Annotated in this window: 57 protein-coding genes, 1 tRNA gene and 1 pseudogene (2 of these 59 only partly in view); 28 read left to right on the top strand and 31 right to left on the bottom strand. The window is 71.0% G+C overall.

From position 1 onward, the window contains the following. Window positions 1–174, bottom strand: the 5' portion of a protein-coding gene (locus ACYVJ3_RS13950) for a S24/S26 family peptidase (protein ID WP_460853636.1). The gene continues 162 nt to the left of window position 1, outside the view; only the first 174 of its 336 coding nucleotides appear in the window; the start codon lies at window positions 172–174; the stop codon falls past the left edge of the window. Between the two features lie 66 nt (window positions 175–240). Between ACYVJ3_RS13950 and sodN the strand changes: the two genes are divergently transcribed. The 3 genes from sodN to ACYVJ3_RS13935 all read left to right on the top strand — a co-directional run bounded on the left by sodN (window position 241) and on the right by ACYVJ3_RS13935 (window position 1,973). Beyond that, entirely contained in the window at window positions 241–642 is a 402-nt protein-coding gene (gene sodN / locus ACYVJ3_RS13945) for a superoxide dismutase, Ni (RefSeq protein ID WP_460853635.1), read from the top strand. 112 nt (window positions 643–754) lie between these two features. After that, window positions 755–1,162, top strand: coding sequence for an ATP-binding protein (locus ACYVJ3_RS13940; RefSeq protein ID WP_460853634.1), 408 nt, complete (start codon window positions 755–757; stop codon window positions 1,160–1,162). A gap of 40 nt (window positions 1,163–1,202) precedes the next feature. Then, window positions 1,203–1,973 (top strand): RNA polymerase sigma factor SigF, encoded by a 771-nt coding sequence (locus ACYVJ3_RS13935; RefSeq protein WP_460853633.1) that lies wholly within the window; start codon window positions 1,203–1,205, stop codon window positions 1,971–1,973. On the opposite strand, the gene ACYVJ3_RS13930 is transcribed toward ACYVJ3_RS13935, so the two are convergent. Beyond that, a complete protein-coding gene (locus tag ACYVJ3_RS13930; RefSeq protein ID WP_460853632.1) occupies window positions 1,949–2,356 on the bottom strand; it encodes a hypothetical protein in 408 nt (135 codons plus the stop codon). The genes ACYVJ3_RS13935 and ACYVJ3_RS13930 overlap by 25 nt on opposite strands. 177 nt (window positions 2,357–2,533) lie before the next feature. On the opposite strand from ACYVJ3_RS13930, the gene ACYVJ3_RS13925 reads away from it, so the two are divergent. After that, window positions 2,534–2,788 (top strand): WhiB family transcriptional regulator, encoded by a 255-nt coding sequence (locus ACYVJ3_RS13925; RefSeq protein ID WP_460853631.1) that lies wholly within the window; start codon window positions 2,534–2,536, stop codon window positions 2,786–2,788. Window positions 2,789–2,943: 155 nt separating this feature from the next. Here the strand turns inward: ACYVJ3_RS13925 and ACYVJ3_RS13920 are convergent, their stop codons facing one another. Further along, window positions 2,944–4,425, bottom strand: a complete 1,482-nt coding sequence (locus tag ACYVJ3_RS13920) for a sensor histidine kinase (RefSeq protein ID WP_460853629.1) — start codon at window positions 4,423–4,425, stop codon at window positions 2,944–2,946. A gap of 114 nt (window positions 4,426–4,539) precedes the next feature. Here ACYVJ3_RS13920 and ACYVJ3_RS13915 point away from each other — a divergent pair, with 114 nt between their 5' ends. Beyond that, complete coding sequence (locus ACYVJ3_RS13915) at window positions 4,540–5,364, top strand: DUF2785 domain-containing protein (protein WP_460853628.1); 825 nt, start codon at window positions 4,540–4,542, stop codon at window positions 5,362–5,364. 4 nt (window positions 5,365–5,368) lie between these two features. On the opposite strand, the gene ACYVJ3_RS13910 is transcribed toward ACYVJ3_RS13915, so the two are convergent. From ACYVJ3_RS13910 to ACYVJ3_RS13880, 7 genes are all read right to left on the bottom strand, one after another. After that, window positions 5,369–9,223, bottom strand: coding sequence for a beta strand repeat-containing protein (locus ACYVJ3_RS13910; protein WP_460853627.1), 3,855 nt, complete (start codon window positions 9,221–9,223; stop codon window positions 5,369–5,371). 155 nt (window positions 9,224–9,378) lie between these two features. Beyond that, entirely contained in the window at window positions 9,379–9,453 is a 75-nt protein-coding gene (locus ACYVJ3_RS13905; protein ID WP_369759046.1) for a 50S ribosomal protein bL37, read from the bottom strand. A gap of 77 nt (window positions 9,454–9,530) precedes the next feature. Further along, window positions 9,531–10,367 carry an oxidoreductase gene (locus ACYVJ3_RS13900; RefSeq protein WP_460853626.1) on the bottom strand — a complete coding sequence of 279 codons (837 nt, stop codon included), beginning with the start codon at window positions 10,365–10,367 and terminating at the stop codon, window positions 9,531–9,533. Window positions 10,368–10,409: 42 nt separating this feature from the next. Further along, a complete protein-coding gene (gene rsrA, locus ACYVJ3_RS13895) occupies window positions 10,410–10,688 on the bottom strand; it encodes a mycothiol system anti-sigma-R factor (RefSeq protein ID WP_460853625.1) in 279 nt (92 codons plus the stop codon). Then, a complete protein-coding gene (locus ACYVJ3_RS13890) occupies window positions 10,685–11,344 on the bottom strand; it encodes a sigma-70 family RNA polymerase sigma factor (protein WP_460853624.1) in 660 nt (219 codons plus the stop codon). Before ACYVJ3_RS13890 ends, rsrA begins: the two co-directional genes overlap by 4 nt. A 72-nt stretch (window positions 11,345–11,416) precedes the next feature. After that, the gene (locus ACYVJ3_RS13885; RefSeq protein ID WP_460853622.1) at window positions 11,417–12,070 is read right to left on the bottom strand and encodes an alpha/beta hydrolase family protein; all 654 of its coding nucleotides are present in this window, start codon (window positions 12,068–12,070) and stop codon (window positions 11,417–11,419) included. After that, a complete protein-coding gene (locus tag ACYVJ3_RS13880) occupies window positions 12,067–12,798 on the bottom strand; it encodes an SOS response-associated peptidase (protein WP_460853621.1) in 732 nt (243 codons plus the stop codon). The genes ACYVJ3_RS13885 and ACYVJ3_RS13880 overlap by 4 nt, the downstream gene beginning before the upstream one ends. A 27-nt stretch (window positions 12,799–12,825) precedes the next feature. Here ACYVJ3_RS13880 and aroA point away from each other — a divergent pair, with 27 nt between their 5' ends. From aroA to ACYVJ3_RS13850, 6 genes are all read left to right on the top strand, one after another. Further along, entirely contained in the window at window positions 12,826–14,094 is a 1,269-nt protein-coding gene (gene aroA / locus ACYVJ3_RS13875) for a 3-phosphoshikimate 1-carboxyvinyltransferase (RefSeq protein ID WP_460853620.1), read from the top strand. Between the two features lies 1 nt (window position 14,095). Continuing rightward, window positions 14,096–15,100, top strand: a complete 1,005-nt coding sequence (gene rsgA / locus ACYVJ3_RS13870) for a ribosome small subunit-dependent GTPase A (RefSeq protein WP_460853619.1) — start codon at window positions 14,096–14,098, stop codon at window positions 15,098–15,100. A gap of 105 nt (window positions 15,101–15,205) precedes the next feature. Then, window positions 15,206–16,165 (top strand): hypothetical protein, encoded by a 960-nt coding sequence (locus ACYVJ3_RS13865; protein ID WP_460853618.1) that lies wholly within the window; start codon window positions 15,206–15,208, stop codon window positions 16,163–16,165. A 70-nt stretch (window positions 16,166–16,235) separates the two neighbouring features. Further along, the gene (locus ACYVJ3_RS13860; RefSeq protein ID WP_460853640.1) at window positions 16,236–17,165 is read left to right on the top strand and encodes an inositol monophosphatase family protein; all 930 of its coding nucleotides are present in this window, start codon (window positions 16,236–16,238) and stop codon (window positions 17,163–17,165) included. Between the two features lie 10 nt (window positions 17,166–17,175). Then, window positions 17,176–17,604, top strand: coding sequence for a CBS domain-containing protein (locus tag ACYVJ3_RS13855; RefSeq protein ID WP_460853617.1), 429 nt, complete (start codon window positions 17,176–17,178; stop codon window positions 17,602–17,604). 43 nt (window positions 17,605–17,647) lie between these two features. Then, window positions 17,648–19,195: a sulfatase-like hydrolase/transferase gene (locus ACYVJ3_RS13850; RefSeq protein WP_460853616.1), complete on the top strand. Its 1,548-nt coding sequence runs from the start codon at window positions 17,648–17,650 to the stop codon at window positions 19,193–19,195. Here ACYVJ3_RS13850 and ACYVJ3_RS13845 read toward each other — a convergent pair whose 3' ends face one another. Further along, a complete protein-coding gene (locus tag ACYVJ3_RS13845) occupies window positions 19,196–19,567 on the bottom strand; it encodes an FKBP-type peptidyl-prolyl cis-trans isomerase (protein ID WP_460853615.1) in 372 nt (123 codons plus the stop codon). It lies immediately after the preceding gene. Window positions 19,568–19,776: 209 nt separating this feature from the next. Between ACYVJ3_RS13845 and ACYVJ3_RS13840 the strand changes: the two genes are divergently transcribed. After that, window positions 19,777–20,034, top strand: coding sequence for a hypothetical protein (locus ACYVJ3_RS13840; protein ID WP_460853614.1), 258 nt, complete (start codon window positions 19,777–19,779; stop codon window positions 20,032–20,034). 247 nt (window positions 20,035–20,281) lie between these two features. Here ACYVJ3_RS13840 and ACYVJ3_RS13835 read toward each other — a convergent pair whose 3' ends face one another. Beyond that, a complete protein-coding gene (locus ACYVJ3_RS13835) occupies window positions 20,282–21,673 on the bottom strand; it encodes a hypothetical protein (RefSeq protein ID WP_460853613.1) in 1,392 nt (463 codons plus the stop codon). Between the two features lie 203 nt (window positions 21,674–21,876). On the opposite strand from ACYVJ3_RS13835, the gene ACYVJ3_RS13830 reads away from it, so the two are divergent. Continuing rightward, window positions 21,877–22,128 carry a hypothetical protein gene (locus ACYVJ3_RS13830; protein ID WP_460853611.1) on the top strand — a complete coding sequence of 84 codons (252 nt, stop codon included), beginning with the start codon at window positions 21,877–21,879 and terminating at the stop codon, window positions 22,126–22,128. A gap of 87 nt (window positions 22,129–22,215) precedes the next feature. Here ACYVJ3_RS13830 and ACYVJ3_RS13825 read toward each other — a convergent pair whose 3' ends face one another. Then, the gene (locus ACYVJ3_RS13825; protein WP_460853639.1) at window positions 22,216–22,425 is read right to left on the bottom strand and encodes an RNA-binding S4 domain-containing protein; all 210 of its coding nucleotides are present in this window, start codon (window positions 22,423–22,425) and stop codon (window positions 22,216–22,218) included. Between the two features lie 97 nt (window positions 22,426–22,522). Next, a complete protein-coding gene (locus ACYVJ3_RS13820; RefSeq protein ID WP_460853610.1) occupies window positions 22,523–23,791 on the bottom strand; it encodes a DUF445 domain-containing protein in 1,269 nt (422 codons plus the stop codon). An 86-nt stretch (window positions 23,792–23,877) separates the two neighbouring features. Here ACYVJ3_RS13820 and ACYVJ3_RS13815 point away from each other — a divergent pair, with 86 nt between their 5' ends. The 3 genes from ACYVJ3_RS13815 to egtD all read left to right on the top strand — a co-directional run bounded on the left by ACYVJ3_RS13815 (window position 23,878) and on the right by egtD (window position 27,839). Then, entirely contained in the window at window positions 23,878–25,419 is a 1,542-nt protein-coding gene (locus ACYVJ3_RS13815) for an MXAN_6640 family putative metalloprotease (protein WP_460853609.1), read from the top strand. Window positions 25,420–25,590: 171 nt separating this feature from the next. Then, entirely contained in the window at window positions 25,591–26,877 is a 1,287-nt protein-coding gene (egtB, locus tag ACYVJ3_RS13810; RefSeq protein ID WP_460853608.1) for an ergothioneine biosynthesis protein EgtB, read from the top strand. Further along, window positions 26,874–27,839 carry an L-histidine N(alpha)-methyltransferase gene (egtD, locus tag ACYVJ3_RS13805; RefSeq protein WP_460853607.1) on the top strand — a complete coding sequence of 322 codons (966 nt, stop codon included), beginning with the start codon at window positions 26,874–26,876 and terminating at the stop codon, window positions 27,837–27,839. Before egtB ends, egtD begins: the two co-directional genes overlap by 4 nt. Before the next feature lie 348 nt (window positions 27,840–28,187). Here the strand turns inward: egtD and ACYVJ3_RS13800 are convergent, their stop codons facing one another. Together ACYVJ3_RS13800 and ACYVJ3_RS13795 are read right to left on the bottom strand one after the other, a co-directional pair. Beyond that, the gene (locus tag ACYVJ3_RS13800) at window positions 28,188–30,311 is read right to left on the bottom strand and encodes a DEAD/DEAH box helicase (RefSeq protein WP_460853606.1); all 2,124 of its coding nucleotides are present in this window, start codon (window positions 30,309–30,311) and stop codon (window positions 28,188–28,190) included. A 139-nt stretch (window positions 30,312–30,450) separates the two neighbouring features. Continuing rightward, on the bottom strand, window positions 30,451–30,993 hold the full coding sequence (locus ACYVJ3_RS13795; RefSeq protein WP_460853605.1) for a hemerythrin domain-containing protein: 543 nt from the start codon (window positions 30,991–30,993) through the stop codon (window positions 30,451–30,453). A 71-nt stretch (window positions 30,994–31,064) separates the two neighbouring features. On the opposite strand from ACYVJ3_RS13795, the gene ACYVJ3_RS13790 reads away from it, so the two are divergent. Both ACYVJ3_RS13790 and ACYVJ3_RS13785 read left to right on the top strand, forming a co-directional pair. After that, entirely contained in the window at window positions 31,065–31,922 is an 858-nt protein-coding gene (locus ACYVJ3_RS13790) for an SDR family oxidoreductase (protein ID WP_460853604.1), read from the top strand. A 116-nt stretch (window positions 31,923–32,038) separates the two neighbouring features. Next, window positions 32,039–32,200: a hypothetical protein gene (locus ACYVJ3_RS13785; protein ID WP_460853603.1), complete on the top strand. Its 162-nt coding sequence runs from the start codon at window positions 32,039–32,041 to the stop codon at window positions 32,198–32,200. A gap of 2 nt (window positions 32,201–32,202) precedes the next feature. On the opposite strand, the gene ACYVJ3_RS13780 is transcribed toward ACYVJ3_RS13785, so the two are convergent. The 3 genes from ACYVJ3_RS13780 to ACYVJ3_RS13770 all read right to left on the bottom strand — a co-directional run bounded on the left by ACYVJ3_RS13780 (window position 32,203) and on the right by ACYVJ3_RS13770 (window position 36,346). Further along, window positions 32,203–34,299, bottom strand: a complete 2,097-nt coding sequence (locus ACYVJ3_RS13780) for a bifunctional polysaccharide deacetylase/glycosyltransferase family 2 protein (RefSeq protein WP_460853602.1) — start codon at window positions 34,297–34,299, stop codon at window positions 32,203–32,205. Next, window positions 34,299–34,859: a hypothetical protein gene (locus tag ACYVJ3_RS13775; protein ID WP_460853601.1), complete on the bottom strand. Its 561-nt coding sequence runs from the start codon at window positions 34,857–34,859 to the stop codon at window positions 34,299–34,301. Before ACYVJ3_RS13775 ends, ACYVJ3_RS13780 begins: the two co-directional genes overlap by 1 nt. A 131-nt stretch (window positions 34,860–34,990) precedes the next feature. Further along, window positions 34,991–36,346: a pyridoxal phosphate-dependent decarboxylase family protein gene (locus ACYVJ3_RS13770; protein ID WP_460853600.1), complete on the bottom strand. Its 1,356-nt coding sequence runs from the start codon at window positions 36,344–36,346 to the stop codon at window positions 34,991–34,993. A 53-nt stretch (window positions 36,347–36,399) separates the two neighbouring features. Here ACYVJ3_RS13770 and ACYVJ3_RS13765 point away from each other — a divergent pair, with 53 nt between their 5' ends. From ACYVJ3_RS13765 to ACYVJ3_RS13735, 7 genes are all read left to right on the top strand, one after another. Further along, window positions 36,400–36,963, top strand: coding sequence for a hypothetical protein (locus ACYVJ3_RS13765; RefSeq protein WP_460853599.1), 564 nt, complete (start codon window positions 36,400–36,402; stop codon window positions 36,961–36,963). 76 nt (window positions 36,964–37,039) lie between these two features. After that, complete coding sequence (locus tag ACYVJ3_RS13760; RefSeq protein ID WP_460853598.1) at window positions 37,040–37,657, top strand: phosphatase PAP2 family protein; 618 nt, start codon at window positions 37,040–37,042, stop codon at window positions 37,655–37,657. Window positions 37,658–37,724: 67 nt separating this feature from the next. Further along, on the top strand, window positions 37,725–38,186 hold the full coding sequence (locus ACYVJ3_RS13755) for a hypothetical protein (protein ID WP_460853597.1): 462 nt from the start codon (window positions 37,725–37,727) through the stop codon (window positions 38,184–38,186). After that, the gene (locus ACYVJ3_RS13750; protein ID WP_460853596.1) at window positions 38,186–39,415 is read left to right on the top strand and encodes an NRAMP family divalent metal transporter; all 1,230 of its coding nucleotides are present in this window, start codon (window positions 38,186–38,188) and stop codon (window positions 39,413–39,415) included. Before ACYVJ3_RS13755 ends, ACYVJ3_RS13750 begins: the two co-directional genes overlap by 1 nt. Further along, window positions 39,412–40,044 carry a PRC-barrel domain-containing protein gene (locus ACYVJ3_RS13745; protein ID WP_460853594.1) on the top strand — a complete coding sequence of 211 codons (633 nt, stop codon included), beginning with the start codon at window positions 39,412–39,414 and terminating at the stop codon, window positions 40,042–40,044. Before ACYVJ3_RS13750 ends, ACYVJ3_RS13745 begins: the two co-directional genes overlap by 4 nt. Next, complete coding sequence (locus tag ACYVJ3_RS13740) at window positions 40,041–41,009, top strand: iron-containing redox enzyme family protein (RefSeq protein WP_460853592.1); 969 nt, start codon at window positions 40,041–40,043, stop codon at window positions 41,007–41,009. Before ACYVJ3_RS13745 ends, ACYVJ3_RS13740 begins: the two co-directional genes overlap by 4 nt. Then, on the top strand, window positions 41,006–41,209 hold the full coding sequence (locus ACYVJ3_RS13735) for a CDGSH iron-sulfur domain-containing protein (protein WP_460853591.1): 204 nt from the start codon (window positions 41,006–41,008) through the stop codon (window positions 41,207–41,209). Before ACYVJ3_RS13740 ends, ACYVJ3_RS13735 begins: the two co-directional genes overlap by 4 nt. On the opposite strand, the pseudogene ACYVJ3_RS13730 reads toward ACYVJ3_RS13735, so the two are convergent. Together ACYVJ3_RS13730 and ACYVJ3_RS13725 are read right to left on the bottom strand one after the other, a co-directional pair. After that, window positions 41,197–42,209: pseudogene (locus ACYVJ3_RS13730) on the bottom strand (enoyl-CoA hydratase/isomerase family protein). The gene ACYVJ3_RS13735 and the pseudogene ACYVJ3_RS13730 sit on opposite strands and share 13 nt — an antisense overlap. 30 nt (window positions 42,210–42,239) lie before the next feature. Then, window positions 42,240–42,422, bottom strand: coding sequence for a hypothetical protein (locus ACYVJ3_RS13725; RefSeq protein ID WP_460853590.1), 183 nt, complete (start codon window positions 42,420–42,422; stop codon window positions 42,240–42,242). 58 nt (window positions 42,423–42,480) lie between these two features. Here ACYVJ3_RS13725 and ACYVJ3_RS13720 point away from each other — a divergent pair, with 58 nt between their 5' ends. Further along, window positions 42,481–42,951, top strand: a complete 471-nt coding sequence (locus ACYVJ3_RS13720) for an SRPBCC family protein (RefSeq protein WP_460853589.1) — start codon at window positions 42,481–42,483, stop codon at window positions 42,949–42,951. A gap of 212 nt (window positions 42,952–43,163) precedes the next feature. Here the strand turns inward: ACYVJ3_RS13720 and ACYVJ3_RS13715 are convergent, their stop codons facing one another. Genes ACYVJ3_RS13715 through ACYVJ3_RS13680 form a run of 8 tightly spaced genes read right to left on the bottom strand, consistent with a single transcriptional unit; the run spans window position 43,164 to window position 52,107 of the window. Continuing rightward, window positions 43,164–43,979 (bottom strand): crotonase/enoyl-CoA hydratase family protein, encoded by an 816-nt coding sequence (locus ACYVJ3_RS13715; protein WP_460853588.1) that lies wholly within the window; start codon window positions 43,977–43,979, stop codon window positions 43,164–43,166. Between the two features lie 46 nt (window positions 43,980–44,025). Continuing rightward, complete coding sequence (locus ACYVJ3_RS13710) at window positions 44,026–45,216, bottom strand: DUF4032 domain-containing protein (RefSeq protein ID WP_460853587.1); 1,191 nt, start codon at window positions 45,214–45,216, stop codon at window positions 44,026–44,028. Beyond that, window positions 45,213–46,142: a carbohydrate kinase family protein gene (locus tag ACYVJ3_RS13705; protein WP_460853586.1), complete on the bottom strand. Its 930-nt coding sequence runs from the start codon at window positions 46,140–46,142 to the stop codon at window positions 45,213–45,215. The genes ACYVJ3_RS13710 and ACYVJ3_RS13705 overlap by 4 nt, the downstream gene beginning before the upstream one ends. Then, entirely contained in the window at window positions 46,123–47,202 is a 1,080-nt protein-coding gene (locus ACYVJ3_RS13700; RefSeq protein ID WP_460853585.1) for an ABC transporter ATP-binding protein, read from the bottom strand. The genes ACYVJ3_RS13705 and ACYVJ3_RS13700 overlap by 20 nt, the downstream gene beginning before the upstream one ends. A gap of 24 nt (window positions 47,203–47,226) precedes the next feature. Then, the gene (locus ACYVJ3_RS13695; protein WP_460853584.1) at window positions 47,227–48,066 is read right to left on the bottom strand and encodes a carbohydrate ABC transporter permease; all 840 of its coding nucleotides are present in this window, start codon (window positions 48,064–48,066) and stop codon (window positions 47,227–47,229) included. Beyond that, on the bottom strand, window positions 48,066–49,070 hold the full coding sequence (locus ACYVJ3_RS13690; protein WP_460853583.1) for a carbohydrate ABC transporter permease: 1,005 nt from the start codon (window positions 49,068–49,070) through the stop codon (window positions 48,066–48,068). Before ACYVJ3_RS13690 ends, ACYVJ3_RS13695 begins: the two co-directional genes overlap by 1 nt. Window positions 49,071–49,095: 25 nt before the next feature. Next, the gene (locus ACYVJ3_RS13685; RefSeq protein ID WP_460853582.1) at window positions 49,096–50,373 is read right to left on the bottom strand and encodes an ABC transporter substrate-binding protein; all 1,278 of its coding nucleotides are present in this window, start codon (window positions 50,371–50,373) and stop codon (window positions 49,096–49,098) included. A 36-nt stretch (window positions 50,374–50,409) separates the two neighbouring features. Then, complete coding sequence (locus ACYVJ3_RS13680) at window positions 50,410–52,107, bottom strand: glycoside hydrolase family 13 protein (RefSeq protein WP_460853581.1); 1,698 nt, start codon at window positions 52,105–52,107, stop codon at window positions 50,410–50,412. 164 nt (window positions 52,108–52,271) lie between these two features. Here ACYVJ3_RS13680 and ACYVJ3_RS13675 point away from each other — a divergent pair, with 164 nt between their 5' ends. Continuing rightward, entirely contained in the window at window positions 52,272–53,297 is a 1,026-nt protein-coding gene (locus ACYVJ3_RS13675; protein ID WP_460853580.1) for a LacI family DNA-binding transcriptional regulator, read from the top strand. Next, window positions 53,294–54,226: an aldo/keto reductase gene (locus ACYVJ3_RS13670; protein WP_460853579.1), complete on the top strand. Its 933-nt coding sequence runs from the start codon at window positions 53,294–53,296 to the stop codon at window positions 54,224–54,226. The genes ACYVJ3_RS13675 and ACYVJ3_RS13670 overlap by 4 nt, the downstream gene beginning before the upstream one ends. Window positions 54,227–54,272: 46 nt before the next feature. Here ACYVJ3_RS13670 and ACYVJ3_RS13665 read toward each other — a convergent pair. Together ACYVJ3_RS13665 and ACYVJ3_RS13660 are read right to left on the bottom strand one after the other, a co-directional pair. Beyond that, a tRNA-Met gene (locus tag ACYVJ3_RS13665) sits at window positions 54,273–54,346 on the bottom strand. A gap of 49 nt (window positions 54,347–54,395) precedes the next feature. Next, on the bottom strand, window positions 54,396–55,318 hold the 3' portion of the coding sequence (locus ACYVJ3_RS13660) for a UPF0182 family membrane protein (protein ID WP_460853577.1). 1,990 nt of this gene lie beyond the right edge of the window; only the last 923 of its 2,913 coding nucleotides appear in the window; the start codon falls outside the window, past its right edge; the stop codon is at window positions 54,396–54,398.

Raw genomic sequence — 55,318 nt, 5'->3', positions numbered from 1 at the left:
CTTCACGGCGAGCACGCCGTCGGCGTACCTCACGAGCACGACCCGTCCGTCCCGCGGGCGGGCGCCGTACCGCACCAGGAGGCGGTCCCCGGGGCGCAGGGTGGGGAGCATCGAGTCACCGCGGACCACGGCCATGCCGTACGCCGGCACACCCGCCTCCGCACGCCTGCCCATGCCGAGTAGTGTCGCAGTGAAGCAGGCACACATGCGTGTGCCTCCACGACTCACGAGAGGATCCGCATGTTCCAGCGTCTCTTCGCCCCGACCGTCGAGGTCTCCGCGCACTGCGACCTGCCCTGCGGCGTCTACGACCCCGCCCAGGCCCGGATCGAGGCGGAGTCGGTTCGCGCCGTCATCGCCAAGGCGCTCGACAGCGACGACCCCGACTTCCGCACGCGCGCCATCCTGATCAAGGAGCAGCGCTCCAACCTGGTCAAGGAGCACCTGTGGGTGCTGTGGACCGACTACTTCAAGCCGCCGCACTTCGAGAAGTTCCCGCAGCTGCACACCCTCATCAACGAGGCCACCAAGCTCGCGGGTGCCGGTGGCACCAAGGGCACCCTCGACCTCGAGGTCGCCGACCAGCTGCTCGCGAAGATCGACGAGATCGCGAACATCTTCGCCGAGACCAAGAAGGCCTGACCTTCTCAGTCAGCAAACACGACGGCCGCACCCCTCCACGGGGTGCGGCCGTTGTCGTAGTCTCAGGGGCAACGACCCCGATCTCGGAGGAACGATGGCGGAGACGAGCAGCGTGACAATCGGCGGATCCCACGGCACCGATGGTGCCCACGTCGAGCTTCGGCTGCCGGCCGACGGCGCCTACGTCTCGGTGCTGCGCACGCTCACGGCCGGTCTGGCCGCGCGCCTGGACTTCACCATCGACGACATCGAGGACCTGCGCATCGCGGTCAGCGAGGCGGTCGCGATGGTGCTCACGCAGGCCGACGTCGGCACCGAGCTGGTCGCGAACTTCGACCTTCGCTCCGACCGCCTGACCCTCGTCCTCTCGGCGGGCTCGGCCGCCCCGGCCGCCCACGACGAGGACAGCTTCGGCTGGCAGGTGCTCAAGACGCTGACCGCCGAGGCGTCCGTCGACGCCGTCCCGGGGACCTACGCCGTCCGTCTGGTGTCGACGACCGACCACGACCCGGAGATCTGACCAGACCATGGTGACGATCTCTCGGGGGGATGGCGCGCACGTGAGTGCGGTCGAGGAGACCAAGCGCCGCAGCGCCGCGCTGTTCGCGGAGCTGCGGTCACCGGAGTGCCCGGCGAGCGCCTGCGAGGCGCTGCGCCACGACCTGGTCCGGCTGCACCTGCCGCTGGTCGAGCACTGCGCCCGCCGCTTCCGCAACCGTGGCGAGGCGATGGAGGACCTCGTCCAGGTCGGCACGATCGGGCTGATCAAGGCCGTCGACCGGTTCGACCTGGAACGTGGGGTGGAGTTCTCGACGTACGCCACCCCGACGATCCTCGGCGAGATCAAGCGCCACTTCCGCGACAAGGGCTGGGCGATCCGGGTCCCGCGGCGTCTGCAGGAGCTGCGGATGCAGATCAACGGCTTCGTCGGGCCGCTGACCCAGAGCCTGGGCCGCTCCCCCACCCCGCGCGAGCTCGCCGAGGCGATCGGCTGCACGCTCGAGGAGATCATCGAGGCGCTGGAGTCCGGCAACGCCTACACGACGCTGAGCCTGGATGCCGGCGACGACTCCGACGACGGCCGCCCGAGCATGCTCGACGCCATCGGGATCGACGACGAGGGGCTCGACCAGGTCGAGATCCGGGCGTCGGTCCGGCCGCTGCTGGAGGGCCTGCCGCCGCGCGAGAAGAAGATCCTGCTGCTGCGGTTCTTCAAGAACATGACGCAGTCGCAGATCGCCGAGGAGATCGGTGTCTCCCAGATGCACGTCTCCCGACTGCTGACCCGCACGCTGGCGCAGCTGCGTCAGTCGTTGGACGCGGAGTCCTGATCCCGGCTGCCCTCGATCGCGGCGATGCTTGCCGGGTGCACCAGGCAGGCGATGGCGGCGACGCCGGCGATGGCCAGCGCGACCGCCGCCAGCGGCACGTGCCGTGACCCCCACGCGGTCAGCAGGACCACCAGCTGGCTGAACAGCACCGGCCCGCGGGCCCACGTGCGCAGCCGGACCAGGCCGACGCCCCCGGCGATCATCAGGACGCCGTACGCCGTGAAGGCGACAGCGATGCCTGCGGCGATCTCGCCATGCCCCTTCTCCACGGTCGCTACAGTGATGACAGCACCGATGATCATCGCGACGCCTTCAAGGGCCGCGATGGCAGCGGCCCCGAGCAGAGGAAGCGGGGCTGAGGGGGGCACAACGGGGTCAGACACGGCGTCACCCTAACGGCCGGAAAATCCACTTGTGATGCAACCGACCAGTGAGAACCCTTGATTCACACCCGTTTCCTTGGAAACCTAGGCGTGCGATCGTGAAGCCGTTCACTTTTGCCGCTTCACGTGTGCCCGAGGATCGACGGGCGAAAGCTGAGAAAGAGGACTTCCCTACCCATGGATTGGCGACACCGCTCTGCGTGCCTCGATGAGGATCCGGAGCTGTTCTTCCCGATCGGCAACACCGGCCCGGCCATTCTTCAGATCGAAGAGGCCAAGCAGGTCTGCCGACGCTGCGACGTGCGCGAGCAGTGCCTCGCGTGGGCGCTCGAGGCGGGACAGGACCACGGTGTCTGGGGAGGTCTGAGCGAGGACGAGCGTCGCGCACTCAAGCGCCGCAACGCCCGCGCCCGCGTCCGCACGGTTGTCTGAGGCGCGAGCCCGTCGCCGCTGATCGGCGCCTGGCCTCACTTACCCGCTTCGGCTCCTCCGGTCGCTGCGCTCCCTACGTCGCCTCATCGGGTGCGCTCGGCAACCGGCGCCGGCGGCGCCGTGCTGCCGCGCTTCGTCTGAGGCGCCCACAGACCTCAGTCGAGCGGGAGGACCACTTCCGCGAGCGTCCCGCCGCCCTCGGCAGGACCCACCCGCAGGCTGCCGCGCAGCTCTGACTCCACCAGCGTGCGCACGATCGAGAGCCCCAGGCTGCTGGTCGTGTCGAGGTCGAAGTCGGCCGGCAGTCCACGACCGTCGTCGGTGACCCGGATCGTGAGGCGTTCCTGGTCCCGCTCCGCGGCCAGACGTACGACGCCCTCGTCCCCTGCCGCGTAGCCGTGCTCGGCCGCGTTCTGCATGAGCTCCATGACGACCATCGCGATCGGTGTCGCGCGATCGGAGTCGAGGACGCCGAAGCGTCCCTCGCGGCGGACCCGCACCTGCGCGACCCCGCCGACGTCGGTGACCAGCCGCGCGAGCCGGTCGGCGATCTCGTCGAAGTCGACCGTCTCCTCGACCGCCTGGCTGAGCGTCTCGTGCACGATCGCGATCGAGCCGACGCGGCGCACCGCCTCCTCGAGCGCCGTCGCGGCCTCCCCCGGGCCGATCCGACGGGCCTGGAGGCGCAGCAGCGCGGCGACGGTCTGCAGGTTGTTCTTCACGCGATGGTGGATCTCGCGGATGGTGGCGTCCTTGGAGACCAGCTCGCGGTCGCGCCGGCGCAGGTCGGTGACATCGCGCAGCAGGATCAGGCCGCCGAGGTGCTCGTCGTCGGTGCGCAACGGGATCGAGCGAACGATCAGCACCGCACCCTCGCCGCTGGCCGCGCGCGAGGAGGTGCCGAACTCGATGTCGCGGGACGCCCGGGCACCGAGGACGGCGCTGAGGGTCTCCTCGTCGGGGCGGAACCGGGCCGGGACGAGGTCGCGGGTCAGGTCGGCGAGCAGGTGGCCGGTGAGGTCGTCGGTCAGGCCGAGCTTGCGGTAGACCGACAGCGCGTTGGGGCTGGCGTAGACGACGCGGCCAGCGGCGTCGACGCGGAGGAAGCCGTCGCCGACGCGGGGCGAGTCGGCGTGGTCGCTGCGCTGGCCCGGCGCGGGGAAGCGACCGGCCGCGATCATCTTGTTCAGGTCGCCCGCCGACTGCAGGTAGCTGAGCTCGAGGCGGCTCGGCGTACGGATGCCGAGCAGGTTGGTGGCGCGGTGGACGACGGCGATGACGCGGCCGTCCCGGCGTACGGGAACGGCCTCGACCCGAACCGGCACGTCGTCGCGCCACTCGGGATCGCCCTCGCGCATGATCCGGCCGAGCTCGTACGCCGCATCCACGAGCGGACGGCGGCCCGCAGGCAGCGCGCTGCCGACGATGTCCTCGACGTACGCCGTCGGGCCGGTGGTCGGCCGGACCTGGGCGCCCGCCCAGAAGCCGGCTCCGGACGCATCGGGCAGCCACATCACGAGGTCGGCGAAGGACAGGTCGGCGATGATCTGCCAGTCGGCCAGCAGGAGCTGCAGCCACGCGATGTCAGCATCCTCCATCGCCGTGTGGCGGCGCGCGATCGAGGCGAGCGTGGGCATGGCCCGCACACTATCGACGCCGAATGTGCCGATGCGGGATCGGTTGGCAGAATGGCTGTTCTGGGGATCCGTTCTGGGGAATCAGCGGCTCGGGAGGGCTGGATGATGACAGCGGTGGACTGGCGGCTCGTTCCGACCAGCGACTACCGGGTTCCGCACGGCGTACCACTCGCCGATCTCACCGCGGAGCTGACCGAGCTGCTCGGCCACCCCGAGCCCGCTCGCCGCGACGTCGCGATCGCGGTCCTCACCACCTGGATCTCGCGCGGCGTGTACGACGACCTGCTCCCCGGCCTGGGCGACGGCATCGCCGCCGGACTGACCATCCCCCGCAAGGCACCGGCGTACGACGGCGTCCACCGCCGCGTCGCCTCCGCGATGGTGCTCGGCCGCTGCATCGCACGCGACACCGAGCACCCGCTGGTGCCGCCCGCCAGGATCCTCGACTGGGGCGACCGGATCGCGACCTGGCTGCTGGCCGAGAAGGACCTGCGTGCCCACGCCGGCGATCGCGGGTGGGTCCAGGCGATCGCGCGCGGCGCCGACGCGCTGTCCGAGCTGGCCCGGTCACCGCGGGTCGGCCCTGCGGAGCTGTCCGCGATCCTCGACGTGATCGGCGAGCGGGTGATGGCGAACGTCCCGGCACCCTGGACCGGGTTCGAGGCGGACCGGCTGGCCCACGCTGCCGTACAGGTCCTGCGACGCGACCGGCTGAGCATCGACGAGGTCGAGGACTGGGCCGAGAAGCTCGGCCAGCGCGCGCTCGGGCACTGCGCGGGCGCCACCGCCCCCGACCACGGTGGCGCGAACGCCGATGCCTTCCTGCGCTCCCTCTACCTCGTGCTGGTGCTCGGCCCGCGCCCGCCCGCGATCCGGGGCGACCTGGTGCTGACGCTGGTCAACTTCCTGCGCGAGCTCCACCCCGACCTGCTGGCCTGACGCACTAGCCGATGAGGCCCATCTGGGCCGTCGCCGGCATCCACTTCGCGCTGCCGGCGAAGACCGCGACCAGGTTCTGGTTGAGGATCGGCTGGAGCACCGTGCTGATCACGCCCGGGTTGCAGGACGCGACGCCCTGGGTGTTCGTGACGCCCGAGCACAGCACGGTCGAGCCGGCCTTGAACGTCACGGTCTGGCCGGCGATCGCCTGGGGCGGGATGCCGCCGGTGAGCGTCGCGGAGAGCGTGCCGAGGTTCAGCCCGTTGCTCAGGATCACCGGCGGTCCGTAGAGCGCCGTCGTGCCCTTGGTGAGCATGATCGAGAGCTGCTTGGTCGCCGTCTGGCCGGTGCCGTCGGCGACCTTGACGGTGAAGGTGTAGGTGCCGGAGTCGGCCGTCGGCTTGCCGGTCACGTGTCCGTCGGCACCCAGCGAGAGACCGTCGGGCAGCGAGCCCGCGCTGACGCTGAAGACGTACGGCGCGAGGCCACCTGCCGCGCTCACCTGGGCGTCGTACGCCTGACCGACCTGCCCGTTCGGCAAGCTGGTCGTCGCGATCGAGACCGGCGGCACCACATCGACCGTCACGGCGTACGACGCATCGCTGCCGATGCCGTTGGTGGCGTGCAGGGTGAGCGTGTAGCTGCCGACCGCGTCGTTGGTCGGCTTGCCGCTCAACGTGGCAGTGCCGTTGCCGTTGTCGACGAGGGTCACGCCGGCCGGCAGTGCGCCGGTGCGGGTGATGGTCGGGACCGGGTAGCCCACCGCGGCGTACGCGAACGAGGTGCTCTGGCCGGCGACCATCCGGACCGCCTGCGGCCCGGCCAGCGACGGGGCCTCGTCGACGGTCACGTGGACGGCGTGCGTCGCGTCCGCGCCGATGCCGTTCGTGGCGGTCACGGTGGCGTCGTACTCGCCGCCGGAGCCCGCCGCCGGCTTGCCGGAGATGCCCGAGCCGTGCAGGTCCACGCCTGCCGGGAGGCCGGTCGCGCTCAGCGTCGGGGCCGGATAGCCGCCGACGGTGAGGTCGGTCGAGGCCGCGGTGCCGACGGTGTACGTCGCACTGCCCGGACCGGTCACGGAGGGCGCCTCGTCGACGGTCAGGCGGAACGGCCAGGCCGCGTCGGGCCCGGTGCCGTTGCTGCCCCGGACGGTCAGCGGGTACACGCCGCCGGTGCCGGTCGCGGGGGTACCAGCGATGGTGCTGGTGCCGGAACCGCCGTCGGTGAAGGTGACACCTCCGGGCAGCGTCCCGTCGACCGTCTGCGTGGCGATCGGGAAGCCCCCGGTCTGGGTGAAGACGTCCGCGCCGCCCGCGTGACCAACCGTGAACGTGTCGGACGACGGGCCACTGAGGGTCGGTGCCTGGTGCACCACGACGGTGACCGGGTAGTCGGTCGCGCCGGCCTCGTTCGTCGCCGTGATGGTCGCGTGGACCTCGGCACCCGGGCCGGTCGGCGCGCCGCTCAGGGCGGCGGTGCCGTCGCCGTTGTCGACCAGGCGCAGGCCGGCCGGGAGGCCGGTCGCGGTGAGCGTCGGCAGCGGGCTGCCGGTCGCGGTGTAGGTCGAGGCGTCGGTCGCGCTGCCCACCGTCACGTCGAGGTGAGCCGGACCGTCGACCGTCGGGGCGTGCTGCTTGGCCTCGACCGCGCCGATGTCGCACTTCGCGCCCTGCGGGCGCGCGGTGCCGCGCTCGTCGGTGGCGTCGCAGAGCGCGATCGGGGTGTCACTGACGGCGTCGTTGGTGGTCGCGGTCGCGCCGGCCGTGATCCGGTCGAGTGCCGGGCTCGCCGGGCCGGGGAGGTACGTCGCACCGATGCCGCCGTTGGCGCCAAGGGCACCCAGCTGCGGGTCCTGGGCGCTGCCGAGGGCACACGTGGTCGCACCGGAGCCGACCAGGTTGCTGCCACCGTTGGTGACCGCGAGGTTGCAGGCGGAGCCGCCGTTGCCCGCGATGATCGAGCCGGCGACGCCGACGGTGGCGTTGGACATCGCCAGGACGCTGAACCCGTTCGTGGCGGCGGTGTTCTCCGAGAGCGTCGAGCGGGCGACGGAGACCTTCGAACCCACCGCGAGGATGGCGCCGCTGGTCGAGGAGGCAACGTTGCCGGCGATCGTGGAGTCGCTGATCGCGAGCTGGTTGACGGTGCCGCTGCCCGACGACCAGGCCGAGATGGCGGAGCCGGCGTACCCGTGGTTGCCGTCGATGGTCGTACGTCGAACGCTCACCTTGGTGGTGGCGTTGGCCGTGCCGCTGCCGCTGTAGACGGCGCCGCCGAGGCCGGTGGTGTTGCCGGAGGTCCAGGTGGCCGTGTTGCCGCTGAGCGCGGAGTCGGCGACGTCGAGCGTCGCGCCGTTGTAGAACGCGCCACCGCCGAGCTGGGTGGCGACGTTCTGGGAGGCGACCACGCTCGTCACCGACGCGCTGCTCGCGTTGACCAGCGCGCCGCCGGCGACCGCGGAGTTGCCGTTGAGGTGCCCGCCGCGGACCGTGAGCGTGCCGGGCGCGGCATTGGAGAGCGCGCCGCCGGCGAACGCCGCGGTGTTGTTGTCGAGGCTGCTGTCGACCAGGGTCGCCGTCGGGTTGTCGGCGGCGACGGCCGGGCCGTTGTAGAGCGCGCCGCCCTGGTAGGAGGCGTTGTTGCCGGAGATCGAGCTGTTGCGGACCGTCAGGCTGCCCGCGTTGGCGACTGCCGCACCGCTCTGCGCGGTGTTGTTGGAGAGGCTCGCGCCACCGAGGAGCGAGGTGGTCGTGTTGCCGGTCGTGTAGATCGCGCCACCGGAGGTGGGCGCCGAGTTGCCGTTGAAGGTGGTGCCGTCGGCCGAGGCGGTGGTCGGCGCGGTCGGCGTACCGCTGACGTAGAGCGCGCCGCCGTAGTTGGTCGTCGCCTTGTCGTTGCTCAGCTCGCCGCCGGTGACGGCCAGGTTGGCCGTCGAGTAGACACCGCCGCCGAGGGCAGCGGTGTTGCTGCTGACCGTGTCGCCCTGAAGGGTCGCGGGCTTGGCGGTCGCGAACCCACCGCCGATGAAGGCGCTGTTGCCGGTGAAGGTCGAGCCGGTCGCGGTGAAGGACGGTCCGGCGACGTACACGCCGCCGCCGTAGCCGGCATTGGCGACCGGACCGGCGGTGTTGTTGCGGAAGGTCGCGTTGGTGACCGTGGTCGGGCCGAGCGTGAGCAGGCCGCCGCCGAGACCGAGTGCCTTGCCGGCGCCGTCGGACTTGTTGTCGGCGACCAGCGTGCCGTCGATCTTGAGCGTGGCCGCGGCCGCGCCGAGGATGCCGCCGCCCCAGCCCTGGTTGGCGGCCGTCGCGGTCGCGGTGTTGCCGGTGACCGATCCCTGGTTCATGGTCAGCGAGCCGTTGGCGACGTACACGCCACCACCGTTGATCGCGGCGCTGTTGGTGACGTTGACGTTGGTCGTCGTGACGGTGCCGTTGACGATCGGGAGCGCGCCGCCGGCCTGGTAGTGACCACCGGTCAGGGTGAGGTTGGTCAGGTTGACCGCACCGGCCGCGTTGACGCCGAGCGCCCAGCCGGCCGTCGTGCTCGCGCTGCCCGTGAACGTCGCTCCCCCGTCGAGGCCGACGATCGAGATCGCCTTGCCGATGAGCGGGCGGTCGGCGTACGAGCCCGCCGCGACGTTGATGGTGTCTCCCGCCGCCGCCTTCGCCAGCGCGTAGGTCACCGTCGAGCACGGCGTGGCCGCGGGGCCACAGGCCGCGGTGTTGGCGCCGGTCGTGGCGACCGTCCAGGTGGTCGCGGCGTGCGCCGGCCCGGCGGCCGCGAGGGCCGAACCGGTCGTCGCGATCGCGAGCGAAGTGGCGACGAGCAGGCGACGCGCAGCGCGCGGAACAGCCATGGGGACCTCAGGTACGTCGGGCCCGAGAACAGGGGGAGCCGGAACTCTCGCGACGCTAACACCTGGTGTCGGTCGTCACAGCCGATCGGACAAGAAGCCAGAAACGCACGAACCCCGGGCCGGATGGCCAGGGGTTCGTCGACGCTGGTGAGCGCTCAGGCGTTGGGGCGCTTGCCGTGGTTCGCGCCCTTCTTCTTCCGAGCGCGGCGCTTGCGGCCGGTCTTGCCCATGGTTCCTCCTACGTACAGATGACGGTCCAGTCTCGCAGCAAGTGGGTCACCGCCGAAAACGGGACCGCTCCTCGGCCCTACCTCGGCTGCGGGAACTGCGCCTTCATGGCCAGGTCCCAGGCCCGGTCGCTCATCAGCCGGCGGGTGGCGATGGCCGCGGTGGCCGACGGCGTGACGGTGTAGCGGGGCTTGGGGTGCTTCTTGGTCAGGGCCCTCTCGATCACCTTGGCCACTGCCTCCGGCGGACCGCCCAGCTTGGCCATCGGGCCGGCGTACGCCTCCTTGGTGGACTTCAGGACCGCCCGGTTGAAGCGGGCGTAGGGGCCGTCGCCCTCGGTCAGCCCCGCCATGCCGGCCTCCACCTTGGCGTCGAACTCGGTGGTGATGAGGCCGGGCTCGACCAGCACCACCTGGACCCCGAAACCGGCGACCTCGAAGCGCAGGGCGTCGGAGAGGGCCTCCACGGCGTACTTGCTGGCGTGGTAGGCGCCCCCGCCGGGGAAGGTGAGCTTGCCGCCCATCGAGCCGATGTTCACGATCCGTCCGCTCCCCTGCTCGCGCAGGTGCGGCAGGACCAGCTGGGTGAGCCGGATCAGGCCGAAGACGTTGGTCTCGAACTGACGGCGTACGTCGGCCACGTCGACGGACTCCAGCGCGCCGGACTGGGAGTAGCCGGCGTTGTTGACCAGTGCGTCGATGCGACCGGATCCCTCGAGGACGGTGGCGACGGCCGCCTGCATGGACGCCTCGTCGTTGACGTCCAGCGCGACCGTGCGGCAGCCCTGGGCCGCGAGGTCGGTGAGGTTCTCGGGCTTGCGGGCCGACGCCCACACGTCCCATCCGGACTTCTTGAGGCGGGCGGCGGTCGCCGCGCCGATGCCGGAGGAGCAGCCGGTGATGAGCACGGTCTTCATGGCGCGATCATCGCGCAGACGGTGCTCGTTGCGGCAGGGGTCTTAGGACTCGGAGATGTCGAGGCGGATCTGCGAGATCTGGATCCGGACCCGCTCACGCAGCTCGACCGGAGCGGTCTCGGAGCAGGAGCGGTGGACCAGCGCCTTGACCGTCCGCTGCAGGTCGTAGCGCTCCAGGCAGGGGCTGCACCCGTCGATGTGGGCGCGCACGATGCTGCAGTCGCCCTCCTCGAGCTCGTTGTCGATCAGCCGGACGATGCGCTCGAGGAAGTCGGCGCAGTCGGCGTTCGAGACCTCGTCGTGGGAGTGGTCGTGGCTCATCGCTTGCCCTCGATCGGAGCGTCGCCACCGGTGGCGACGTAGTCGGAGAGCATGTCGCGCAGCTGGCGGCGACCGCGGTGCAGGCGGGACATGACCGTCCCGATCGGGGTGTCCATGATCTCCGCGATCTCCTTGTAGGCGAAGCCCTCGACGTCGGCGAGGTAGACGGCCAGGCGGAACTCCTCGGGCAGGCGCTGCAGGGCCTGCTTGACCTGGCTGTCGGGAAGGTGCTCCAGCGCCTCCATCTCGGCCGACTTCAAGCCGCCCGAGGTGTGCGCCTCCGCGCGAGCGAGCTGCCAGTCCTCGATGTCACCGCTGTCGCCGGTCAGCGACTGCTGCGGCTGGCGCTGCTTCTTGCGGTAGCTGTTGATGAAGGTGTTGGTCAGGATCCGGTAGAGCCAGGCCTTGAGGTTGGTGCCCGGCTTGAACTGGTGGAAGGCGGAGAACGCCTTGGCGAACGTCTCCTGGACCAGGTCCTCCGCGTCGGTCGGGTTGCGGGTCATCCGCATCGCGGCGGAGTAGAGCTGGTCGAGGAAGGGCAGCGCGTCACGCTCGAAGCGGGCGGCGCGATCCTCGGGGGACTCGGACGCGACGTCGATCTCCTCCGGGGCGTCGGCGGAGGCTTCGAGGTCGGTCAGGTCAGAGAGCTCGGACATCGCGGTCCAGCCTAGAGGCGCGGTCCGCACCGGCCGCTCCAACGTCGCCATCATGAGAAGCAGAACGCCTCGTCATGACGGTCCATTCCCGGCGATCTCGCGCGTGAGCCACTCGGCAGCGCTCTCCGCCACGAGGTCGAGGGCCTGCTGCTGGGAGATCGGCGACGACCTCGGCACCTTCAGGCCGTGGTCGGCGGTGGGCACGACGGCCATGGCGACCGTGTCGGGCAGCGGGTCGGGGAACTCCTCCGGTCGGCCCATCGGGTCGCGCTCGCCCTGGACGACCAGGGTGCGGGTGCCGGCGTCGAGCAGCTCCTGGAGCCGGGACCGCTCCGGCTTGCCGGGCGGGTGGAGCGGGAACGAGATCGCCAGGACCCCTTGGGCACCGAGCTCGCGGGCGCAGCGCAGCGCCGAACGGGCCCCGGCCGAACGACCACCGACGACGAGCGGCGCCGACGAGGTGAGGCTGGCGGCGGCTGCCCTCAGGCCGACGTCGAGCGTGGCCGGCGGTGAGGCCACCTTGCGCCCCGCCCGCACCCACGGCTGCTCGAACAGGACCACCGTGATGCCGGCGCGCGGAAGCTCGTCGGCGAGCGCGACCAGGTCCGGCGAGTCGATCCCGCGCCCGGCCCCGTGGCTGAGCAAGAGGGTGGCGATCGGGGCGTTCGCGCGCTGGGTGACCAGCCGGCCCTCGCCGTACTGGGTCTCGATGATCCGCTCGCTCACAGCAGCGTCTCCGGGGCCTCGGCGTCGATCGGCTCGACCAGCTCGGGGCCGTTGTTGCGGACGTTGCCGACCGCCTTGTCGACGGGGTACGCCGTCAGCCCGGACTGCTGCGCCGGGACGACGAGCTCCTCGAGGTGGTCCGGGGTGGTCTCGGCCGAGAGCCAGGCGGAGCGGCGCTCGCGCGGGACGACCAGCGGCATCCGGTCGTGGATGCGGCCGATGTCGTCGGTGGCCTCGGTGGTCAGCACGGTGGCGGTCCAGCGGAAGGCCTCGGGGTCGTCCTCGGGCAGGCTCTGGTCGCGCCAGATCTCGTAGAGCCCCGCCATCGCCAGCACTCCCCCGTCGGCGGGACGGATGAAGAACGGCTGCTTGACCGGCTTGCCCTTGAGGGTCAGCTCGGTGTCGTACCACTCGAAGTAGCCGTCGGCCGGCAGCAGGCAGCGGCGGCTCGCCCAGGCCTTGCGGAACGCCGGCTTCTCGGCGGCGGTCTCGAGGCGGGCGTTGATCATCCGCGCGGCCCCCTTGGCATCCTTGGACCACGACGGGACCAGGCCCCAGCGCAGGAGACGGAGCTGGCGCTCGTCGTGGCGCTCGAGCACGGCGTACACCTTGTCGGTGGGGGCCACGTTCCACGACGGCGCGAGCCGCTCGCTGATCCGTGGGTCCAGGACGTCGAACTCCTCGGCCAGGTCCTCTGCACTCCGGCTGGATGCGTAGCGCCCGCACATACCGCCAACCGTAGACTGCTGCGCGAGATGACTGCCGAGAACTACGCCGCGCCCCTCGCCCCGTCCGCGCTGCAGGCGACCGTGCGACTCCCCGGCAGCAAGTCGCTCACCAACCGGGCGCTGATCCTCGCGGCCCTGGCCGACGGTCCTTCCGTCGTACGCCGGGCCCTGCGCTCGCGCGACACGCTGCTGATGGCCTCCGCGCTGACGTCGCTGGGCGCTGCCGTGGACACCTCGGGCGACGACTGGGCGGTGACCCCGCTGACGGGGTCCGTGCCCGGCGACGCCGCCGCGGTCGACTGTGGCCTCGCGGGCACCGTGATGCGGTTCGTGCCACCGGTCGCCGGCTTGGTCGCGGGCTCGGTCGCGTTCGACGGCGACGAGCACATGCGCAACCGGCCCGTCGGCGAGATCCTGTCGGCGCTGCGAGGCCTGGGGATGGACGTGTCGGAGGGCGACTCGCTGCCGTTCACCGTCTCCGGAAACGGCGCGGTCCCCGGCGGCACGGTCGTGATCGACGCGTCGGCGTCCTCGCAGTTCGTCTCGGCGTTGCTGCTGGCGGGCGCCCGGTTCGAGCGCGGGATCGACGTACGACATGACGGGAAGCCGATCCCGTCGCAGCCCCACATCGACATGACCGTCGCGATGCTGCGCGCACGCGGCGTCGAGGTCGACGACTCCGACGCCAACCGCTGGGCGGTCGCGCCCGGGCGGATCAAGGCCCTCGACGAGGCGATCGAGCCCGACCTCTCCAACGCCGCACCGTTCCTCGCGCTCGCAGCCGTCTCCGGCGGCACCGTCACCGTCGCCGACTGGCCCTGGCACACGACGCAGGCCGGTGACGCGCTGCGCCAGATCCTGGCCGACATGGGCTGCACCGTCTCGCTGACCGCTTCGGGGCTCACCGTCACCGGCCCCGAGGTGCTGGAGGGCGTGGAGCTCGACCTGCACGACGTCGGCGAGCTGACGCCAGCCATCGCGGCACTCTGCGCTGTGGCCTCGACGCCGTCGCGGCTCACCGGCGTCGAGCACATCCGGATGCACGAGACCGACCGGCTGGCCGCGCTCGCGCGCGAGCTCACCTCTCTGGGAGCCGATGTCGACGAGCTGCCCGACGGGCTCGTGATCCGCCCCGCTCCCCTGCACGGCGGCCTGTTCCGCACGTACGCCGACCACCGGATGGCCCACGCCGGCGTCATCATCGGCGCCGCGATCCCCGGGGTCGAGGTGGAGGACATCGCCACGACCTCGAAGACGTTCCCCGACTTCGCGACGTTCTGGTCCGGGCTGTTCTGAGATGGCGCGCTACACCGACCACGACGTCGAGCACTACGACCGACCGCGCCGGCGTACGCGCCCACGCACCAAGGACCGTCCTGCCCACGACGACGCCGTCGACGGCCTCGTCATCACCGTCGACCGGGGCCGGTTCACGCTGCTCGTCGCCGGACGCTCGGTCTACGCGATGAAGGCGCGGCCGCTGGGCCGCAAGGGTGTCGTGGTCGGCGACCGGGTCCGGGTCGTCGGCGACGTGTCCGGCGACGACGGCAGCCTGGCGCGGATCGTCGAGGTGCATCCGCGCACCACCACGCTGCGGCGTACGGCCGACGACGACGACCCGGTCGAGCGGATCATCGTCGCCAACGCCGACCAGCTCGTCGTCGTCACCGCGCTCGCCGACCCCGAGCCGCGACCGCGGCTCATCGACCGGGCCCTCGTGGCGGCGTACGCCTCGGGCATGAAGCCAGTGCTCTGCCTGACCAAGTCGGACCTGGCCGACCCCGAGACGCTGCTGTCGACGTACCGCTCCCTGGGCGTGCCGTACGTCGTCACGCAGCGTGGCGGCGAGCTCGAGGCCGTGCGCGAGATCCTCGAGGGCCACACCAGCGTGCTGGTCGGCCACAGCGGCGTCGGCAAGTCGACGCTGGTCAACGCGCTCGTGCCGTCGGCCGACCGGCTGGTCGGGCACGTCAACGCGGTCACCGGGCGGGGCCGGCACACCTCCACGTCGGCGTACCTCATGGAGCTGCCGGCCGCGGCCGGCTCGACCACCGGAGGCGGCTGGATCATCGACACCCCCGGCATCCGGTCGTTCGGGCTCGCCCACGTGCAGCCCGAGCAGCTGATCGAGGCGTTCCCCGACCTCGACGAGATGACCGAGGAGTGCCCACGCGGCTGCACCCACGGCGAGGACGAGCCCGAGTGCGGCCTGGACGACGCGATCGCCGAGGGTCGCGCCGACGTCGAGCGGGTGACCTCGTTCCGGCGGTTGCTCGCTGCTCGGTCGGTCACCGACTACTAGGTGGAGTGCCCCACTCACCTGGTGCGTGGCGGACTCCACCTACGTGCCTGTGGATGATCCAGACCGCCCCTCGACATGCGGAGGGAGCCGACCGAGGGTCGGTCCATGCCGCTCGACACCGATGAGCTCTCCCACCTGCTGACCTGGGTGCAGGACGGCGTGGTGTCCCGGCGACAGATCCTCCGACTCGGCGGGACCGACCACGACATCGCACGGCTCGTACGCCGCCGCGAGCTGGCGCCCATGCACACCGGGGTCTACGTCAACCACACGGGCCGGCCGTCGCGTCGTCAGCTCGAATGGGCGGCGGTCCTCGCGTGCTGGCCGGCAGCCCTCGCCGAGGAGTCGGCGTTGCCCGGCCACCCACTCGACGTGGTGATCGTGGCGGTCGAGCTGCACCGCCGGTTGAAGCCGCCTGACCGGGTCTGGGTGCGACGTACGGCCGGGCTGCCGGCGCGCGTCGTCCCGCGAGCGCGACCACCTCGGGTGCAGCTCGAGCACGCGACGATCGACGTCATGGCGCGCAAGGTCGCTGCCGACGACATCGCGGGGGCATTCATGACCCTGGCCGAGGTCTGCCAGAGCCGGCAGACGAGTCCGTCCAAGATCGCTGCCGCTCTCGCCGGTCGAGGCCGGGTCGCCGGCCGGCGGACGATCGCAGCGATGCTCGACGACCTGACCACCGGCGCCTGCTCGGTGCTCGAGCGCGGCTACCTCCATCACGTCGAACGCGCCCACGGCCTGCCGCGGGGAACGCGCCAGGTGTTGAGCACAGCGACGGGCGAGATGAGTCGGCATGACGTTCGCTACGAGGAGTTCGGCGTCGAGGTGGAGCTCGACGGTCGCGCCTTCCACGACAACGCGCGAGCCCGCGACGCCGACGCGCGCCGCGACCTCGCCGAGCTGGTCGTCTCCGACGTGAGGACGGCGCGGTTGACCTACGGCATGGTCTACGGCGCGGCGTGCTGGACGGCTCGGATGATCGCGGACCTGCTCCGCCGGCACGGCTGGGCCGGCGACCTCCGGCCGTGTCCCCGCTGCCCGGCGAGGCGGCGTACGGCTTAGGTGGAGTCCGTCGCTCACCTGGTGCGTGGCGGACTCCACCTACGCGCTCCGTGCCCGCCGAGCCAGTGGCCTGGGAGCCGACGTGCCCGGGGACCACTATGTTGAGGGCGTGGCTGGACCCGACTACACCGACGACCTGCGCCTGGCGCACCTGCTCGCGGACGACGCGGACTCCATCTCGATGGCGCGCTTCAAGGCCCTCGACCTGCACGTGATGAGCAAGCCCGACCTCTCCCCGGTCACCGATGCCGACCAGGCGGTCGAGCAGTCGATCCGGCGTACGTTGTCCCGGGCGCGCACGCGTGACGCCGTCACCGGTGAGGAGCAGGGCACCGCCGGCCACTCCCAGCGGCGCTGGATCGTCGACCCGATCGACGGCACCAAGAACTTCGTGCGCGGCGTCCCCGTGTGGGCGACCCTCATCGCGCTCGCCGTCGACGACGAGGTGGTGCTCGGTGTCGTCTCCGCGCCGGCCCTGCAGCGGCGCTGGTGGGCGGTCAAGGACGGCGGCGCGTGGACCGGCAAGCTGCTCAAGCCGGTGCGGTGCGAGGTCTCCGACGTACGCCGCCTCGAGGACGCCTCGCTGTCCTACGCCTCCCTCGGGGGGTGGGAGGACGCCGGCCTCGGCGAGGACTTCCTGGCGCTGATGCGCCGTTGCTGGCGCACGCGCGCGTACGGCGACTTCTGGTCCTACATGCTCCTCGCCGAAGGGGCCGTCGACATCGCCGTCGAGCCCGAGCTCGAGGTCTACGACATGGCCGCCCTCGACATCATCGTGCGCGAGGCCGGCGGCCGGTTCACTTCGCTGGCCGGCGAGGACGGCCCGTGGGGTGGCAACGCGCTCGCCACCAACGGCCACCTGCACGACGCGTCGCTGGCGTTCGTTGGCAGCGTCTCGGGCGACGAGGACGACCCGGACTGGCCGGCCCATGGCCCCGGCTCGGTCTCCGACCTGCGCTCGCGACGTCGACCCGAGACAGGCGACGACGCCGAGGAGTAGCCTGCGTCACATGCGCATCGGCGACGTGCTGACCAAGAAGTCCTCCGGTTCCGTGGTGACGATCAGCCCGGACGCGAGCGTGCGTGAGCTGGTCGCGGTGCTGGCCGAGCACAACATCGGTGCGGTGATCGTCAGCGCCTCCGGCGCGATGGACGGCATCGTCTCCGAGCGCGACGTCGTACGCCGCCTCGCCTCCGACGGCACGGTCGTCAACAACACCGTCGGCGCGATCATGACCGCCGTCGTGTCGACCTGCTCCCCCGACGACGCGCTCGACGACGTGCTGCACGTGATGACCGACAAGCGATTCCGCCACATCCCCGTCGTGGACGGCGAGGACCTCGTCGGCATCGTCAGCATCGGCGACCTGGTCAAGCACAAGATCGACCAGCTGCAGTTCGAACGTGACCAGCTCGACAGCTACGTCCACCAGGGCTGACGGTTCGCCCACGCCGTCGCGGAAGGCCACCTAGTATCTCGGCGTGACGAGCCATCCCACCCACGCCCTTCCCCGGCGGCGCCGAGCGAGGTGGGTCCTGGCGATGGTGGTCACGATCCTGCTCGCCTCCGGGACGGCGGCCGCGCTGGTGGTGTGGTCGGGGCACGGCGTACGACCGGCGCCGTCGGCACTGGCCGCGACGCCGACCGATGCGCCCTCGGAGCCCGGCACGGTCGCCACCGGCGTACCGCCCTCGAAGCAGCCGAACATCGTGATGATCGTCGTCGACGACATGCGTGCCGACGAGCTGCAGTACCTGCCCCACGTGCGCCGGCTGCTGGTCGACCGCGGCACGACGTTCACCCACGCGCTCTCGCCCCACCCGCTGTGCTGCCCGGCGCGCGCCGAGATGGTGACCGGGGAGTACGCGCAGAACAACGGCGTGCACCACAACGTCGGCCCGTACGGCGGGTTCCCGGCCCTGATCGATCCCGACAACAACCTCGGCGTGTGGCTGCAGAAGGCGGGCTACTGGACCGGCTTCGTCGGCAAGTTCCTCAACGACTACACCGGCGCCGAGCGGGTGGCGGGCTGGGACATGTGGAAGGCCGCGATCAAGCACGTCTACGAGTACGACCGCGTGCAGTACTTCGGCGGCCCGGTGATCAAGGGGTACGCCGCCGACACGACCACCCGCTTCACCAACCGGGCGATCGACGAGGGACACCGCTCGGGCAAGCCGTTCTACGTCGTCGGCAACTATCTCGCCCCGCACGACACGGTGACCAGCGCCGGGATCTCGCTGCCGGTGCCGGCGCCTCGCTACGCCCACGCCTGCGACGACATCCAGCCCGACTACCTCACGAACCCGGCGTTCGAGACCCCCGAGGTCAACGGGCTGCCGAGCAGCATGCAGAGCGGGCCGCACCCGCCGAGCGACTTCGTCACCGAGTCCCGTGCCCGCATCTGCGCGCTGCGCTCGGTCGACGACGGCATCGCCACGATCATCGAGAACCTCAAGGTGACCGGCGAGCTCGCGGACACCGACATCGTGTTCGTCTCCGACAACGGGTTCAACCTCGGCGAGCACCTGCTGCACGGCAAGAACTGGCTCACCGACGAGTCGCTCGACGTGCCGGTGGTCGCGGCGGGACCGGACTTCCCGGTCGACCGCGAGGAATCGGTGCCGATCAGCCTGGTCGACCTGCCGGCGACGTACCTCCAGCTGGCGGGCGGCGTACCGGGCCGCACCCAGGACGGGCTGAGCATCCTGGACCTGATCGGCGCGCGGACGCCGCCGCGGGACACGATGCTGATCCAGACCGGCGACGCGATCGAGGACAGCACCCCGGGGTTCGCCTATCGGGGCGTGACCACCGCGCGCTACCTCTACGCGATCGACCCGAGTGATCCGTCCGTCGGTCTGCTGCAGGACCGCCGGGCCGACCCGCACGCGCTCGTGAACGTCTTCGACGACGCTCGGTACGCCGACGTGCGGGCCGCCCTGCAGCAGCGGCTGGAGGCGCTCATGGGGTGCTCCGGGTCTGACTGCAACCAGACCTTCGGGACCCTGCCGGCGCCTCGCGGCTGATCAGCTGACGCCGAGCAGGTCCACCACGAAGATCAGGGTCTCGCCGCCCTTGATGACGCCGCCGGCGCCACGGTCGCCGTAGCCCAGGTGCGGCGGGATGACCAGCTTGCGACGGCCACCGACCTTCATGCCCTGCACGCCCTGGTCCCATCCGGAGATGACCTGGCCGATGCCGAGCTGGAACTTCAGCGGGGCGCCACGGTTGTACGACGCGTCGAACTCCTCGCCGGTGCTGTGCGCGACGCCGACGTAGTGGACGCTGACGGTGTTGCCGGACTTGGCCTCGGCGCCCTCACCCTCGGTGATGTCCTCGATGACGAGGTCGGCCGGCGGCGGGAAGTCGGGGAAGTCGATCTCAGGCTTGTCAGTCATGCGGCAAGCCTACGGACCCTCGCGACCGCGTCACCGCTGCGGCATGCGTGACGGCGGAAATCACCCGTCTGTGGGCCACCGGACACGTGCTGCGCTGGTCGCTCAGTGCGTGGTTGACGGACGTTAGTCAACCCTCGAGGCGACTGCCACTCGCGGTGATGACCGGCGAACACAGTCGCCTCGGGGAGGGCGGCCCGCCATGATGCGGCATGGCCGAGCACCTGATGATGACGACGACCGACGGCTGGGCATGCAGGCACGCCTCGCTCGCGAATCCCAAGGGCACCCGGAACGACCTGCCCCACCTGCTGCGTCGGACGGCCGATCTGATCGAGGAGCTCGGCATCAAGCCGAGGGAGCTGATGGACGTCGTGATCCACGAGGAGACCACCGCAGACGGTCCGTCGTGGTCCACCACGGTCTACTGGTCGCCGAAGACGAAGACGAAGAAGAAGGACCCGGCCTGACAGGTCGGTGAGCAACGGGTCCCCACCCAGCCTCACTCACCTGTGAGTGAGGTTCACCAGGGCAGGTTGTCCGGTACGTCGCCCGTGGCGACGCGCGGCTTCTGGCCCATCACCTCCACGACGTCGCCGGCGACTCGTAGGTGGTTGACGGAGTCCCTCGACCACTCGCCGTGCCGGCGGCGCGAGGGAGTCGGCGGTTGACCACAAACGATCGACCAGGTGTCGAGTCCAGCCGCCTAGAAAGCGGTTACAGCTCGCTCACTGCCCCCTCGACGCGCGGCGGCGCGCTCGAGAGATCGTCGACAGGCTGCGGATCATCTTGCGACGACAGCGCCGTCGACGACAGGACAGGCCTCACATCGACTGGCGGCTCGGGCTCCTGTCGGAGCTTCGGTGGAGCGGCAGACCACGCCTTCATGTTCTGGAGGACCAGTTCATAGAAGCTGTCCACAGAATCAATCATCGAGTCGATGAAGGCCCCACGACCACGACCACGCTTCGAGCCAAGCGGCGTGGTCTGGGCGACGGTGAACGCACGGATCTCCTTGCCGGGATCAGCCACCAGGACAGCAGCATCCTCACGGACCTTGGCGAGCAACTCAGCAGCGCCGTGACCGCGCTGATTGAGCACCGCCGCCTCGATGCGCAGCGACCCAGGTGCGTCCTTGAGCTGGCGAGCGAGCCAGTTGACCCTCGTGGCAGGACGCCCCGTCTTGGGCGCGTCCACAACGACTTCACAGGTGATCTTGTTGGCGCGAAGGTCCGCGACCACACGAATGTCGCCAACGGTGTCAGGGATGCGGATCGAGCCGGACAACGTGCCGTTGTCGACCAGCGCTGCCCGAAGTGCCTGCGCGCGGAGGGACGGCTCGGAACGTTCCTTACGGCTGAGCTGGTGGGACACCTCAGTGCCGAGACGACGGCCCAGGTGAAGCGAGGAGTAGCGAAGCAGCGCGTCGAACCGAGCCACAACGTCGGTGATGCTCTTGTCGTTCGCGCGGAGGGTGCCAGCGGCCACAGCCTCGCGCACAGGCACCCAATCGGCGCCCATGTCGTCAAACTCGAGCGCTCCCGACTTCGGGTGCTCCAGATATCGGATCAGCTCACCGAGGATCCACGCCTGATCGGGGTCGGAGACGCCACGGTGTTCCTTCTGCATCACAGCCGTACTGAGAACGTCGGACCAGGACAGGTGCTTGAGCGTGACCCTCTTGAGCTTCCGCCTGTCCACGGTCGTCGGGTGCTGGTCAGCGCTAGCGGGGATCTCGTTCGAGATCGTCACAAGAGCGTCGTAGCCCTGCTCCCGCGCGATATCGAGGTACGCCTCAAGCTGCTCGGTCTGGAGCAGGTTCTTGCCGGTTTTGACCTCCACCAGAGCGACCCACGTCTTTGAGCCGCGAGAGACACGGATCAGCCCGTCTGGGCGCCACGGCTTCTCTCCGAGCTTGAACGGAACCTCGATGAAGGCCTCGACATTGCCAGCAGGTGCACCCAGCGGACCGAGGATCGCTCGGTTGAACTCCTTGACCGACCCGAGGACCGCGAGCAATGCGGATGTCGCTCGTCGCTCCTGCTCTTCGGCCCCCGAGATCCCCGACGTGGGAATCAGGCGAGCTGCGTGCCAGGACTCTTCGCTCATGCGTTGCAGGGTAAAGCTGACCGGCGACGGAATGCAGTGGTTCGGCCTGAAGAAGACTTTTCGACCGCCTTATATGGTCAGGCGCACGACAGGTTAGCGTCGGACTGCCTGAGAACGTTCGTCAACCGTGAGACGCACTCTGCTCGCAGCGACTGCCAGCGAAGCCGGTCGCGCCGGAGCGCCGGGCGCGCGATGATGCCGAGGTGGCTAAGCGCAGGATGATGACGACGGCCGACGGCTATGAGTGCCGACACGTCTCGATCGCCAACCCCAAGGGAAAGCACGAGACCGACCTGCCGAGGCTCTTGCGGACTGTCGCTGAGCTCATCGAGGAGTTGGCGATCAAGCCCATGGAGCTGATGGATGTCGTCATCAGGTCGGAGATCACCGGAGACGGACCGCGGTGGTCCGCGACGATCTACTGGGCCCGCGACGCCTCACCTTCCGGCGAGTGACGGACAAGCGTCACGTCACCGTGGTCGAGATGCACGTTCCGGTCGGGTCCTGACGAAATACCCAGCCACAACCTGCATCTCGGCGGGCTACCAGGGAAGGTTGTCCGGTACGTCGCCCGTGGCGACGCGCGCCTTCTGGCCCATCAGCTCCACGACGTCGCCGGCGACGAGCTGGCGGCCGCGGCGCAGCTCGACCTCGCCGTTGACCGTGACATCGCCCGAGGGGCAGACGATCTTGGCGTCGGAGCCGTTGTCGATCAGGTTGGCGAGCTTGAGGAACTGCCCCAGGCGGATCATGTCGTCGCGGATCGGGACGTCCTGGCCGTCGAAGGTCTCGACGGGCCCGACCACCGAGGGGTCCTTCTTCTTGCGACCGAACATGGCTCGAGCCTAGTCAGTTGATGGCGACGGAGATCGCGTGGATGGCCACGCCGACCAATCCGCCGACGATCGTGCCGTTGATCCGGATGAACTGGAGGTCGCGGCCGACGTGCAGCTCGATGCGGCGGGCGGCCTCCTTGCCGTCCCAGCGCTCGATCGTATGGGTGATGACCTTGGTCAGCTCGCTGCCGTACCGGTCGACGGCGAACACGGCTGCGTCGGCGGACAGCTTGTCCACGCGCGCTCGCAGGCCGGCGTCGGCCAGCAGACGCGCGGAGAGGTTCTCGACCTCGATCATGAGGCGGCGGCGTACGGCTCCGTCCACGTCGGCCAGCGACGAGAGCAGCGCCTTGCGCAGCGCGTTCCAGAGCGTGATGGCGGTCGAGATGACAGCCGGGTGGTCGAGCATCCGGTTCTTGAGGCGCTCGGCCCGCTCCTGGGTCGCCGGGTTGCTCTGCAGGTCGGCCGCGAGCTGGGTGAGCATCGAGTCCAGCGCCTTGCGCGCGCGGTGGGTCGGCGTGTCCCGGATCTCGCCCATCCAGCGCACCATCTCCAGGTGCAGCCGGCCGATGACGTAGGTGTTGACCGACTCCGGGGCCCACCACGGGGCGCGCTCGCCGATGACGTCGTGGACGGTGTCCGGGTTGGCGACCAACCAGCCGTGCAGCTCGTCGAGCATCAGGTCGACCAGGCCGTGGTGCAGGTCGTCGCGCAGCGCCTCGTCGAGCAGCCCACCGAGCAGCGGGGCGATCGGCTCCTCGCGGAACCGCGGCACCAACGCCTCGTTGACCAACGCCTCGATGTGGTCCGGGCGCACCTTGCCCAGACCCACCCGGGCCACCTCGGCGGTCTCGTTGACCACGCGCGTCGCGTTCTCCGGCACGGCGAGCCACTCGCCCACCCGCTGGCCGATCTCGATGCCGAGCACCCGCTCCCGGATGACCTCCTCCTGGAGGAAGTTCTCGTGGACGAACTCCTCCAGGCCCTTGCCCAGGTCGTCCTTGCGCTTCGGGATCAGCGCCGTGTGCGGGATCGGCAGGCCGAGCGGGTGCTTGAACAGGGCGGTGACCGCGAACCAGTCGGCCATCGCACCGACCATCGAGGCCTCGGCCCCGGCGTTCACGTAGCCCCAGAACCCGTGCCGGCGGAGGGTGGCGACGTACACGATCGCCGCGAACGCCAGCAGCGAGACCGCGACCGTGCGCATGGTGCGCAGCTTGCGGCGGCGTACGGCGTCCGCGCTCTCGTCCGTCGGGATCATCGGTCCGCTCACGGCGGCCATCCTGCCCTACGGCGTGTGCTGCGCCGTCGTACGCCGTTCGGCTGGTCTACTCGAAGTGGTCACCTTCCCCGGACCTTGGAGCTGTCGTGCGCGCGAACGCCCTGCGCCTGCTGGTGCTGCCCCTCGTGGCTGCGCTGCTCGCCACCCCGGGTGCGGCGTCGGCGGTCTCGACGGGCTCGACCGACGGCGGAGGCTCGACCGACGGCGGAGGCTCGACCCACGGCGCCGGCTCGACCCACGCGAAGCCGCTGCTGCGTCCGACGACCCAGGACATGACCCTGCAGATGCGCGACCTGTTCGCGTCGCGCTCGCAGTTCGACCTGTTCACGCTGCTGCGCGCCAGCGTGCTGCTCGCGCGGCCGACCGACGGGTCACGCGACCCGGGAGGCGCCGGCTACAAGTCCCCCGCGACCGAGCTGTGCAACCACCGGATCTGCGTGCACTACGTCCGCAAGGGCGCCGACGCGCCGCCCAACCTCGCCTGGGTCCGGCAGACCCTGCGCACCATGACGCTCGCCTGGCACCAGGAGATCGGCGTGCTCGGCTTCCGCCGCCCGCCCAGCGACGGCAGGCGCGGCGGCGACGGCCGCTTCGACGTCTACCTCAGCGACCTCGGAGCACGCGGGCTGTTCGGCTACTGCACGCCGGAGAACGTCGTGAAGGGCCAGCAGCACGCCGCCTCCGGCTACTGCGTGCTCGACAACGACTTCGCCAAGAGGCAGTACGCCGCCCCGCGCGGCGTCTCGCTCCGCGTGACCGCGGTGCACGAGTTCTTCCACGCCATCCAGTTCGGCTACGACTACCGCGCCGACCCGTGGCTGATGGAGAGCACCGCGGTCTGGATGGAGGAGCACGTCGCCGACTCCGCCAACGACAACCGGCGCTACCTGCCCTACGGCGACCTGGCACGGCCCTGGGTCTCGCTGGACGACTACTCCGACACCGGCTACGCGCAGTACGGCAACTGGTCGTTCTGGCAGTACCTCACCGACCGCTTCGGCGCCGGCCTGATCCGCCAGGTGTGGGATCGCGTCGACGCCACCCACGGCGGGCCCTCGCAGGCGTCGATCCCGGCCCTCCGATGGGTCCTCTCGCGGCGCGTGAAGGGCGGCCTGGGCGCGCTGCTGACGTCGTACGCCGTGGCCAACCTCGACCCGTCCAAGGCGTACGCCGAGGGCAGCGCCTGGCCGCGACCCACGTTGTCGAGCAAGGTGCGGATGCGGCTGCCGCGGGGGCACCGCGACATCGCCGTACGGGTGAACCACCTCGCCGCGCGCGACCTGTCGTTCAAGCCGCCGCTGACCGGCGACCGGCGGGCGCTGCGGCTCACCATCCGCGCACCACGCAGCGACGCGTCGGCGGTGCTGACGATCCGGCGCGACGACGGCAGCGTCGTGCGCCGCTGGCTCGCGTTGCGCAACGGCCGCGCCGTGACGCGCGCAGACTTCTCCCCCACGGGCGTCGCCTCGGTGGTCGTGACGCTGGTGAACACCTCGTCGGCGTACGACTGCAACCGGGGCTCGCTGCTGTCCTGCGCCGGCATCCCCCGCGACGACCACGCGCGGTTCAAGGTCTCCGCGCAGGTGATGGCGATCGCGCGGCGGCACCACCCGCACCAGCGGGGGTAAGGCCCCCGAGAGGATCGGGCGGCTCCCCCCAGCCGCCGCCTGATCCGGCCCCTCCTGCCCTTCAACGAGGGACCGGGCGGCGGGTTCCGGCCACGGCTCGGTGAGCTTCGCCTCAGGCGCCGGGGATCGGGCCGGGGATCGATGTCGGTGCACCGCGCTAGGTTGGTTCGCATGCTCGACGCAGTCGCGCTCCGCTCCCGGTTCGACGAGGTCCGTGACCGGACCGAGGTCCTTGCGGCGCCCCTCTCACCTGAGGACCAGACCGTCCAGTCCATGCCGGACGTCTCCCCCACCAAGTGGCACCGCGCGCACGTCACCTGGTTCTTCGAGACGTTCGTGCTGGCCGACCACGAGGCGGGGTTCTCCCCCTTCCAGGACAAGTACTGGTTCCTGTTCAACAGCTACTACGAGGGCGTCGGGCCGCGCTACGACCGGCCCGAGCGCGGGCTGATCTCGCGACCGGGCGCCCACGACGTCGGTCGTTACCGCGGCAACGTCGACGACCGGATGCGCTCGCTCCTGGACACCCTCGACGACGGCGCGCTGTCCAAGATCGCACCGACCATCGAGCTCGGCTTCCACCACGAGCAGCAGCACCAGGAGCTGTTGCTGATGGACATCAAGCACGTCCTGTCGCGCAACCCCCTGCAGCCGTCGTACGCCGGGAGCCCGACCCCCGTGAGCGAGCCCGACCAGCTCGGCTGGGTCGATGTCGAGGGCGGCCTGGTCGAGATCGGGTCGGCCGGCGCGGGGTTCTGCTTCGACAACGAGCTGCCGCGGCACCAGCAGTGGCTGGAGCCCTACCGGCTGGCCGACCGGCTCATCACCAACGGCGAGTGGCTGGAGTTCATGGCCGACGGTGGCTACCGCCGCCACGAGCTGTGGCTCTCCGACGGCTGGTCGCGGATCAAGGCCGAGGGCTGGCGCGCGCCGTTCTACTGGTCCGAGATCGACGGGGTGTGGTTCGAGCACACGCTGCACGGGACCTTCCCGGTCGACCCCGGGCTGCCGGTGACCCACATCAGCCACTACGAGGCCGACGCCTACGCCACTTGGGCCGGCAAGCGGCTTCCCACCGAGGGCGAGTGGGAGCACGCCGCGATCGCGACCGGCGCGACCACCGACGGCGACGACGTGAACCTGGCCAACGACACGAGCTATCACCCGGTCTCGGCGGGCTCGACCACCGGGCTGCGGCAGATGTTCGGCGACTGCTGGGAGTGGACGTCCTCGGCGTACCTGCCCTATCCGGGGTTCCACCCGGCCGCGGGCGCGATCGGTGAGTACAACGGCAAGTTCATGTCCGGCCAGATGGTGTTGCGCGGCGGCTGCGCGCTGACGCCGGCAGGTCACGCCCGCGCCTCCTACCGCAACTTCTTCCCACCCGGCGCACGCTGGGCGATGTCCGGGCTGCGCCTGGCCGACGGCGGGACTCCTCGAGGAGGGATGACAGCGTGAAGGTCCTGCTCCCCACCGACTGGGCGACCGGCGCCCTGGTCGACGACGTACGCCGCGGCCTGGGGGCCGTGCCCCGCTCGCTGCCACCCAAGTGGCTCTACGACGCGGCCGGGTCCGAGCTGTTCGACCAGATCACCCGGCTGCCGGAGTACTACCCGACCGAGGCCGAGCGCGCGATCCTGCGCGACCGGTCGGCCGCCATCGTCGCTGCCAGCGGTGCGACGACCGTGATCGAGCTCGGCAGCGGCACCAGCGACAAGACCCGGCTGCTGCTCGACGCCTTCTCCGATCGCGGCCAGCTCGACCGCTTCGTCCCGGTCGACGTCTCGGAGGCGCCGTTGCGCGACGCCGCGCGCATGCTGTCGGCGCGCTACCCCGCGACCGCGATCGAGCCGATCGTCGGCGACTTCACGCTGCACCTGGGTCACCTCTCGGCGTACGACGCCAAGCTGGTGGTCTTCCTCGGCGGCACCATCGGCAACCTGTACGTCGAGGAGCGCGCGGCGTTCCTCGGCGCCCTGAGCGAGTCGATGGCGCCCGGGGACGGGCTGCTGCTCGGGACCGACCTGGTCAAGGACGCCGACCGCCTGATCGCGGCGTACGACGATCCCGGCGGGGTCACCGAGGCGTTCGTCAAGAACGGTCTGCTCGTGCTCAACCGCGAGCTCGGCGCAGACTTCTCCCCCGATGCGTTCGGCTACGTCCCGTTCTGGGACTCGCGGCTGCACCGGATGGACCTGCGTCTCCGTGCGGAGGTGCCCCAGCGGGTGCGGCTGCCGGGTGCGGACCTCGCGGTGGACCTCGCGGCCGGCGAGGAGATCCGGATGGAGATCTCCACGAAGTTCACCCGCGACGGCATCGCCGCCGAGCTGGCGGCCGCCGGCCTCGGTGTCGCCGAGCAGTGGACGGATCCCGCCGACGACTTCCTGGTGACGCTGGCCCGCAAGCATGCCTCGACCTGAGGAGTGCGCTCGCCGTGTGCTGTCACGGCGCGCCGAACGGTCGTCCGAGGATTCAGGACGCATCTCTGAAGGCCGAACGAACGTCCGTTCGTCGGTCTTGGACAGCCGGTCCTGAACCGCGAACGTCCGTTCGCCGGTCTCGAACAACCAGTCCTGAACCGCCGAACCTCCGTTCGCCGGTCTCGAACAACCAGTCCTGAACCGCCGAACCTCCGTTCGCCGGTCTCGAACAGCCGACCCTCGAGCGCCGAACGGACGTTCGTTCGGCTAAGGAGAGGTGTCACCTGAAATCCTCGGACGACCGTTCAGAGCAGGCGCGACCGGCCGCGGCCACCAGGGACGTGCCGGTCAGCGGCGCTTCTCGAGAGCGTCGGTGAGCAGCGCGACGAGGGCCTCGGTCTGCAGGTCGATGGAGGCCTCGACGGTCTCGCCGGCGCCGTCGAGCGCGCGAGCGGCGAGGCCGGCCTTGCGGTCGATGAGCTCGGCGATGCGGGTGTCGAGGGTCTGGGTCGCGATGACGCGCCAGGCGGTGACGGGCTCGGTCTGACCGATGCGGTGGACCCGGTCGATGGCCTGGGTCTGCTCCGCGTCGGTCCAGGAGAGCTCGGCGAGCACCAGGTTGGAGGCGACCTGGAGGTTCAGGCCGACACCGGCGGCGGTCAGCGAGCAGACCGCCACCTGGACGGCGGGATCGTTGACGAAGGCGTCGATCTGGGCCTGGCGGGTCGTCGAGCTCTGGTCACCACGGATCGAGGCGTACTTGATCCCGCGCGCCGCGAAGGTCTCCTCCGCGAGGTCCATGACGTCGATGTGCTTGGCGAAGAAGACGACCTTGCCGACGTTGCGCGCGAGCTGCGCGGTGTAGTCGGCGGCGAGGCCGGCCTTGGCCTGACCGATCCGGCGCAGCATGCCGAAGACGTTCTCACCGGTCTTGGAAGAGCTGTCCTCGCGCTCCCAACCGGCGACCTGGCGCACCAGGTCGTGGTCGATGCCGACGACGACCGACCCGGCACGGCGGTTGGCCAGCGCGGTGTCGTAGCGCTCGACCATCCGGCGGGCGAGCTCCTGCTCGGCCTTGCGGATGGAACGGCCGGCCTCGCCCTCGAGCTCGACCGGGAGGTCGGCCACCCGGCGGGCGGGGATGTCGGCGGCGACGTCGATCTTGCGACGACGCACGATGCCCTGGTCGACCACGCATCGGCGGGCGGCCGGGTAGAACGCGGCGTCGGCGGGACCGAGACCCGTCTCCTCGAGTGCCTCCATGAGCGACCCGAGCGGCACCTTCTCGTCGATCCAGCCGAGGAACTGCCAGATCGCCCGGAAGTCCTCGATGTCGTTGATCAGCGGCGTTCCGGTGAGTGCCATCATCAGCGGCCGCGGCACGCGGGCGCGGATCCGGTCGGCGATCTCCAGGACGTGCTGGGAGCGCTGCGAGGTCTTGTTCTTGATGTAGTGCGCCTCGTCGACGATCATCCCCCGGAAGCCGTGCTTGCCGAGCCAGCCGATGTGGCGATCCAGGATCTCGTAGTTGACGACGAACACGTCGGCGAAGCCGTCGACGTCGTCACCGTCACCGTGCAGCACGGTCGCAGTGCGGTGCGGCAGCCACAGCGACACCTCACGCGCCCAGTTGGTCTTGACGACGTTCGGGACGGCGACGAGCAGCGGGAAAGCGTCGGCGGCCTGCGCGGCGAGCAGCGCCTGCGCGGTCTTGCCCAGGCCCGGCTCGTCGGCCAGCAGGAACGTGCGGTGACCCGCGGCCGCCGAGGCGACCAGCTGGGCCTGGTGGTGCATGAGCTCGCGGCCGGCCGGCGTCAGCATCGTGGCGGGCTCGGGGAGCTCCATGATCGCGGCCGATCCCTCGGGCGCGCGCTCGAACGAGCGGAACAGCGGCTCGAGCAGCTCCCAGCCGGCCAGGCGACGCGGCTTGACCGGCGGGTGCGCACCCTCGAAGTCGGGGCGCTGGAACGGGTTGGCGAGCTGAGCCGCGGCCACGGAGACAGGCGTCACCCGGCGGTCGATGACCGCGATCTGGGTGTCGCCCGACGCGGCGGCCGGCTCCGGCTCGTCCTCGACGATGCCGCCCTTGGCGAGCAGCTCCCGGCGCAGTGCCTTGGCGTCGTCGGAGATCTCGACATCGGGGTCGAGCAAGGTGAACAGCGTGGAGTCGCGGGCAGCGGTCTGCGCCAGGATCGTCGCCACGCCGTCGAGCCGCTTCAGCTCCTCGGCGCGCCGGTTGTCGGAGAGGTCCGGATCGGCCTTGACCCGCATCCGCTCCTCGCGGACCAGGAGCGCGACCACCTGGAACTTGGTGCGCACCGACAGCACGGTCGACTGCCGCTGGACGGCCTGCTCGACCTCGCGCACGACACGGGCGAGGACCGGGATGAGGCCCTCTTCGTTGCGGTGCTTGGGTCCTGCGTTGTTGCGGTTACGACGCTGTGCGCCACCCCGCTGGCTGCTTCGAGCCACGGATGTCCTTCCCCATGACACCGTCCGTCGTGCTGCTGCAAGAGGGCTCGGCGGGCGTCGGTTTCCGACGTACGCCGACGGTGCCGGCTGGTTGATTCGGGGACCAGTCTACCAGCGGCGGGGGCGCGCGGAACGCGTCTCAGGACGCGGCGGCGGCCACGATCCGGCGTACGTTCTCGATGGCTCCGCACCCCTCGTCGACCAGCTCGTTGCGGCGCGCGGCCCACTTCTCGCCGAGCTCGCGACGTACCTTCTCGCTCACCTCCGTGCGGGCCGGCGAGATGATCGTCAGCTCCTCCTCGGCGATGTGGTGGGCGACCAGGTTGCTCAGCTCCTCGACCGCGTCGGTGAACGCCTGGGTGTCGGTGCCCTTGAGCTCGAGGACGTCGAGCAGGGCCTGGTCGCCCTCGTGGTGCTCGTGCTCACCGTGCTCGACGTCCTCCTGGTCCACGTCCTCGGCGTTGCGGCGGATGACGGGGTAGACCAGCTCCTCCTCGGCCTCGCCGTGAGCGATGAGGACGTCGGCGAAGGCGCGGCGTACGGCGTCGCGATCCGACGTCGCATCGCGGAGCTGGGCGAGGAGCCGCTCGAAGCGGCGGTGGTCCTCGCAGATCAGGTCGAGCACGTCGCCGCTCTCGGGACGGCCCAGGTCGATGGCGGTGGGGGTGTCGGTGAGGGTCATGCCGCCTGCGGTACCCGACGCGGTCGCCGGCATTACTGAAACACGTTCTAGTTTCAGGCTAGGCTGCCCGCGTGGGCACCTACGCAGTCACCGGCTCCGCCTCAGGCATGGGTGCAGCGGTCGTCTCCCGCCTTCGGGACGCGGGGCACACCGTGATCACCGTCGACCTGCACGAGGCCGACATCGTCGCCGACCTCGCGACCGCCGATGGCCGCGTCCGTGCGGCGACCGCGGTCCTGGACCGCTGCGGCGGCGTCCTCGACGGCGCCGTGCTCGCCGCCGGCATCGGGCCGTCATCCGGCCGCGACCGCTGCCGGCTGATCGCTCAGGTCAACTACTGCGGCACCGTCGAGCTGCTCGAGGCCTGGCGCCCGGCGCTGGCCTCCGCCGACCGCGCCAAGGTGGTCGCCTTCGCCAGCAACTCCACGACCACGGTCCCGCTGGTCCCCCGACGAGCGATCCGTGCGCTCCTGGCCGGCACGCCCGACCGCGCGGTGAGCGCGGTGCGGCCGTTCGGCAGGCTGGCTCCGGCCCTGATGTACGCCGCGTCGAAGATCGCCGTGTCGCGCTGGGTCCGCCGCGCAGCCGTCACTCCTGAGTGGGCGGGTGAGGGCATCCGTCTCAACGCGATCGCACCCGGGGCGATCCTCACGCCGCTGCTCGAGAAGCAGCTGGCGGCGCCGGCCGAGGCCAGGCAGATCAGGAGCTTCCCGGTGCCGATCAGGGGGTACGGCGACGCCGGCCACCTCGCCGACTGGGTGGTCTTCATGCTCTCGGACTCGGCCGACTTCCTGTGCGGCAGCATCGTGTACGTCGACGGCGGCTCGGATGCCTGGTTCCGCGCGGACGACTGGCCGGCGCGGGTGCCGGGCCACCGCGTTCCGGCGTACGTGAGGCGGATGCGGGAGTTCTCCCGGCGTACGTCCTGAGTGGCTTGGTCCTTTCGGACCAGAGCATCGCGGGCGCTCGGCCGATCCCCCGATCGGACGACGCCGACAAGGTTGAGCCATCCACCGAACGTCTCGGAGCCACCGGGAGGGAACCCATGTCCGCACGCGCAGCCATCACGCCGGAGCTCGACGCCACCACCCTCGAGATCGAGCGCGCCGAGCGCGAGCTCGCCAGCCTGCTCGAGCGCTCTCAGCGCCTGCACTACGCGCACATGGAGCACAACCCGAAGACCTGCCTGGTCTGCTTCAGCGCCTAGGGTCAGCCGCGCTTGCCGGACAGCGAGCCGTAGCGCTCCATGCGCTGCCACTTGAACGGGATGCCGGCGAGCGCGGTGAACATCGACTGGATGACCACGAGGTACATCAGCTGTCGGTAGACGAACTGCTGCAACGGCATGGCCCAGAGCGGACCGAGCCGCTCGCGGTCGAGGCGGAACGCGTAGACCGCCATCACCAGCTGGAGCACCAGGAACCCGAACCAGACGCCGAGCACCCGCACCGGGTCGAGGAAGAGCAGCCCGTAGACCGCGAAGACGTCGACCGTCGGCGCGAGCAGCGGCAGCAGGATCTGGAAGACGAAGAGATAGGACAGCCCGCGCCGCCCGAGCTTGCCCGCCTGGCCGCGCTGGAAGAGGGCGTCCCGGTGCTTCCACATCGCCTGGAAGGTGCCGTAGGACCAGCGGTAGCGCTGCTTCCACAGCGAACCGAGGGTGGCCGGCGCCTCGGTCCACGCGATCGCGTGCTCCTCGTAGACGACCCGCCAGCCGTCGCGGCACAGCGCCATGGTCAGGTCGGTGTCCTCGGCGAGGGTGTCGGTGCTGACGCCGCCGACGTCGAGCAGGGCCTGCCGGCGGAACGCGCCGATCGCCCCCGGAACGGTCGGCATGCACTGGCCGACGTCGAAGAGGCGACGGTCGAGGTTGAAGCCGAGGACGTACTCGATGTGCTGCCAGCGACCGAGCAGCCCACCGCGGTTGAGCACCTTGGCGTTGCCGGAGATCGCACCGACGCCCGGGTCGGCGAACGGCTGGACCAGCGTGGCGACGGTCTCCGGGTCGAAGACGGTGTCGCCGTCGACCATCACGACCAGGTCGTGGGAGGCGGCGGCGACCCCGGTGTTGAGGGCGGTCGGCTTGCCACCGTTCTCCTGGACGATCAGCCGCACGTTCTCCAGGCCGAGCCCCTCGACGATCGCCGCGGTCTCGTCGGTCGAGCCGTCGTCGACGACGATCACCTCGACCGGGTGGGTCGAGGCCACGACCGAGCGGACCGCCGCCTCGATCCCGGCAGCCTCGTTGTACGCCGGCATGATCACCGTGACGGGCTCGGTGACCGTGCCCTCGGGGCGCTGCAGCCGGACGTGCTTGCGGGCGGCGATCATCACCATGAGCGCGCGGAGCAGGCTGAGCGCGCCCGCGGCGATGAGGATCGCGTCCATCAGCCTCACGAGGGTGTTGCCGAACCGCACCTCGGCGACGAGCGCCCTGCCGGCGATCTTCTGGCCCGTGCTCGCGGGTCGCTGCAGACCGGGCACCCCGATCGCCTCGCTCAGCGTCTCGAACCGGAATCCCGCGGCACGCAGTCGAGGGATCAGCTCGCGCAGGGCCGCCACGGTCTGGCTGCGGTCCCCACCGGCGTCGTGCATCAGCAGCACCTGGCCGGCTGCGCCACGGGGCGTGGCGTTCTTGACGATCGCGGCGACACCGGGCCGGGTCCAGTCCCGGCTGTCGAGGGTGGTCAGCGCCGTGAGGTAGCCGTCGGAGGCGGCGCGCCGGATGACGGCGTACGTGCCGTTGTCGACCGCGTCGTTCTCCGAGCTGTACGGCGGGCGCAGCAGCGACGTCTGCTGACCGGTGATGCCGGCGATGGCGAGCTGGGCATCGCTGAGCTCGGCGTTCTGCCACCACGAGGGAAGCGTGCTGAGGTCCGCATGGGTCAGCGTGTGGACGCCGAGCTCGTGGCCGTCCGCGACGATCCGCTTGACCAGGCCGGTGTTCTCGATGGCCTGGGTACCGACGACGAAGAAGGTCGCCGGGACGTGCTGCTGACGGAGCACGTCCAGGATCTGGGGCGTCCAGCGCTTGTCGGGACCGTCGTCGAAGGTCAGGGCGATGACGTGCTTCCCGGGACCGACCGTGCGCGGCGTGCCGCCACGGTCGTCGATGACGGGTCCGCCGTGCATGATCGACTTCGGGACGTCACCGGCGGGGCCGGGCGGACGCGCGTCGAGGGCGACGCCGAACATGTGGTGGGTGTAGCCCTGGACCAGCAGAGCGAGCAGCAGAGCCACCATCGTGACCGCGAGCACCACCCAGTGGATGCGCGGCTTGACCTCGCGCGCTGAGTGACCCGGCATCAGTGGGTGGGACGGCTGGTGGGCCGCGTCGTGCTGCGCCCGCCGCTCTGGGTCGGCTTGGCGGTGGGCCGGTTGGTCGCGCCCGGGGCCGACGTGCTGTTCCCACCCTGCGTGGTCGGCGTCGCGCGCGTCGTCGCACCGGGTGCGGTCGCGCTGCTGCCGTGCCCCGTGGCCGTCGCGGCGGCGCTCGCCGAGGAGGTCGCGATCGCGGTCGGGGTCGCGCCGGCCTGCGCGCCGCGCGTCGATCCGGAGGGCGTGGGGCTGGCCGCGCTCGTGGGGATCGCGCTGGGCGCCACGCTCGGCAGGGTCGGCGTACCGTCCGTGCCGTGGGGGTCGGGGCTGGTGGCGTCGCCGCCACCGAAGACGGTCGGCACCTTGTCGAGGGACGGCAGGCCCGGGGCGGTGACCCGTACGCCGAACAGCGCGAGCACGACCAGGGTCACGGCATACGCGATCGCCAGCAGGCACACACCCACACCGACCCGGACGACCAGCCTGCGCCGTCGACCCGTCTGGTCGACGAAGACCGGCCCACCCGGTGCTGCTCCACCGCTCGTCACGCTGTCGTTCCTCCCGATCGGACCCGCTCCAGGGTACGCCGCGCAGGCCCCCACCCGCGCGTCCGGATGTTCAACGGCCCGCCTCGCGAGAGGACACGGAGAGGGACGTCACGTGCGCCGCGTCAGCGGGATCAGGCCATCGTGGCGATGATCGCGGCGAGGTCGTCAGCGGTCGTCAGCGGATTGACGATCGCGAATCGCGTGCAGGGCCGGCCGTGGTGCTTGGTGGGCGTCACGAAGGCCACCTGGTCGGCCAGCAGCCGCGCGCTCCACGCCTCGTAGTCCGCCTGTGCCCAGCCGACCCGTTCGAAGATCAGCACCGAGAGGTCCGGCTCGACCAGCAGCTCCAGGTGCGGAGCCGCCGCGATCAGGTCGCGACCGGCACGCGCGACGGCCAGCGTCTGCTCGACGGCGGCCGTGTAGGCGTCGGTGCCGTTGACGGCCAGCGAGAACCAGAGCGGCAGACCGCGGCCGCGCCGGGTCAGCTGGATCGCGAAGTCGCTCGGGTTCCACTCCCCCTCGACGGTGACGACGTCGAGGTAGCCGGCACGCTGCGTGTGGGCGGCCCGCGCGAGCACGGGGTCGCGATAGAGCAGCGCGCAGCAGTCGTACGGCGCGAACAGCCACTTGTGCGGGTCGACGATGAAGGAGTCGGCCCGCTCGATCCCCTCGAAGAGGTGCCGCACGGACGGCGCGACCAGCCCCGCTCCGCCGTACGCCGCATCCACGTGGAACCACCAGCCCTGCTCCTCGGCCACGTCGGCCAGCCCGGCCAGGTCGTCGACCACGCCGAGGTTCGTCGTACCGGCGGTGCCGACGACGGCGAAGACCGAGCCGATCTCCTCGGGCGAGGCCGACGCGAGCCAGGCGCGCACGGCGGATCCGGTGAGCCGACCGCGGTCGTCACCCCGCAGGAGCACGACGTCGACGTCCATCACCGACTCGAGCGCGTGCCGGACCGAGGAGTGCGTCTCGTCGGTGAGGATCACCGACCAGCGGGCGGGCCGGTAGCGGCGGTGGTGCAGCGCCGAGGAGCGCGCGGCCACGAGCGCCGAGAGGTTGCCGATCGTGCCGCCCTGGACGAAGACACCCCCGGCGCCGTCGGGCAGCCCGGCGGCCGATGCCAGCCACGCCAGTGCCTGGTTCTCGGCGAAGACCGTTCCCGAGCCCTCCAGCCACGAGCCGGCGTAGACCGACGAGGCGCCGACCAGCATGTCGAACGCGGCCGCCGCCTTGGACGGTGCGCCGGGGATGAACGAGAGGTAGCGCGGGTGGTCGACCGAGAGGCACGCCGGCCCCAGCACCTCCTCCCACAGCCGAGCGACCGAGCCACCGAGGCCACCGGTCGTGATGGTCTGTCCGCACGCGTCGAGCAGCTCCTCCGGCGTACGCGAGAAGTCCAGCGGCGCGGCCATCTCGAGGCGCTCCTGCGACATCCGCATCAGCTCGCGGACCAATCGGTCGACACCGTCGTCGTAGGCGTGCACGCCTCGACTGTAGGCGGTTTGGAAAGCGGCGGCGCGGGGCACGAACACCAGCCATGAAGAAGGTTCTGGGGGCCCTCGCCGTCCTGCTCGTCGTCACGCTCGGGCTCAGCGACGCGAGCCCGGCGCACGCCTCGGTCGCTGCGCACACCTGGTACGACGCCGCCGGCACCACCACGAGCGACTGCTCACCGCCACTGGCGACCCGACGCGCGGTCGACCTGCGCAAGGTCAACGAGAAGCCCGTCGTCGGCGGAGTGCTGTTCACCGCTCACGTCACCGACCTCACCCTTCCGCGCAGCACGGTGTGCGGCGCGAGCGCGACCTCCTACCAGTTCCTCGTCGAGTACTGGGTCAACGGCCACGTCCGCTATGCGATCGGGACCGTCGGCCACACCGGCACGACCTGGGCCGACTGGCGCCAGGACGACAAGAACATCGACTCGACCGTCGGCATGCACATGGCCTACTCCACCGCCAACGACTGGGTCCAGCTCAAGGTCTCGTCCAAGGGCATGCCCGACGGCGCGCACATCACCAGCATCCACCTGGACCAGTCCTACGGCCGCTGGGCGCGCACGGCCGCCTCCGACGACTTCCGCACCAACTCCTACCTCTGAGCGCGACCGCGACCGAACCTCGCCTCGGGAGCCCGGTTTCATCGCTCCTTCACGCCAGATCCCCTACCGTCACGCCATGAGCACGAGCACCGGCCACGTCGTCGCGCGCCATCTCGACGAGAGCTGGTTCAACGCGGTCAACCACTTCGCTCGGGTGACGACCTGGCTGCACGCCCCGGCGCGGCTGTACGCCGAGCGCGGTGTCGTCGTCTTCGCGCTGCTCCTGGTCGGCGCCTGGTGGCTGGCCCGGCGCAGCGGTGATCAGCGCCGGATGACCGCCGCCCTGTGGGCTCCCTTCGGCGCGCTGCTCGCGCTCGGCCTCAACCAGCCGATCTCGAACGCGGTCGCCGAGCCCCGGCCCTACACCGTGCTCCCCCACGCACTGGTCCTCGTGCACCGCTCGACGGACTTCTCCTTCCCCAGCGACCACTCGGTGATGGCGGGCGCGGTGGCCGCCGCCGTGCTCCTGGTCAGTCGCCGCCTCGGCCTCGTCGCCGTCGTGCTCGCGGTCCTGATGGCCGCGACGCGCGTTTACGTCGGCGCCCACTTCCCGATCGACGTGATCGCCGGGCTCGCGGTCGGCGCGATCATCAGCACCGCCGGCTACCTCCTGCTGCGTCCCCTCGGTCTGTGGCTCGTACGCCGGCTCGACGCGACGCCGCTGCACCCGCTGCTCAGCGCCGCGCCCCGCTGACGGGCTGACGCCGTCCCCGGTCAGGGGAACACCGTTTCGACACTGCGCGCCCGGGTACCTCCGACGCGTGCATCGTCCGGCCTCCCTCCTGCTCCTCGCGGTCGCGCTCACCCTCGCCTCGGCGACGGCGTGCGAGCCAGCCCAGCCCGACCACGAGGACTGGCGCGACGACGCCTACTACGCGGTCAGCGACACCAGCAGCGACATGGCGGCGGCGTACGCCGTCCTGCGCCAGCTGGAGCGCGACCGCGTGATGGGCAACTTCGCGCAGGTCTCGCTGGTGACGGCTGAGGAGCACGCCGGAAAGGTGGCCGACCGGTTCGGCGCCGAGCAGCAGCCGGAGGCGGACGATGCACGCCAGCACCGGGTGGAGGAGGCCCTCTCCAGCGCCGGGGACCTCCTCACCGCCACGCGGGAGGCCGTCGTTCGACGGAACCGGTCCGCCTATCCGGGGCTCGCCTCGCGGCTTACGCAGACGCGGCGAGCCCTGGACAGGCTGGCCACGGACCTGGGCGGGGTGCGCGGCTGATGAAGAAGTACATCCAGGTCGCGCTCGGCATCCTCACCGCGATCGGCGGGTTCGTCGACATCGGGGACCTCGTCACCAACGCCCAGGTCGGCGCCCGCTTCGGCACCTCGCTGGTGTGGTCGACCCTGGTCGGCCTGGTCGGCATCTGCCTGTTCGCGGAGATGTCCGGCCGGGTGGCGGCCGTGAGCGGGCGCGCCACCTTCGACCTGGTGCGCGAAAGGCTCGGCCCGCGCTTCGGCATGCTGAACCTGGTCGGCTCGATGCTGGTCACCCTGCTCACCTACATCGCCGAGATCGGCGGTGTGGCCCTCTCCCTCGAGCTGGTCTCCTCGGTCCAGCACGTGCTGATCGTCCCGTTCGTCGCACTCGTCGTCTGGCTGGTCCTGTGGCGGGCCAAGTTCAACCTGATCGAGAACGCGTTCGGCATCCTCGGCCTCGCGCTCATCGTCTTCGCCGTCGCGGTCTGGCAGCTCGCGCCCGACTGGGGAAGCCTGGCCCACCAGGCGGCGACCGCCGCGAAGCCGCACGACGAGCTGTGGTCGACGTACTGGTACTACGCCGTGGCGCTGTTCGGTGCCGCGATGACGCCGTACGAGGTGTTCTTCTTCTCCAGCGGGGGCGTCGAGGAGAAGTGGAGCACCGAGGACATCGGCGTGATGCGGGCCAACGTCTTCATCGGCTTCCCGCTCGGTGGGCTGCTCTCGATCGCGATCGTCGCGGCCGCGTGGCTCACCCTCGGCCCGCTCGGCGTGAGCGTCGGGTCGCTCGACCAGGTGGGGCTGCCGGTCGCCGTCGCGATGGGCAAGATCGGCCTCGCGATCGTGATCGTCGGCTTCTTCGCGGCCACGTTCGGTGCGGCCTGCGAGACCGGCCTGAGCGTGGGCTACAGCATCAGCCAGTACCTCGGCACCCAGTGGGGCAAGTTCGTGCGGCCCGACAAGGCCACCTTCTTCCACCTGGTCGTGGGGCTCTCCACGGTGATCGCGGCGGGCGTGCTGCTGACCGGCGTCGACCCGATCAAGGTCACCGAGGTCTCCGTGGTGTTCTCCGCGGTCGCGCTGCCGCTGACCTACTTCCCGATCCTGGTCGTGGCCAACGATCCCGACTACATGGGCGAGCACGTCAACGGGCCCGTCGCCAACGCGCTCGGCACCGTGATGCTCGTGCTGGTCCTGGTCGCCTCGATCGCCGCGATCCCGCTGATGATCTGGACGGGGATGGGCCGATGAGCCAGACCACCAACCGCCTCGCCGACCCGTTCGACGCGGTCCTCCACCTCCTCGACCGGCAGCTGATCGACGTCGACGGCCTGCTCGCCGGGAAGGTCGACGACCTCGAGCTGACCGAGGGACCCGACGGCTGGCGCATCACCGCCGTCCTCACCGGGACCACGGCGCTCCTGCACCGTCTTGGCGGCCGCATCGGCAACCGGCTGGTCGAGCTGCACGCGCAGCTGCGGGTCACCGAGCCCGACCGCGACGTCCCGTGGCGGATCCCCATCACGCAGGTGTCGTACGTCGACAGCGCCGTCCACCTCGATCGCGCCCGCAAGGGCGTGCTGCACCACAACCACGTGGGCCGGCGCCTGGGCCGGCTGACCGGGATGCGCGTCCTCGAGTCGGGCCGCTGCGTCGGCCGGGTGATCGACGTCCACGTCGTGCCCGCCAGCGGGCGCCTGGTCCTCGAGTCGCTGGTCGTGGGCCGCGGCGGGCCGGGCTCCTACCTGGGCTACGACCGCAACGAGGAGAAGGGCCCGTGGCTCGTGCGCGCCATCGTGCGGGCCTGGCACCGCGGCACCCGGACCGTCCCCCTCTCGCGGGCCGCGATCGACTGGGACGCCCGCGAGGTGAACCTGTGACGCGGCTGCCGACTCCGCGCGGCCCGTTGACCGAGCAGCTCGTGGGTCTGCTCGAGGCCGGATCGCCGCCCGTCACCGCGCTCGTCCCGCCCGCGTCGGCCACCGCCGACGGCGACGACCTCCAGCTCGGGCTGTGGATCCTCTACGAGCAGCACTACTCCGGCTTCGACGGCGTCGACCCCGTCCTCGAGTGGGACCCCGACCTGCTGCGGCTGCGCCGGACGCTGGAGAACCGGTTCGAGCCGTGGCTGCGTTCCATGGTCGCCCGCGACGTGGCGGACGCGGCCGAGATCGCCGACGCCGACGGCCTCGTCGCCGCGCTCACGCACCTGACCCGGGACCAGCCGGGCAAGCTCGCCCAGCACCTCCACCGCGATGCCACCCGCGAGCAGGTCGGCGAGTTCCTGGTCCAGCGCAGCGTCTACCACCTCAAGGAGTCCGACCCGCACACCTTCGCGCTGCCCCGGCTGGCCGGCGCCGCCAAGGTCGCGCTCGCCGAGCTCGTCTACGACGAGTACGGCGCCGGCGTGCCCGAACAGCTGCACAGCCGACTGTTCGCCGACGCCATGGAGGCGATGGACCTCGACGCGACGTACGGCGCCCACCTAGACGCGGCCACCTGGCAGACGCTCGCGTTCAACAACGCGATGTCGCTCTTCGGGCTGCACCGCCGCCTGCGCGGCGCCGCGATGGGGCACCTCGCCGCCTTCGAGATGTCCAGCTCGCTGCCGTGCCGCCGCTACGTGCAGGGCATCGAGCGGCTCGGGCTGGGTGAGCGGGTCGCCCGCTACTTCGACGAGCACGTCGAGGCCGACGCGGTGCACGAGCAGCTGGCGTCGCGCACCATCTGCGCGCAGCTGGTGCAGGAGCACCCCGCGCTCCGCCACGACGTGCTGATGGGCGCGGCCGCCTGCGTGTGGCTCGACGACCTCGCGGGGTCCGCCCTGATGGAGTCGTGGGCATGAGGCGGGCGAGCGCGACCTGCGTTCCCGGCGGTCCGCTGCTGCTGCGCGGCGCCGACGTCGTCCTGGACGAGGAGGGTCACGCCCACGACGTACGCCGACCCGTGGTCGCCGTCTGCACCTGCGGCCTGACCCAGCGCGCGCCGTGGTGCGACGGCACGCACAAGGTCGCACCGGAGCGCCCCGACGGTCAGGACAAGTAGTCCGCCACCACCGCGGGGTCGACCTCGTCGAGCGTCGCGGGCTGCCACTGCGGGTTGCGGTCCTTGTCGATGACCTGCGCCCGGATGCCCTCGCGGAAGTCGTGGGACCCGTGCAGCAGGCGTACGCCGACGCGGTGCTCGAGGTCGAGCGCCTCCTCCAGCGAGGTCAGCGTGCGCGCCCGGCGGAGCGCTGCCAGGGTCACCATGACGGCGGTCGGGCTCTTGGCCCTGATGGTCGCCGCAGCCTCGGCGGCGTCCGGTTCGGCGCGCTCGTCGAGTCGGGCCACGATCTCGCGGGCGTCGTCGGAGGCGAAGCAGGCGTCGATCCAGTCCCGCTGGCCGGAGAGCCAGGCCGTGCCGGCCGGGACCGCTACGGCAGCCAGCGCCTCGTCGACGTCGGTGGTCTCGAGATCCTCGATCAGGCCGGCGAGGGCGGAGGACGGCACGACCAGGTCGGCCAGCCCCAGCTCGATCGCGTCGGCGGCGCCGAAGTGCCGGCCGGTGAGGGCGGCGTACGTCCGAGCTCGCCGGGGGCGTGCGAGAGGAGCCAGGTGCCGCCGACGTCGGGCACGAAGCCGATTCCGGTCTCGGGCATCCCGATCCGGGTGCGCTCGGTGACGACGCGGTGCCCGGCGTGCGCCGAGACGCCGACCCCTCCACCGAGGACGATGCCGTCCATCAGGGCGACGTACGGCTTGGGGTAGCGGTCGATGAAGGCGTTGAGGTCGTACTCGTCGCGCCAGAACGTCTCGGTCCCCCGCCCGCCGGTCACGGCGTCGCGGTGGAAGCTGACGATGTCGCCGCCCGCGCACAGGCCGCGCTCACCGGCGCCGGTCAGCACCACCGTCTCGACGGCTGCGTCGGACTCCCACGACTCGAGCTGCCGCATGAGCAGCCCGACCATCTCGTGGGAGAGGGCGTTGATCGCTCGGGGGCGGTTCAGCGTGAGCACGCCGACGCGCCCGCGGCGCTCGGCGAGGACCGTCGGTTCGTTCGTCATCGGCACGACCCTAGGGGCCGCGCCGGCGGGTCAGTCGGTCCGGTACTCCGACCCGACCTCCGAGGGGTTGCCCTCCTCGGGCTCGGTCTCGCGCTCGGGGTCCAGCTCATCGGGCGGGTCGCCCATGCCCGGCGTACCCAGGGGGCCGCCGTGGCCGCTGTTCTCCGACGGCTCGCCCGCGGGCCCGTCTCGTCCCTGCTCGTTCTCGTCCATGGCGTCGCGGTACCCGAACGGCGGCCCGGCAAGCCTCGTACGGCGCTAGCCTCGGGCCATGCCCACCTGTGAGCCCGTCGACCTGACCTTCTTCGAGACCGCGCCGCAGCGCTGGGAGCAGAGCTGGGAGGTGCCGCGCTCGGCCGAGGAGTTCTGGGCGGACCTGGTCGCGAACCCGCTGCACTGGTGCCGCGGGCTCAAGATCCGCTGGACCTCCCCTGCGCCGTACGGCGTCGGCACCACCCGCCACGTGACGAGCCTCGGGCTGATCCGGGCGAACGAGCACTTCTTCCTCTGGGAGGAGGGCCACCGGCACGCGTTCTACTTCACCGACGCGAACCTGCCGCTGTTCAAGAGCTTCGCGGAGTACTACGAGGTCGAGCCGACGGGCGAGGGTTCCTGCCGCTTCACCTGGAAGCTCGCCGCCGCCCCGACCACCGCCGGCAAGCCCGGCAAGCCGGTCAACAACCTGATCATGGGCAACCTGCTCAAGGACACGACGAAGTACGTCGCCTCGCTGTCGGGCTGAGCCGCGGTCAGCCGCGCAGGAGCCGGCGACTGTCCAGGGCGAGGGCGAGCACGAGCCTGACCCAGCTCGGCGAGCCGGCACGGATCGCCTCCTGGCGCGTCACCATCCAGCCATCTGCGGTCATGGCACCCATTGTCCGCGGATCGCGCCTGCGGCCGTAGTGCGTGGACGACAAGGCGACGGCCGTTCTTCGGTGCGGCGGACCAGTTACCTCAGCGTCCGGTGAACTCCGGCGGCCGGCGCTCGACGAAGGCGGTCATCGCCTCCTGCAGGTCCTCGCTGAGCAGGAACGCCGCGTTCCAGGCGGCGGTGTAGCGCAACCCCGCCTCGACCCGCGGCCCGCGCTCGGCGTCCAGGACGTCCTTGATGCCGGCCAGGACGAGCGGCGAGTTGGCCGCGATCCGCTCGGCCATCGCGGTCGCCTCGGCCATCAGGGTCGCCGCGTCGGCGTACGTGCTGTTGACCAGGCCGATCTCGCGCGCCCGGGTCGCGTCGATGTCGTCGCCGGTCAGTGCGAGCTCGCGCAGGTGGCCGTCGCCGATGATGCCGACGAGCCGCTGCAGGCTGCCGAGGTCGGCCACGATCGCGATCCTCACCTCGCGCACGCTGAACTTCGCGGCGGCGGTGGACAGGCGTACGTCGCACGCCGCGGCCAGGTCGACGCCCCCACCCACGCACCAGCCGTCGATCGCAGCGACGGTCGGCGTCCGGCAGGCGGCCACGGCGGTGAGCGCGTCCTGCCAGTCGCGGATCAGCGCCAGCAGCTGGGTGCGGGCCCCGGCGCCGCCGTCGGCCAGCCAGCGCCCGAAGTTCACGCCCGCCTCCGCCAGGTCGAGCCCGAAGCCGAAGTTGCCGCCCACGCCGGCGACCACGATCGCGCGCACGTCCGGGTCGGCGTCGAGCTCGCGGAACGTCGTACGCAGCTCGGCGAAGTACGCCGCATCCATCACCGGCTTGCCGCCGGGCCCCGCCGGCTCCACCGTCGCGATGTGGCCTGACCGACTGATCGTGAAGCGCCGCTCGTCCATGCTCGGACCCTAGCGCCGGTTCGACGGACCGCGCCCGGCACCGGCCTCAGGCGTCCCGCTCGGGCAGGACCGTCTCGAAGTAGTCGCGCGCGGCGACGGAGTTGGACACGTCGCGCCCGCTCTCGACCGACATCTCCCAGCGGTGCTCGAGCACCTCGTGGAAGACCTCGGCCTCGTCGCGCCGGCCGCGCAGGTGGTGCGGGATCGCGGAGACGACGGGGGCATACGCCTCGATGAGCCAGCGGCTGGCTGCGGTCGCCTCGGAGACGGGCGCACCGGTGTCCTGCTCGAGCCAGGCGCGGAAGGCCGCGATGTCGCCGAGGAGCCGGCGGGCCTGCTGGTCCTGCACGTCCAACCCGGTGCGTCGCATCAGGAGCCGACGCCAGCGGCCGGGGTCGGCGACGCGGGTGCGCAGCCGCACCTGCGAGCCGTCCTCCGCCGGGACGAGCTCGATCTCGTCGACGTCGAAGCCCAGCTGCTCGATCGCGCGGATGCGCTCGCCGATCAGGTAGCGCTGCTCGTCCTTGGCGACGACCGTCTCGCGGGTCACCTCGCACCACAGCGACTGGTAGCGCACGACCACGCTGTCGGCGGTGTCGACCGGGTCGATCCCGTCGGCGAGCAGCCCGCCGGCCTCGAGGTCGAGGAGCTCACCGCAGATGCGTTCGTGCGCGAGGTCGAGGTCGAGGTGCCGCTGCCCGTCGGAGAGCTCGGGGTGCTGCTCCATGGTCTCGGCGTCGACGAGGTAGGCCTCGTAGTCGCCGGCATCGAGCTTGAAGAGCGTGTTGGACAGCGAGCAGTCGCCCCACTGGTAGCCGGCGAGGTGCAGCCGGACCAGCAGCTCCACCATCGCGCCGATCAGGTTATCGAGCTTGGGCCCGGCGTCGATGGTGCTGAGCAGGCGGCGGTACGTCGCGGCGTACGCCAGGTGCCGCGTGACCAGGATGCCGTCCTGGTCGTCGCGGTCCAGGCAGGCGCCGAGCACCTCGACCGCGGGGATGCTCGCCTCGGCCAGGCTGCGCAGGAAGCGGTACTCGCGCCGCGCCAGCTCGTCGGGCAGCTCCTTGAGCACGAAGCTCCCCTCGTCGCTCTCCACGAAGCGCACCACGTGGCGGTGGATGCCGGCGTTCGGCACCTCGACCAGGCAGTCGTCCTCCCAGTCCGCCAGCGGCGTCTCCCACGGCAGTCCCAGCAGCGCGGCCGCGCCGCTCGCCGCGCCGTCGAAGACGAACCTCACGGCGACGCCAGGTCCGCGCGCCGGGGCGGGTCGGCCCCATGCCGCTGGACGGTCACCGCGGCGCACGAGGCGGCGAACGCGACGGCCCGGGTCAGCGCCGGTACATCGATCGAGTGCAGCTGGATCGCGCGGTCCCGGCCGAGCAGCCCGGCATCGCCCAGCGCCGCCAGCAGGCCCGCCATGAAGGAGTCGCCGGCGCCGATCGTGTCCGCCACGGTGACCGGCGGGGTCGGGACGCGTACGTCGCCGGAGGGCCCGACGGCGTACGCACCGAGAGCACCGCGGGTGACCACCACGAGTGCCGGCCCGAGCTCGTGCCACCAGCGCGCAACGGCCTCCTGGTCGACATCCGGGTAGAGCCAGGCCAGGTCCTCGTCGCTGGCCTTGACTACGTCCGCCAGCGACACCAGCTCCTCGATCCGCTTGCGGGCCACCTGGGCCTCCCCCATCAGCAGCGGCCGCACGTTGGGGTCGTAGGAGATCGTCGCCGTGCTCCGGAGTGCGCGCACTGCCTCCAGCACCACCGACGCGCCCGGCTCGACCACGGCGGCGATCGACCCGGTGTGCAGGAGCCGCGGCGCGCTGGGGACGAACGCCTCTAGGGACCAGTCGACGTCGAAGTCGTACGCCGCCGCACCATCGGCACCGATCCGCGCGACGGCCGTCGACGTGCGGCCGCGCGCGGGCCCGCCCAGCAGCGCGACGTCGTTGGCGTCGGCGTACCGCCGGATCAGGGCACCGTGGGCGTCGTCACCGAGGGAGGTCTGGAGCGCCGTCGGTACGCCGAGCCGGCGCAGCCCGACCGCGACGTTCAGGGGGCTGCCGCCGACCCTCGTCTCCCGGTGCCGGCCCGGACGATCGATCAGGTCGACGATTGCCTCCCCGATGACGACGGCCTCAGGCACGTCATGCCGAGAGGCGCTCACCGGTCTCCTTGTCGAAGACGTGCACGTTCGCGGGGTCGGTGGTCACGTGCAGCAGCTCGCCCTTGCGGGCCGAGTCGCGGCCACGCGCTCGCACGATGAGGTCGTGCGGGGTGCCCTCGACGTCGCAGGAGCCGTAGACGTACGCGTCCGCGCCGAGGTCCTCGATGACCGACACGGTCAGCGGGATGCCCTCGCCAGGACCGACCAGCCGCCAGTTCTCGGGGCGTACGCCGACCACGACGCTGCCCTGCATCCGCTTCGCCGCCGTGGCGTCCACGGGCACGAGGTAGTCGCCGATCCGCACCTCGCCACCGGCCGCCGTGCCCGCGAGCAGGTTCATCTGCGGGGAGCCGATGAAGCCTGCGACGAACAGGTTGGCCGGCCGGTCGTACAGCGCCAGCGGCGTGTCGACCTGCTGGATGACGCCGTCCTTCATCACCGCGACGCGGTCGCCCATCGTCATCGCCTCGACCTGGTCGTGGGTGACGTAGACCGTCGTGACGCCGAGCTCGCGCTGGAGCTTGGCGATGTCGGTGCGGGTCTGCACCCGCATCTTCGCGTCCAGGTTGGACAGCGGCTCGTCCATGCAGAAGACCTGCGGCTTGCGCACGATCGCGCGACCCATCGCGACGCGCTGCCGCTGCCCGCCCGAGAGCGCCTTGGGCTTGCGCTGGAGGTACTCGGTCAACCCGAGCATCTCCGCGGCCTCGGCCACGCGCTGCTGCAGCTCGGGCTTCGGGACCTTGGCGAGCTTGAGGGCGAAGCCCATGTTCTCGGCCACGGTCATGTGGGGGTAGAGCGCGTAGGACTGGAAGACCATCGCGATGTCACGGTCCTTGGGGGCCAGGGTGGTGACGTCGCGCTCGCCGATCCGGATCGAGCCGCCGGTCACCTCCTCCAGGCCGGCGAGCATCCGGAGCGTCGTGGACTTGCCGCAGCCGGACGGGCCGACGAGCACCATGAACTCGCCGTCCTTGATGTCCAGGTCGATGCCGGGGACGGCGGGTGTGTCCGCGCCGGGGTACCAGCGCTGGGTTCCCTGAAAGCTGATCGTTGCCATTGTTCGTGCCTTTCTCGGTGACGTTCAGCCCTTGACGCCACCGGCCGTGAGGCCGTCGACGATGCGCCGCTGGAAGGCGAGGACCATGAGGATGAGGGGGATCGTGACGACCGTGCCCGCCGCCATGACCGCGGTGTACGGCTCGACGTGCGGCTGGCTGCCGGTGAAGTTGGCGATCGCCACGGTCACGGGGGCCGTCTTGTCGCTGCTCAGCTGGCTGGCGATGAGGAACTCGTTCCAGGCCGCGATGAAGGCGAGGATCGCCGTCGTCACGACGCCCGGCGCGGCCAGCGGCAGCATGATCTTGGTGAAGGCCTGCCGCTTCGTCGCACCGTCGATGCGCGCGGCCTCCTCGAGCTCCCAGGGCATCTCGCGGAAGAACGCCGTCAACGTGTAGATGGTCAGCGGCAGGACGAAGGAGATGTCCGGGAGGATCATCGCCTGGTAGCTGCCGTACCACCCGATGTTGCGGAAGAGCTGGAACAGCGGGGTCACCAGGGCGACCCCGGGGAACATCGAGGCGGCGAGGATCACCGCCAGGATGGCGTTCTTGCCGGGGAAGCGGAGCCGAGCCAGGGCGTACGCCGTGAAGATGCCGATCGTGAGGCCGATGACCGTCGTCACGCCGCCGATGAGGACGCTGTTGAGCAGCGCACGGCCGAAGTGGTTGCCGAGGTTGGTGGCGAAGACCGTGCGGAAGTTGTCGAGCGTGACGTGGGTCGGCCATGGCGTGGAGTCGAAGGTGAACTGCAGGTTGCGGAACGCCGTGACGACCATCCAGTAGAAGGGCAGCAGGCCCCACAGGACGATCACGACGACCCCGACGTACGTGCGGGCGCTGCGCCAGCGGGAGGTGGAGGTCATCACTTCGCCTTCGGCTCGGCCCCGGTGGCGCTGGCACCGAGGAACTTGATGAAGAGGAAGGCCACGGCGAAGACGATCAGGAAGGTGATCGTCGAGAGCGCGGCGGCGCTGTTGAAGCCGGTCCGCGACTGGTTGATCACCAGGATCGAGAGCGTCGTGGTGTCGTTGCCGTCGCCGGCGCCACCGCCGGTCATGATCTGCGGCAGGTCGTACATCCGCAGGACGTCGAGCGTGCGGAAGAGGAGCGCGACGACGACGGCCGGCTTCACCAGCGGCACGGTGATCGACCAGAACCGCTGCACGGCGGACGCCCCGTCGACCTTCGCGGCCTCGTAGACGTCGTCGGAGATCAGCTGCAGGCCGGCCAGGATCAGCAGGGCCATGAACGGCGTGGTCTTCCAGACGTCCGAGACGATGATCGCGCTCCGGGCGGCCCACTTGTCGCCGAACCAGACCACGTGGGCGTTGAACAGGTGGTTGATGACGCCGTCGTAGCTGAAGATGAAGTACCAGAGCTTGGCGGTCACCGCGGTGGGGATCGCCCACGGGATGAGCACCGCTGCGCGGACCAGCCCGCGGCCGCGGAACTTGCCGTTCATGATCATGGCGAACCAGAAGCCGAGGACCAGCTCGATCGACACGGAGACGACCGTGAAGAAGAGCGTGATGCCGACGACCTCCCAGAAGGACGCACCCGTCGAGCCGGGCGGGCAGGCCACGTCGCCGCAGCGCTGCAGCAGCCAGTGCTTGTAGTTGTCGAGGCCGGCGAAGCCGCCGTTGACGAAGAAGCCGTTCTCGATGTGCGGATCGGCCTGGAAGGACATCCAGATCGCGCGGACGACCGGGTAGCCGATCACCACGGCCAGGGCGAGCATCGCGGGCGCGATCAGCAGCAGCGCCCGCCTCTTCTCGTGCGGGTCCAGGGCGGTTCCCCCGGCCCGGCGGCGCAGGAGGCGCCGCCGGGCGGGGGCCGTTGCCACGGACCCGGGTTCGTTGTCGGTCATCGCAGGGCTCCGGATCCGGTCCGGGTCACTGACCCGACGACGCGGCCGTGATGGCGGCCGCCATGTCCTTGACGGCCTGCGTGGACGACTTGTCGCCCTTGAGCGCGGCGTAGGCGTTGTCCTGGATCGCCTTGGTCACGGCCGGGTAGAACGGGGTCTGCGGGCGCGGCACCGCGTTCTCGATGGAGGTCAGCAGCGTCGGGAGGTAGGGGTACTTCTTGACCAGAGCCGGGTCCTTGTAGACGTCGGCGCGGATCGGCGCCAGCGAGCCCTTCTCCATGTACTCCTTCTGGATCTCCTCCGACTCGAGGTACTTGATGAAGTCGATCGCGGTCGCCTTGTGGTCGGAGTAGGCGCTGATCGCCGCGTTGTGGCCACCGAGCGTCGATGCGCCGATGCCGGTGAGACCCGGGAGCGGCGCGACGTCGAACTTGCCCTTCACCTTCGAGCTCGCCTCGCTGGCAGCGAGGCCGTAGACGTAGGGCCAGTTGCGCAGGAAGAGCAGCTTGCCCGACTCGAAGGCCGAGCGGCCCTCCTCCTCGGTGTAGGTGATCGCGGACCTCGGGATGTCGCCGCTCTTGAAGCCGTCGACCAGGACCTGCAGGCCCTTGGCGGCCTCGGGGCTGTCGACGGTCGGGGTCTTGCCGTCCGCGGCCATGATCGAGCCGCCGGCGCCGTTGATCGCCTCGGAGGCGTTGACGGTGAGGCCCTCGTACTTGTTGAACTGGCCGGCGTAGCAGTCGATGTGCGCCTTCTTCGCGATGGCGCAGTCGTCGTACAGCTCCTTCCAGGTCGTCGGCGGGGTCTTCACCAGGTCGGTGCGGTAGTACAGCAGGCCGCCGTCGCTGGTCTGCGGGGCGGCGTACTGGACCTTGTTGTACTGCGCGCCCTGCACGGCGGAGTCGAGGAGTCCGTTGGTGTCGATCGCCATCGAGCCGGTGAGCGGCTGCAGGTAGCCCTTCGCCGCGAACTCCGAGGTCCAGACCAGGTCGACCGAGACGACGTCGTACCCGGGGTTCTTGGCGTCGAAGTTGCGCACCAGGTCGTCGTGCTGCTGGTCCGCCTCGTCGGTCTGCTCCTTGAGGGTGACCTTCTCATCGGGGTGGAGCTTGTTCCACTGCTCGATGATCGCGTGGGTGGCGTTGTCGTTGACCTTGCCCTGGACATAGGTGATCGGGCCACGATCGGTGAGGTGTGCCTTGAAGGCGTCGCTCGAGGAGGAGCCGCCACTGCCGCAGCCCGCGAGGGCGGCGGAGGCGAGCGCGAGGGCGGCGACGGAGCTGGCGGTGCGGAGGTGACGCATGAGTGCTTCCTTCGGTGGGGGTGAGGTGGACGCGGATCAGGGACGGCGGAGCCAGACGGCGCTGCCGGGGGCGAGGTCGCCGGTGGCAGGGCCCGGGACGGACGACAGCAGGACCTCGCCGTCGGGGACCGGCACGGGCGCGCTGCCGGTGTTGAGCCAGACCTCGACGTCGCCGTGCCGGAACGCGACGACGTCGTCGGTCGTGTGCACCCACGCGAAGCCCGTGGCGCCGCGGAGGTGCGCCCGGCGCAGGCGGAGGGCCTGCCGGTAGAGGTTGAGCACGGACGACGGGTCGTCCGCCTGGTCGCTGGCGCTGTAGCGCGCCCAGCCCTCGGGTTGGGGCAGCCACGGCTCTGCCTCGGCGTCGCTGGGGCTGAAGCCGGCGGCGGCGCCGTCGCCACCCCACGGCAGCGGGATCCGGCAGCCGTCGCGGCCGACGTCGCCGGCGGGTCGGATCCGGAAGACCGGGTCCTGGCGGGCCTCGTCGGGCACGTCCTCGACCTCGGGGAGCCCGAGCTCCTCGCCCTGGTAGAGGTAGACGGTGCCGGGCAGGCCGAGGATGAACAGGGCCGCGGCGCGGGCCCGGCGTACGCCGAGCTCCAGGTCCGCGGGCTCGCTGGCCCAGCGGACCCGGTCCCACACCGACTCGACCATGTGGTCGGGCTGGCTGCGGGCGTAGCGGGTGACGTGGCGGACGACGTCGTGGTTGGAGAGCACCCAGGTCGTCGTACCGCCCGTCGCCGCCACCGCTGCTCGCGCGTCGTCGACGACCGAGCGCATGTACGCCGCGTCGAACGGCGCGCGCAGGAAGTCGAACTGGAAGGCCGTGTGCAGCTCATCGGGCCGGAGGTAGCGAGCGAGCCGGTCGTTGCTGGGCACCCAGGCCTCCGCGACGAAGACGCGGTCCGGGGCGTACTGGTCGGCGATGCGCCTCCAGCCACGGTAGATCTCGTGGACGCCCTCGTTGTCCCAGGCGGGGTGCGGGATGTCGTGCTGGGTCAGGCCGGTGATCTCGCCGGCGTCGGGCAGGTCGCTGGGCTTGGCCAGGCCGTGGGCGACGTCGACGCGGAAGCCGTCGACACCACGGTCGAACCAGAAGCGCAGGATGTCCTCGAACTCCTCGACGACCTCGGGGTTGCTCCAGTCGAGATCGGGCTGCTCGGGCGCGAAGAGGTGGAGGTACCACTCCCCCGGCTCGCCGTCGGCGTCGGTCGTGCGGGTCCACGCAGGCCCACCGAAGATGCTGCGCCAGTCGTTGGGCGGGAGCTCGCCGGTGGCACCACGGCCGGGGCGGAAGAGGTAGCGCGCACGGGCGGTGGCGTCGCCGGCGAGCGCTGCCTGGAACCACGCGTGGGCGTCGGAGGTGTGGTTGGGGACGATGTCGAGGATGACCTTCAGGCCGGCGGCGTGGGCCTCGGCGAGCAGCCGGTCGGCCTCGGCCAGGGTGCCGTAGTCGGGCTCGATGGCGCGGTAGTCGGCGACGTCGTACCCGGCGTCGGCCTGGGGCGAGGGGTACCAGGGGTTGATCCAGATGGCGTCGACGCCGAGGTCGGCGAGGTACGGCAGGCGGGCGCGCAGGCCGGCGAGGTCGCCGATCCCGTCACCCGAGCCGTCGGCGAACGAGCGGATGTAGACCTGGTAGACGACCGCGTCGGTCCACCAGGGAGCGGCGGTGGTGCCGTCGGCCGCGGCGCGGGTCGGCGCCTCGGCGACGGCGGACTGGGAGTGCGACAAGGGGATCGCCCTTCTTCGTCGGGGCCGCCACCTCGGTGTCGATCTGGGTGATGGCCATCACGTAAACGTTTGCGTTACGATCGTGGCCGCAACGCTCGCCGCTTGTCAACCATCGTTTTCGAAACCGCCAGGAGCCGCCCGTGGAAGGCCCTAACCTCAGCCGCATGGGGCAGCGCGCGGAGATCAACATGGCCGACGTCGCCCACCGTGCCGGCGTCTCGGTCGCCACGGTGTCGCGTGCCATGCGCGGTCTCCCCGGGGTCGGCGCGGAGACCCGGACCCGCATCCTGGAGATCGCCGAGGACCTCGCCTACGTGATCTCACCCGAGGCCTCGCGGCTCTCCGGCGGGCAGACCGGGCGCGTCGGCGTCGTCGTACCCGCCACCGACGTGTGGTTCTACGGCGAGATGCTGGCAGCCATCGAACGGCGGCTGCGCGCGGCCGATCTCGACGTCCTGCTCTACCAGGTGAGCGACCCCGCCGTCCGCGAGCGCTTCTTCCGCGACCTGCCCGTGCGACGCAAGGTCGACGCGGTCGTGCTGATCGCACTTCCCCTCCCCCAGCACGAGGTCGACCGCCTCGACCACCTCGGCGTCGAGGTCGTCGTCGCCGGCGGCCGCGTGCGCGACTTCCCGTACGTCGACATCGACGACCGAGACGTCGCGCGCACCGCCGTCGCACACCTCGTGGAGCTCGGGCACGAGCGGATCGCGCTCATCCGTGCCACGAACTACGGCGAGATCCACTGGGCACCCGACGTCCAGCGGCTCGAGGGCTACCAGCAGGGGCTCGCCGCGGCTGGCATCCCCGAGCGCCCCGAGCTCGTCGTCTCGGTCACATTCAGCCCCGAGGACGGCGCCAACGGCGTGGCCCAGCTGCTCGACCTCCCCGAGCCGCCGACGGCGATCGTGTGCTTCTCCGACGAGGTCGCCTTCGGCGCCCTGGAGGGCGTACGCCGCCGGGGGCTCCGCGTGCCCGAGGACATCTCCGTCATCGGCATCGACGACCATCCGCTCGCGGCCGTGTTGGGCCTGACCACCGTGCGCCAGGACGTCGCCGGCCAGGGCGTGATGGCCGCCGACATGGCCCTGCGGCGCCTGGGGCACAGCCCCGTCGTCAGCGTCACCCTCCCCCACGAGCTGGTGGTGCGCTCCTCGACCGGGCCTCCGCGCACCTCCGCCACGCCATGAGCCGCGGGACCATCTACGGCTGCATGGGCCTGGGCCGCTGGGACGGCGCACCGCTCGACCCGGGTGACCACGCGCGCGCAGAGGCGGCCGTGGCGGCAGCCCTGGAGATCGGCATCGACACCTTCGACCACGCCGACATCTACGGGCACGGCAGCGCCGAGGCCGTCTTCGGAGCCCTCCTCGACCGCGCCCCGGGGCTGCGCGACCGCATCCGCATCCAGTCCAAGTGCGGCATCCGGCTGGCCGCCGGCGACCGGCCGGGTCTCTACGACCTGCGGCCCGCGACGATCCGTGCCCAGGTGCACGCCAGCCTCGAACGACTGCGCACCGACCACCTCGACCTGGTGCTGCTGCACCGCCCCGATCCGCTGGCCGACCCTGCCGAGATCGGGACTGCCCTCGAGGCGCTGCACGCCGAGGGGGTCGTGCGCGCGATCGGGGTCTCGAACATGAGTGCCGCCCAGGTCGCCGCCCTCCAGGCCCACACCGCACTGCCGATCGCGGCCAACCAGCTGGAGATGAGCCTGCACGCGCGAGGGTGGGTCGAGGCCGGCGTACTCGTCAACACGCCGGCGTACGCCGACGTCGGCTTCCCCCACGGCACGCTCGAGCACTGCACCCACCACGGCATCGAGCTCCAGGCCTGGGGATCCCTGGCCGGCGGCCGCTTCACGGGCCGGGCGCTGACCGCACGGGACCACGAGGTCGCCGCCCTGGTCGCGGACCTCGCCGCGCTGCACCAGACAACCGCGGAGGCGATCGTCCTCACGTGGCTGCAGCAGCACCCCGCCGCCGTCGTACCGGTCATCGGGACCACCGATCCCGACCGCATCCGCGCGTGCGCCCCGGCGGTCGACCGGTCACGGCTCCTCACCCACGAGAAGTGGTACGAGCTGTGGATCACCGCCCGGGGCGCGCCGCTGCCCTGACGAAAAGCAGATCGAGGCCAGACGATGTCTGACCTCGATCTCTTTGTAGCGGGGGCAGGATTTGAACCTGCGACCTCTGGGTTATGAGCCCAGCGAGCTACCGAGCTGCTCCACCCCGCGTCGGTGAACCCAACGTTACGGGATCGCCCCAACCACGGCCAAATCGGGGTCAGTGACCGTCGCGTTGGTCGGCCAGCCGGACCGCTTCCGCGACGGCCTTCTGAGCCTTCTCGATCTGCTTGGACCACTCCACGGTGTCGCCGGCACGCTGGGCCGTGTCGGCGGCGTCGAAGGCGGCCTGGGCCCGCTGAAGGGCGGCGGCGATCCGGGCATCGATGGGCGTGGTCGGGCCGTGGTGCGGGGTCTTCCCCGGCTTCCCGTTGCCGCCGTTGGACCCCGAGCCGTTGTCGTCGGGCAGCGTGACGTCCAGGGCGTCGGCCAGCGCAGAGGGGAGGTCGTCGCCGACACCTGGCTTGCCGTTGAGGAGCACGCCGACGAACTGAAGGATCCGGAAGGAGGCACTGGTGCCGCCGCGGACGGCGTACACGGGCTGGACGTAGAGGAACCCGCCGCTGACCGGGACCGTGAGCAGGTTGCCGTTCTGCACGTTCGCATCCGACTGCTCGAGCGGCTTCTTGCGGGCACGGAACTCCGCGTTCTGCTCCAGCACGTTCGCGGCGAGCGCCGGGCCGCGCACGGAGTTGTCGGTCATCTCCAGCAGGCGCATCTTGCCGAAGTCGGGCGAGGTCGCGTCCGAGTCGACCGACATGTACGCCGCGAGGTTGTTGTTGCCCCGCGGGACGAAGTCGGTCGTCAGCGACCACTGCTGCTTGCCGTCGACGGTCGTGAACATCCGGTAGGGCGGCTGCATGCTCGAGGTGTAGTTCGGGTCCTGCGGCACCTCCCACTGGTTGCTCGCCTGCAGGAAGTCGGCGGCGTTCTCGACGTGGTACTTCGCCAGCTGGTAGCGCTGGACCTTGAACAGGTCCTCGGGGTAGCGCAGGTGCGCCATCAGGGCCGGCGAGATGTCCTGCTTCGGCTCGACCGTGCCGGGGAACGCCTTCATCCAGGTCTTCAGGATCGGGTCCTGCT

Source organism: Nocardioides montaniterrae, assembly GCF_054782655.1.
Note: the sequence above shows the minus strand (reverse complement) of the source record. Positions and strands in the feature narration are given on the sequence as shown.

Coding starts and splice junctions, on each gene's coding strand:
- ACYVJ3_RS13820 (WP_460853610.1), bottom strand. CDS start 23,791: ATGGCCGCCGTGAGCGGACCGATGATCCCGACGGACGAGAGCGCGGAC.
- ACYVJ3_RS13735 (WP_460853591.1), top strand. CDS start 41,006: ATGAGGCGGGCGAGCGCGACCTGCGTTCCCGGCGGTCCGCTGCTGCTG.
- ACYVJ3_RS13910 (WP_460853627.1), bottom strand. CDS start 9,223: ATGGCTGTTCCGCGCGCTGCGCGTCGCCTGCTCGTCGCCACTTCGCTC.
- ACYVJ3_RS13840 (WP_460853614.1), top strand. CDS start 19,777: ATGGCCGAGCACCTGATGATGACGACGACCGACGGCTGGGCATGCAGG.
- sodN (WP_460853635.1), top strand. CDS start 241: ATGTTCCAGCGTCTCTTCGCCCCGACCGTCGAGGTCTCCGCGCACTGC.
- ACYVJ3_RS13865 (WP_460853618.1), top strand. CDS start 15,206: ATGCCGCTCGACACCGATGAGCTCTCCCACCTGCTGACCTGGGTGCAG.
- ACYVJ3_RS13880 (WP_460853621.1), bottom strand. CDS start 12,798: ATGTGCGGGCGCTACGCATCCAGCCGGAGTGCAGAGGACCTGGCCGAG.
- rsrA (WP_460853625.1), bottom strand. CDS start 10,688: ATGAGCCACGACCACTCCCACGACGAGGTCTCGAACGCCGACTGCGCC.
- ACYVJ3_RS13685 (WP_460853582.1), bottom strand. CDS start 50,373: ATGCGTCACCTCCGCACCGCCAGCTCCGTCGCCGCCCTCGCGCTCGCC.
- ACYVJ3_RS13785 (WP_460853603.1), top strand. CDS start 32,039: ATGTCCGCACGCGCAGCCATCACGCCGGAGCTCGACGCCACCACCCTC.
- ACYVJ3_RS13780 (WP_460853602.1), bottom strand. CDS start 34,299: ATGCCGGGTCACTCAGCGCGCGAGGTCAAGCCGCGCATCCACTGGGTG.
- ACYVJ3_RS13745 (WP_460853594.1), top strand. CDS start 39,412: ATGAGCCAGACCACCAACCGCCTCGCCGACCCGTTCGACGCGGTCCTC.
- ACYVJ3_RS13720 (WP_460853589.1), top strand. CDS start 42,481: ATGCCCACCTGTGAGCCCGTCGACCTGACCTTCTTCGAGACCGCGCCG.
- ACYVJ3_RS13750 (WP_460853596.1), top strand. CDS start 38,186: ATGAAGAAGTACATCCAGGTCGCGCTCGGCATCCTCACCGCGATCGGC.
- ACYVJ3_RS13890 (WP_460853624.1), bottom strand. CDS start 11,344: ATGTCCGAGCTCTCTGACCTGACCGACCTCGAAGCCTCCGCCGACGCC.
- ACYVJ3_RS13925 (WP_460853631.1), top strand. CDS start 2,534: ATGGATTGGCGACACCGCTCTGCGTGCCTCGATGAGGATCCGGAGCTG.
- ACYVJ3_RS13845 (WP_460853615.1), bottom strand. CDS start 19,567: ATGACTGACAAGCCTGAGATCGACTTCCCCGACTTCCCGCCGCCGGCC.
- ACYVJ3_RS13825 (WP_460853639.1), bottom strand. CDS start 22,425: ATGATCCGCCTGGGGCAGTTCCTCAAGCTCGCCAACCTGATCGACAAC.
- ACYVJ3_RS13690 (WP_460853583.1), bottom strand. CDS start 49,070: ATGACCGACAACGAACCCGGGTCCGTGGCAACGGCCCCCGCCCGGCGG.
- ACYVJ3_RS13855 (WP_460853617.1), top strand. CDS start 17,176: ATGCGCATCGGCGACGTGCTGACCAAGAAGTCCTCCGGTTCCGTGGTG.
- ACYVJ3_RS13795 (WP_460853605.1), bottom strand. CDS start 30,993: ATGACCCTCACCGACACCCCCACCGCCATCGACCTGGGCCGTCCCGAG.
- ACYVJ3_RS13835 (WP_460853613.1), bottom strand. CDS start 21,673: ATGAGCGAAGAGTCCTGGCACGCAGCTCGCCTGATTCCCACGTCGGGG.
- ACYVJ3_RS13760 (WP_460853598.1), top strand. CDS start 37,040: ATGAGCACGAGCACCGGCCACGTCGTCGCGCGCCATCTCGACGAGAGC.
- ACYVJ3_RS13715 (WP_460853588.1), bottom strand. CDS start 43,979: ATGGACGAGCGGCGCTTCACGATCAGTCGGTCAGGCCACATCGCGACG.
- ACYVJ3_RS13920 (WP_460853629.1), bottom strand. CDS start 4,425: ATGCCCACGCTCGCCTCGATCGCGCGCCGCCACACGGCGATGGAGGAT.
- ACYVJ3_RS13695 (WP_460853584.1), bottom strand. CDS start 48,066: ATGACCTCCACCTCCCGCTGGCGCAGCGCCCGCACGTACGTCGGGGTC.
- ACYVJ3_RS13675 (WP_460853580.1), top strand. CDS start 52,272: ATGGGGCAGCGCGCGGAGATCAACATGGCCGACGTCGCCCACCGTGCC.
- aroA (WP_460853620.1), top strand. CDS start 12,826: ATGACTGCCGAGAACTACGCCGCGCCCCTCGCCCCGTCCGCGCTGCAG.
- ACYVJ3_RS13700 (WP_460853585.1), bottom strand. CDS start 47,202: ATGGCAACGATCAGCTTTCAGGGAACCCAGCGCTGGTACCCCGGCGCG.
- ACYVJ3_RS13725 (WP_460853590.1), bottom strand. CDS start 42,422: ATGGACGAGAACGAGCAGGGACGAGACGGGCCCGCGGGCGAGCCGTCG.
- ACYVJ3_RS13670 (WP_460853579.1), top strand. CDS start 53,294: ATGAGCCGCGGGACCATCTACGGCTGCATGGGCCTGGGCCGCTGGGAC.
- ACYVJ3_RS13765 (WP_460853599.1), top strand. CDS start 36,400: ATGAAGAAGGTTCTGGGGGCCCTCGCCGTCCTGCTCGTCGTCACGCTC.
- egtB (WP_460853608.1), top strand. CDS start 25,591: ATGCTCGACGCAGTCGCGCTCCGCTCCCGGTTCGACGAGGTCCGTGAC.
- ACYVJ3_RS13900 (WP_460853626.1), bottom strand. CDS start 10,367: ATGAAGACCGTGCTCATCACCGGCTGCTCCTCCGGCATCGGCGCGGCG.
- rsgA (WP_460853619.1), top strand. CDS start 14,096: ATGGCGCGCTACACCGACCACGACGTCGAGCACTACGACCGACCGCGC.